Origin of the sequence: Oceanobacter sp. 3_MG-2023 (genome assembly GCF_030688925.1) — a bacterium.
GTDB lineage: Bacteria > Pseudomonadota > Gammaproteobacteria > Pseudomonadales > Oceanobacteraceae > Oceanobacter.
This window is the reverse complement of the sequence record NZ_JAUYVX010000001.1, coordinates 1-57,671: the sequence shown is the minus strand read 5'-3', so window position 1 is coordinate 57,671 and position 57,671 is coordinate 1. Positions and strand designations below refer to the sequence as shown.

Annotated in this window: 51 protein-coding genes (1 of these 51 running past the window's edge); 20 read left to right on the top strand and 31 right to left on the bottom strand. The window is 51.1% G+C overall.

The genetic code is table 11. The features are described 5' to 3' along the window. The 6 genes from Q8W32_RS00255 to msrB form a co-directional block, all read right to left on the bottom strand. Positions 1-351, bottom strand: partial view of a glycosyltransferase family 2 protein gene (locus Q8W32_RS00255; protein WP_305413160.1) — the 5' portion only. 1,857 nt of this gene lie to the left of the window's left edge; the window shows 351 of its 2,208 coding nt (coding positions 1-351); it begins with the start codon at positions 349-351; the stop codon falls past the left edge of the window. Between the two features lie 13 nt (positions 352-364). Then, positions 365-1,978: a polysaccharide biosynthesis/export family protein gene (locus tag Q8W32_RS00250; protein WP_305413159.1), complete on the bottom strand. Its 1,614-nt coding sequence runs from the start codon at positions 1,976-1,978 to the stop codon at positions 365-367. After that, entirely contained in the window at positions 1,979-3,244 is a 1,266-nt protein-coding gene (locus Q8W32_RS00245) for a lipopolysaccharide biosynthesis protein (protein WP_305413158.1), read from the bottom strand. A 21-nt stretch (positions 3,245-3,265) separates the two neighbouring features. Then, positions 3,266-3,925, bottom strand: a complete 660-nt coding sequence (locus tag Q8W32_RS00240; protein WP_303434422.1) for an ABC transporter ATP-binding protein — start codon at positions 3,923-3,925, stop codon at positions 3,266-3,268. Further along, the gene (locus Q8W32_RS00235) at positions 3,922-4,716 is read right to left on the bottom strand and encodes an ABC transporter permease (protein WP_305413157.1); all 795 of its coding nucleotides are present in this window, start codon (positions 4,714-4,716) and stop codon (positions 3,922-3,924) included. The genes Q8W32_RS00240 and Q8W32_RS00235 overlap by 4 nt, the downstream gene beginning before the upstream one ends. A gap of 164 nt (positions 4,717-4,880) precedes the next feature. Then, on the bottom strand, positions 4,881-5,321 hold the full coding sequence (gene msrB / locus Q8W32_RS00230) for a peptide-methionine (R)-S-oxide reductase MsrB (RefSeq protein ID WP_303434420.1): 441 nt from the start codon (positions 5,319-5,321) through the stop codon (positions 4,881-4,883). Positions 5,322-5,593: 272 nt separating this feature from the next. Here msrB and Q8W32_RS00225 point away from each other — a divergent pair, with 272 nt between their 5' ends. Further along, on the top strand, positions 5,594-6,811 hold the full coding sequence (locus Q8W32_RS00225; RefSeq protein ID WP_303434419.1) for a pyridoxal phosphate-dependent aminotransferase: 1,218 nt from the start codon (positions 5,594-5,596) through the stop codon (positions 6,809-6,811). Between the two features lie 29 nt (positions 6,812-6,840). Continuing rightward, positions 6,841-7,263: a hypothetical protein gene (locus tag Q8W32_RS00220; RefSeq protein ID WP_305413155.1), complete on the top strand. Its 423-nt coding sequence runs from the start codon at positions 6,841-6,843 to the stop codon at positions 7,261-7,263. A gap of 24 nt (positions 7,264-7,287) precedes the next feature. Here the strand turns inward: Q8W32_RS00220 and pdxB are convergent, their stop codons facing one another. After that, positions 7,288-8,430: a 4-phosphoerythronate dehydrogenase PdxB gene (gene pdxB, locus Q8W32_RS00215; RefSeq protein ID WP_305413154.1), complete on the bottom strand. Its 1,143-nt coding sequence runs from the start codon at positions 8,428-8,430 to the stop codon at positions 7,288-7,290. A 344-nt stretch (positions 8,431-8,774) separates the two neighbouring features. Here pdxB and acnB point away from each other — a divergent pair, with 344 nt between their 5' ends. Continuing rightward, positions 8,775-11,378, top strand: a complete 2,604-nt coding sequence (acnB, locus tag Q8W32_RS00210; protein ID WP_305413153.1) for a bifunctional aconitate hydratase 2/2-methylisocitrate dehydratase — start codon at positions 8,775-8,777, stop codon at positions 11,376-11,378. Positions 11,379-11,530: 152 nt separating this feature from the next. Here the strand turns inward: acnB and Q8W32_RS00205 are convergent, their stop codons facing one another. The 5 genes from Q8W32_RS00205 to aspS all read right to left on the bottom strand — a co-directional run bounded on the left by Q8W32_RS00205 (position 11,531) and on the right by aspS (position 17,806). Next, on the bottom strand, positions 11,531-12,031 hold the full coding sequence (locus Q8W32_RS00205; RefSeq protein WP_303434415.1) for a DUF1566 domain-containing protein: 501 nt from the start codon (positions 12,029-12,031) through the stop codon (positions 11,531-11,533). Between the two features lie 30 nt (positions 12,032-12,061). Then, positions 12,062-13,837: a DUF1566 domain-containing protein gene (locus Q8W32_RS00200; protein WP_305413152.1), complete on the bottom strand. Its 1,776-nt coding sequence runs from the start codon at positions 13,835-13,837 to the stop codon at positions 12,062-12,064. 58 nt (positions 13,838-13,895) lie between these two features. Continuing rightward, a complete protein-coding gene (locus Q8W32_RS00195) occupies positions 13,896-14,429 on the bottom strand; it encodes a DUF1566 domain-containing protein (RefSeq protein ID WP_303434413.1) in 534 nt (177 codons plus the stop codon). After that, positions 14,422-15,804 carry a DUF1566 domain-containing protein gene (locus Q8W32_RS00190; protein WP_305413150.1) on the bottom strand — a complete coding sequence of 461 codons (1,383 nt, stop codon included), beginning with the start codon at positions 15,802-15,804 and terminating at the stop codon, positions 14,422-14,424. Before Q8W32_RS00190 ends, Q8W32_RS00195 begins: the two co-directional genes overlap by 8 nt. Positions 15,805-16,021: 217 nt before the next feature. After that, entirely contained in the window at positions 16,022-17,806 is a 1,785-nt protein-coding gene (gene aspS / locus Q8W32_RS00185) for an aspartate--tRNA ligase (protein ID WP_303434411.1), read from the bottom strand. Positions 17,807-17,991: 185 nt separating this feature from the next. Between aspS and Q8W32_RS00180 the strand changes: the two genes are divergently transcribed. Then, positions 17,992-18,693, top strand: coding sequence for a uracil-DNA glycosylase family protein (locus Q8W32_RS00180; protein ID WP_305413149.1), 702 nt, complete (start codon positions 17,992-17,994; stop codon positions 18,691-18,693). Between the two features lie 579 nt (positions 18,694-19,272). Here the strand turns inward: Q8W32_RS00180 and Q8W32_RS00175 are convergent. The 3 genes from Q8W32_RS00175 to Q8W32_RS00165 form a co-directional block, all read right to left on the bottom strand. Next, positions 19,273-21,771: a glycosyltransferase family 2 protein gene (locus Q8W32_RS00175; RefSeq protein WP_305413148.1), complete on the bottom strand. Its 2,499-nt coding sequence runs from the start codon at positions 21,769-21,771 to the stop codon at positions 19,273-19,275. 309 nt (positions 21,772-22,080) lie between these two features. After that, positions 22,081-22,881, bottom strand: a complete 801-nt coding sequence (locus tag Q8W32_RS00170) for a hydroxyacylglutathione hydrolase C-terminal domain-containing protein (protein ID WP_303434408.1) — start codon at positions 22,879-22,881, stop codon at positions 22,081-22,083. A 20-nt stretch (positions 22,882-22,901) separates the two neighbouring features. Then, positions 22,902-23,360 (bottom strand): HIT domain-containing protein, encoded by a 459-nt coding sequence (locus tag Q8W32_RS00165; protein ID WP_303434407.1) that lies wholly within the window; start codon positions 23,358-23,360, stop codon positions 22,902-22,904. Between the two features lie 152 nt (positions 23,361-23,512). On the opposite strand from Q8W32_RS00165, the gene Q8W32_RS00160 reads away from it, so the two are divergent. Both Q8W32_RS00160 and Q8W32_RS00155 read left to right on the top strand, forming a co-directional pair. Beyond that, positions 23,513-24,736 (top strand): GNAT family N-acetyltransferase, encoded by a 1,224-nt coding sequence (locus Q8W32_RS00160; RefSeq protein WP_305413147.1) that lies wholly within the window; start codon positions 23,513-23,515, stop codon positions 24,734-24,736. Further along, positions 24,733-24,942, top strand: a complete 210-nt coding sequence (locus Q8W32_RS00155) for a hypothetical protein (RefSeq protein ID WP_303434405.1) — start codon at positions 24,733-24,735, stop codon at positions 24,940-24,942. The genes Q8W32_RS00160 and Q8W32_RS00155 overlap by 4 nt, the downstream gene beginning before the upstream one ends. A gap of 13 nt (positions 24,943-24,955) precedes the next feature. On the opposite strand, the gene Q8W32_RS00150 is transcribed toward Q8W32_RS00155, so the two are convergent. Together Q8W32_RS00150 and Q8W32_RS00145 are read right to left on the bottom strand one after the other, a co-directional pair. Beyond that, positions 24,956-25,582, bottom strand: coding sequence for a MarC family protein (locus tag Q8W32_RS00150; RefSeq protein ID WP_305413145.1), 627 nt, complete (start codon positions 25,580-25,582; stop codon positions 24,956-24,958). Between the two features lie 108 nt (positions 25,583-25,690). Next, the gene (locus Q8W32_RS00145) at positions 25,691-26,185 is read right to left on the bottom strand and encodes a TIGR00645 family protein (protein WP_303434428.1); all 495 of its coding nucleotides are present in this window, start codon (positions 26,183-26,185) and stop codon (positions 25,691-25,693) included. Positions 26,186-26,524: 339 nt separating this feature from the next. Here Q8W32_RS00145 and Q8W32_RS00140 point away from each other — a divergent pair, with 339 nt between their 5' ends. After that, a complete protein-coding gene (locus Q8W32_RS00140; RefSeq protein ID WP_305413143.1) occupies positions 26,525-27,385 on the top strand; it encodes a hypothetical protein in 861 nt (286 codons plus the stop codon). A gap of 168 nt (positions 27,386-27,553) precedes the next feature. Here Q8W32_RS00140 and Q8W32_RS00135 read toward each other — a convergent pair whose 3' ends face one another. The 4 genes from Q8W32_RS00135 to Q8W32_RS00120 form a co-directional block, all read right to left on the bottom strand. Next, the gene (locus tag Q8W32_RS00135; RefSeq protein ID WP_303434402.1) at positions 27,554-28,942 is read right to left on the bottom strand and encodes a TRAP transporter large permease; all 1,389 of its coding nucleotides are present in this window, start codon (positions 28,940-28,942) and stop codon (positions 27,554-27,556) included. Then, positions 28,942-29,475 (bottom strand): TRAP transporter small permease, encoded by a 534-nt coding sequence (locus tag Q8W32_RS00130; RefSeq protein WP_303434401.1) that lies wholly within the window; start codon positions 29,473-29,475, stop codon positions 28,942-28,944. Before Q8W32_RS00130 ends, Q8W32_RS00135 begins: the two co-directional genes overlap by 1 nt. A 378-nt stretch (positions 29,476-29,853) precedes the next feature. Next, positions 29,854-31,209 (bottom strand): sigma-54 dependent transcriptional regulator, encoded by a 1,356-nt coding sequence (locus Q8W32_RS00125; RefSeq protein ID WP_303434400.1) that lies wholly within the window; start codon positions 31,207-31,209, stop codon positions 29,854-29,856. Continuing rightward, the gene (locus Q8W32_RS00120; protein WP_305413142.1) at positions 31,206-33,068 is read right to left on the bottom strand and encodes an ATP-binding protein; all 1,863 of its coding nucleotides are present in this window, start codon (positions 33,066-33,068) and stop codon (positions 31,206-31,208) included. Before Q8W32_RS00120 ends, Q8W32_RS00125 begins: the two co-directional genes overlap by 4 nt. A gap of 394 nt (positions 33,069-33,462) precedes the next feature. On the opposite strand from Q8W32_RS00120, the gene Q8W32_RS00115 reads away from it, so the two are divergent. From Q8W32_RS00115 to Q8W32_RS00105, 3 genes are all read left to right on the top strand, one after another. Then, entirely contained in the window at positions 33,463-34,449 is a 987-nt protein-coding gene (locus Q8W32_RS00115) for a TRAP transporter substrate-binding protein (protein ID WP_305413140.1), read from the top strand. Between the two features lie 130 nt (positions 34,450-34,579). Next, entirely contained in the window at positions 34,580-35,518 is a 939-nt protein-coding gene (locus Q8W32_RS00110) for a porin (RefSeq protein ID WP_303434397.1), read from the top strand. Positions 35,519-35,793: 275 nt separating this feature from the next. Next, a complete protein-coding gene (locus Q8W32_RS00105; protein WP_305413138.1) occupies positions 35,794-36,381 on the top strand; it encodes a DUF2057 family protein in 588 nt (195 codons plus the stop codon). A gap of 54 nt (positions 36,382-36,435) precedes the next feature. Here Q8W32_RS00105 and Q8W32_RS00100 read toward each other — a convergent pair whose 3' ends face one another. Then, positions 36,436-37,623 carry a DUF3524 domain-containing protein gene (locus Q8W32_RS00100; protein ID WP_305413136.1) on the bottom strand — a complete coding sequence of 396 codons (1,188 nt, stop codon included), beginning with the start codon at positions 37,621-37,623 and terminating at the stop codon, positions 36,436-36,438. A 39-nt stretch (positions 37,624-37,662) separates the two neighbouring features. Further along, positions 37,663-38,217, bottom strand: coding sequence for a PspA/IM30 family protein (locus Q8W32_RS00095; RefSeq protein WP_305413134.1), 555 nt, complete (start codon positions 38,215-38,217; stop codon positions 37,663-37,665). Between the two features lie 226 nt (positions 38,218-38,443). On the opposite strand from Q8W32_RS00095, the gene rimO reads away from it, so the two are divergent. Then, a complete protein-coding gene (gene rimO, locus Q8W32_RS00090; RefSeq protein ID WP_305413132.1) occupies positions 38,444-39,859 on the top strand; it encodes a 30S ribosomal protein S12 methylthiotransferase RimO in 1,416 nt (471 codons plus the stop codon). A 57-nt stretch (positions 39,860-39,916) separates the two neighbouring features. Here the strand turns inward: rimO and Q8W32_RS00085 are convergent, their stop codons facing one another. After that, a complete protein-coding gene (locus Q8W32_RS00085) occupies positions 39,917-40,318 on the bottom strand; it encodes a GFA family protein (protein ID WP_303434392.1) in 402 nt (133 codons plus the stop codon). 468 nt (positions 40,319-40,786) lie between these two features. Between Q8W32_RS00085 and Q8W32_RS00080 the strand changes: the two genes are divergently transcribed. Continuing rightward, positions 40,787-41,350: a flavodoxin gene (locus Q8W32_RS00080; protein WP_303434391.1), complete on the top strand. Its 564-nt coding sequence runs from the start codon at positions 40,787-40,789 to the stop codon at positions 41,348-41,350. A gap of 219 nt (positions 41,351-41,569) precedes the next feature. Beyond that, positions 41,570-42,049 carry a NifB/NifX family molybdenum-iron cluster-binding protein gene (locus tag Q8W32_RS00075; protein ID WP_303434390.1) on the top strand — a complete coding sequence of 160 codons (480 nt, stop codon included), beginning with the start codon at positions 41,570-41,572 and terminating at the stop codon, positions 42,047-42,049. 24 nt (positions 42,050-42,073) lie between these two features. Here the strand turns inward: Q8W32_RS00075 and Q8W32_RS00070 are convergent, their stop codons facing one another. Both Q8W32_RS00070 and Q8W32_RS00065 read right to left on the bottom strand, forming a co-directional pair. Then, a complete protein-coding gene (locus Q8W32_RS00070; protein WP_305413128.1) occupies positions 42,074-43,084 on the bottom strand; it encodes an adenosine deaminase in 1,011 nt (336 codons plus the stop codon). A gap of 200 nt (positions 43,085-43,284) precedes the next feature. Then, complete coding sequence (locus Q8W32_RS00065; protein WP_305413126.1) at positions 43,285-44,142, bottom strand: helix-turn-helix domain-containing protein; 858 nt, start codon at positions 44,140-44,142, stop codon at positions 43,285-43,287. A gap of 127 nt (positions 44,143-44,269) precedes the next feature. Between Q8W32_RS00065 and Q8W32_RS00060 the strand changes: the two genes are divergently transcribed. Next, positions 44,270-45,676 (top strand): SLC13 family permease, encoded by a 1,407-nt coding sequence (locus Q8W32_RS00060; protein WP_303434387.1) that lies wholly within the window; start codon positions 44,270-44,272, stop codon positions 45,674-45,676. A gap of 116 nt (positions 45,677-45,792) precedes the next feature. On the opposite strand, the gene Q8W32_RS00055 is transcribed toward Q8W32_RS00060, so the two are convergent. Next, complete coding sequence (locus Q8W32_RS00055; protein WP_305413124.1) at positions 45,793-47,640, bottom strand: DEAD/DEAH box helicase; 1,848 nt, start codon at positions 47,638-47,640, stop codon at positions 45,793-45,795. Positions 47,641-47,928: 288 nt separating this feature from the next. On the opposite strand from Q8W32_RS00055, the gene Q8W32_RS00050 reads away from it, so the two are divergent. Then, a complete protein-coding gene (locus Q8W32_RS00050; RefSeq protein WP_303434383.1) occupies positions 47,929-48,210 on the top strand; it encodes a pyrimidine/purine nucleoside phosphorylase in 282 nt (93 codons plus the stop codon). A 31-nt stretch (positions 48,211-48,241) separates the two neighbouring features. Here Q8W32_RS00050 and Q8W32_RS00045 read toward each other — a convergent pair whose 3' ends face one another. Further along, positions 48,242-50,899: a bifunctional diguanylate cyclase/phosphodiesterase gene (locus Q8W32_RS00045; RefSeq protein WP_305413122.1), complete on the bottom strand. Its 2,658-nt coding sequence runs from the start codon at positions 50,897-50,899 to the stop codon at positions 48,242-48,244. Between the two features lie 380 nt (positions 50,900-51,279). Here Q8W32_RS00045 and Q8W32_RS00040 point away from each other — a divergent pair, with 380 nt between their 5' ends. Further along, positions 51,280-51,534, top strand: a complete 255-nt coding sequence (locus tag Q8W32_RS00040; RefSeq protein ID WP_303434380.1) for a DUF3820 family protein — start codon at positions 51,280-51,282, stop codon at positions 51,532-51,534. After that, positions 51,531-52,256 (top strand): GMP synthase, encoded by a 726-nt coding sequence (locus Q8W32_RS00035; RefSeq protein ID WP_303434378.1) that lies wholly within the window; start codon positions 51,531-51,533, stop codon positions 52,254-52,256. Before Q8W32_RS00040 ends, Q8W32_RS00035 begins: the two co-directional genes overlap by 4 nt. Positions 52,257-52,292: 36 nt before the next feature. Here the strand turns inward: Q8W32_RS00035 and Q8W32_RS00030 are convergent, their stop codons facing one another. Continuing rightward, a complete protein-coding gene (locus Q8W32_RS00030) occupies positions 52,293-52,610 on the bottom strand; it encodes a DUF3301 domain-containing protein (RefSeq protein WP_305413118.1) in 318 nt (105 codons plus the stop codon). Between the two features lie 179 nt (positions 52,611-52,789). On the opposite strand from Q8W32_RS00030, the gene Q8W32_RS00025 reads away from it, so the two are divergent. Both Q8W32_RS00025 and Q8W32_RS00020 read left to right on the top strand, forming a co-directional pair. Beyond that, positions 52,790-53,068 carry a peptidylprolyl isomerase gene (locus tag Q8W32_RS00025; protein ID WP_305413116.1) on the top strand — a complete coding sequence of 93 codons (279 nt, stop codon included), beginning with the start codon at positions 52,790-52,792 and terminating at the stop codon, positions 53,066-53,068. A gap of 86 nt (positions 53,069-53,154) precedes the next feature. Then, entirely contained in the window at positions 53,155-54,321 is a 1,167-nt protein-coding gene (locus Q8W32_RS00020; protein ID WP_305413115.1) for a S1 RNA-binding domain-containing protein, read from the top strand. Between the two features lie 491 nt (positions 54,322-54,812). Here Q8W32_RS00020 and Q8W32_RS00015 read toward each other — a convergent pair whose 3' ends face one another. Beyond that, positions 54,813-55,346, bottom strand: coding sequence for a GNAT family N-acetyltransferase (locus Q8W32_RS00015; protein WP_305413114.1), 534 nt, complete (start codon positions 55,344-55,346; stop codon positions 54,813-54,815). Beyond that, positions 55,343-55,612 (bottom strand): DUF1778 domain-containing protein, encoded by a 270-nt coding sequence (locus tag Q8W32_RS00010; protein ID WP_303434936.1) that lies wholly within the window; start codon positions 55,610-55,612, stop codon positions 55,343-55,345. Before Q8W32_RS00010 ends, Q8W32_RS00015 begins: the two co-directional genes overlap by 4 nt. Positions 55,613-56,158: 546 nt before the next feature. Here Q8W32_RS00010 and Q8W32_RS00005 point away from each other — a divergent pair. Next, complete coding sequence (locus Q8W32_RS00005) at positions 56,159-57,154, top strand: transposase (RefSeq protein WP_305413113.1); 996 nt, start codon at positions 56,159-56,161, stop codon at positions 57,152-57,154. Positions 57,155-57,671 lie beyond the last annotated feature (517 nt).

Here is a 57,671-nt window from a genome sequence, read left to right as displayed (position 1 = left end):
AATATCGAAATTGCACTGACAGCTCATAGGATCAAATCTTACCCGTGAGCCTTTGGGAAAATAGGCAACGCGTTTGACAAGTTTTCCTGTCATGTAAATCAAGTTATAGCTGTTCTCTTCCGAACAACCATCTCCGACATCGTAATAGAATTTCGACTCTTGAGCAGGAATATCTGAGTTAATACATAATTCTATCATGTACCAACCACTTAAAAGTTTCGGCAAATAGAATTGAGGATCCGATCCAGTAGCTGTGTAATGGCCAACATCGCGCTCTGCCAGATCTCCACCCATCTCCATGGAAAATCTGAAATCTATTTCAAAAAACTTCTTTCTAATTCCTTTCAACATAAAACCAATCTCTTTACAAGGCAAGTGCGACAGCCGCAGACACTGCAATTTGATATATAACCTGACTTATATCCTTGGTCAGCTGCAGAGCCTTAAGCTTGGGCTTGGCAAGAACAAATATTTCATCACCGGGCCGGACTAGTTTTCTATCACCCAAATCAGATGACGCTTGAACAAAGGTACCATTACTTTTCATAATTAAAACATTTAGTCCTGATAATTTGCTCATTGCGCCACCAGCCTGATCTACATAATTTTTAACATTCATTTTCGGCTGGTAAGAAACAGCAGTAGGAAACAGAACCTCCCCATGAATCATGACGAGGTTTCTTTTAATTGGCACAACAACTTTATCACCCTGGTCAAGCACAATTTGAGCTGGATCATACCCGTCAAGCAATACAACCTGTCCTTTCGGCTGTATTTTTTTTGCCCGCTCAACCCATTGCAAAACTGTCTCTGCTTCTGCTTTTCTAAGTTCTGCGGTTTCTTTTGTTGCCGATCTGGCAGTCAACACACTTTGCTCAAGAGCAGATAGCGATGCCATCAGCATTTCTTTCTGGCGATTGGCCACAGATTTCCGATAAAGCTGAAGGGAATTACGATCAGACAGAGTCGAAAATTCAATTCTATTAATAAGGTCATCCAAGGTACTGCCCCATGGGAGCACCATTTCTGTAGAAGAGTTGTGCTCACCGAGCACCTCAACACTGATACTCTTAGGCCGCAATTGAGATGATATTTTCACGGTTGAACCAGCTTTGACAACCACATCATTTATATCTTCAAGAGAATACTGATAGGCATTGATATCCGTCCCACTTGGCTCAAGCAGAGTAACGTGTGTCGCTGACTCATTTAACGCCACATAATCTATAATTGTTGTTAACAGCTCCCTGTCATCCCTCAATTCAAACTTGCCATTAAACCCGGCTCCACCTTCAACTTCTATATAACCAGAACGAGAGCCAACTAAAATCAAATCTCCGTTCTGAAGTTGAACATCGGGCATTTCCCCTCTTTTCAAAAACCGATACAGGTCTATTCTGGAAACTTCATCCCCCTGACGAATAACCCGTACGTTTCTATAACCACCAAGATCTCTTTTAATCCCGCCTGCGGCGTCAATATATCGTAGAATGCTATCGGCACTTTGCCCTTCATATACACCTGGTTTCTCTACCATTCCGGACACAAATACTTTCACCGTTTGGCTACCCATCAAGGTAACATAGGCATCGACATTAGACTTGAAAACGCGCTTTATCGACTTGAGAACGACCTCGTTAAGTGATTTATTCTCTACTCCCTGAACATTAATAGGACCAACTCTGGGAATAAATATATTTCCTCTCGGGTCAACGATAACTTCCCCTTGAAAGTCAACTCCTCCCCAAATTTGGACTAACAAAGTATCACCCTGGCTCACCTTGTAAACCGGGTTAAGCCCATTAAAAGAAGTCTCACCAAACCCTCCCTCAAATAGCCAATCAGCGTAAAGCGGTGCAGAGGGAGTGGCATCCAATTGCATACTGGATTCAGAATCATCTACCCCTTGGGATACTTCAAGAGCATTAACGACCACCCCGAAAAACAACAGCATTGAAGCCAACAGAAAATTCATCATTTATTCCTTATGCTCCCTGATAATAGCCACCAAAAGAGAAATCAGACCAAATATTAATATTAGAATAAGTAACCATGTCACCAATTTATGAAGCTTATTAGGATATTTCGGCTCATCCGTCACACTAGGATTTTCTACAATAAGCAGATGCTTTAATTTTTGAACAGCCTGACTCCTGACAGAATCCAGACTGACTAGCGCCGAGCGATATAAATCAGATGTCATTTCTACCGACATCGAAAGCTCCTGATACTCAACAGTAAGGCGATTCAAGCCATTATTATCTGAATCAGTCACTTTCTTTTTCTCCTCTTCTAACTGACGATTCAAAGCTGAAAGAAGATTTTTCTGTGCCAATACCTCGGTTGTATTATCATGCATAACAGCCTGAAGCTCTTTAAGCTTGGCCTTCTGTTTGATAATCGAGATTTGAAGCTCGTTTATACCAGTTACGATACCCCCACCTTCCTCTTGAGGACTCAACAGTTTATTAGTTTCCTGAAAAACAATCAGCTTTGTCTGCCATTCAGATAGCAGACCATGAGCGCGAACAACCTCTTCTCTGGCATACTCAACTTGTTCTTTGAACATTTTATCGCCAATATTATTGATAAACACTTCACTGAGATCAATTATTTTATCGGCAACCAATTTCGCATATTCCGGATCAAAAGCCTGAACTTCAACCGTTAATATACCCGACACTTCGTCATGGGAGATGAGAATATGTTTCTTATAATACTCATAATATTGCTCTATCGTAGAATCGATTGGCAGTTTACTGAAAAAATCTATATTTTCATTCTGGTAGTGAGCTCTCAAGCCCACTTCTGAATCCAGTTTCAGAGCCAAATTTCTTGAGCTAATATAGGCTTTGACAAGCAGTGCGTCATTGGTACCTGAACCAAATCCAGCAAAAATTGACAGACCACTCACACTGGATTGAGAACCCGATTCTTTAACCACGAATTGAGATTCTGAAATAAACCTTGGAGAAGAAAAGGCCAAGTAATATATCGCAATCAAGGAATACAAAACAAAGAATGCAATAAAAAACATATTCTTTTTAAAGAATACCCCCATCCAATTGCTTCCATTTTCCTTGTTTGCATCTTCTTTGATCACATCTGCCTTAACATTATCCTCACGCACTTTTTCATCATCGGCAGGGTCTTTAAAAACATTAAATTCTGGGTGTACAAAACGTTCCCGGATCAGCTTGGCACGCTCATACTGATTTTGTTTATGTGTTCTATTTTGCTTCATAATAGCAATCCACCCACCTCATTATGAAGCATTTCCATAATAACTAATTGCATCATCAATATTTTCAAAATATTTAAGCCCACCATTATGTATAACCAACCCGGCACTACAAAAGTTCTTAAGCTGGCTAATAGAATGATTAACCATAACAATACGAGTTGAAGCAAATCGTTTTTTAAGCAAAGTCGCTGCTTTATTTTTAAATTTCGCATCCCCAACTGCGGTTATTTCATCAATCAGGAGTACATCAAAATCAAAATCTAAAGCTATAGTTATTCCCAACAAGACCCGAGATCGCATACCAGACGAATAACTTTTCATTGGCTCATCAAAGTATGATCCAATTTCAGCAAACTCTTCTACCTTGGCTTCCATTTGACAGGTATTTTTAATACCATGAATACGGGCAACAAAACGAGCGTTTTCTCTACCAGTCATGCTACCTTGAATCCCCCCCTGAAGACCAAGAGGCCATGAAATCCTTAAATCAGAGATAATATTTCCAGAACTTGGATACTCAGACCCACCCAGCATTCTAATAAATGTGGATTTACCTGCGCCATTCCTGCCAAGAACACCAATATTCTTATCCATCGGTATTTGGAAATCAATATTTTTGAAAATATAATGACGTCCAGATTTTGTTGGATACCATTTTGATATATTTTCAAGCCTTATCATGATGAAACCAACTTCGTTCTATAAGAAACAAAAAGAAGCATCCCAATAAAATCAGCAATAATTACAACTTTCACAACAAATTCCAATGAGGAGAATCCAGGATCATATCCATAAAAATAAGATTCTCGAATCAATTCAAGACAATGAAATGCTGGATTCCAGTCAAGTAACCCCCAGTATTGAGTCGGGACCATGGAGGCACTAAAAAACACACCAGAAACAATCATCATTGGTGTCATTATAACGCCTACAACTTTAGACATATCTGGAAAATATTCAAATAAAACACATAAAATAAGAGCAATTCCGACCGCCAGGGCCACCAATAAAAATATTGCCAGCAAAACCCCAGGGAGAGATACGGGTGTAACCTTGTACCCCAAAAACCAGTACATTGAAAGCATAAGTGTTACAAAAACAATTGCCATCGTCGCCAACTCGATAAGTAAGCGTGTAATAATTGGGTCAATAGGCTCGACTTGCCGGTATGCCATAAGGCCTTTATTGGACAGAACAGCATTACTTAATTGAGAAATAAGTTTGGTGAACAATTTAAAAGGAACCAGGCCTACAAGCATTAAAACCGGAATCTCTACGCCTGACAGACTGGTACGCCCCATTAGAGAAAAGATAGTCGTCAACACAGCCGCCTGCCCTGCCGGCTCAGCAATGGCCCAGAAATAACCCAAACGACTTCCACCGAAACGAGTACGTAATTCCCGGATAAAAAGCGCGTACACCGTATCTCTCATAATCTGCAACGATGATCGTGTTGGTCGGCGTTCAATCACAGATTTTTTCAACCTTTATTGGATCTCTTGGCATCAAGCAGGCTTCAAAGCACAAATTCTTTCAACTTACAAACCATAATCAGTATCCGCTTTGAAAATAATTGTCGCTGAGTATACACAAAAATTTCCTGCCAAAAAGTGTCAAGTAATATCAATTACTACAATTAGGTAGCCTGATTCACAGTATGGAATACAAGAGAAGCTGAGTTTATACAGAACCTCAGTCCGGTGGGGGCTGGGCCATCATCAAACACATGCCCGAGATGTGCATCACAGGTTGCACAAAGCACTTCCGTTCGCACCATACCATGAGATCGGTCGGTACGCTTGTCCACAGCACCGTCCAGCTCCTGATAAAAGCTGGGCCAGCCGCACCCGGCATCGAACTTGGTATCGGACACAAATAACGGCTCACCACAACAAGTGCAGCAGTACACCCCCAGGTCTTCTGTTTTATAGTACTGGCCAGTAAAAGGCCGCTCGGTTCCAGCTTCCCGAGTGACAAAGTAGGTATGAGGATCAAGTAAAGCTCGCCATTCCTCTGCGCTGCGCTCTACTCTGCGGCCGCTTCGCTCTTTTTGGGTGTTATCGGTCTTGCTGGTCATCGCTCATTTCCTCTTACTTGTTACGCCACAGGTGACATCAAACCTTACCTTTCCGGCAGACAATATCATCCTTCCAGATTTATGGTCGATCCATTGCCATTACCGCAACCATCCCCTCTCGGGGACTTTAAGCTTTACGATCTCGGGAGTATCATTTCTGCCCTGCCGATCAGGCGTTACACGACGACATCGGCTGATTCCCTACTTTTTATTCGGTTGCACTGTAGCTTCTATACACCTACAGAACCCGATTCATACACAGGCCCCCTTTAATGCAGGAAGTTCGCAAGTCCAACAAGCTAGCCAATGTTTTTTACGACCTCAGAGGCCCGGTTCTTCAGGCCGCCAAACGGATGGAAGAAGAAGGTCACCGCATCCTCAAGTTAAATATAGGCAACCCTAAACCGTTTGGTCTCGATGCCCCCGAAGAAATCATCCAGGATGTTATTCATAACCTGCCTGATTCCGAGGGTTACGCCGACTCCAAGGGACTTTTTTCTGCTCGCAAAGCCATCATGCAATACGCCCAGCAGAAAAACATTGCTAACGTTGGCTTGGAAGACATTATCGTTGGTAATGGCGTCAGTGAGCTGATTGTCGCCTCAATGCAAGGCTTGTTGAACAACGGTGATGAAGTGCTGGTTCCCGCTCCGGATTACCCGTTATGGACGGGTGCAGTTGCCCTCGCCGGAGGACGGGCCGTCCATTACATCTGTGACGAGCAATCGGAGTGGTATCCCGATCTCGACGACATACGTGCCAAAATCACAGACCGTACCCGCGCCATGGTGCTGATCAACCCCAACAATCCAACGGGGGCGGTGTACCCGACCGAGTTGCTGCTGGGTATGCTGGAGATCGCCAGAGAGCATGGGCTGATCGTATTTTCAGATGAAATCTACGACAAAATCCTTTTCGATGGCGTCACTCACACGTCAACAGCCTCCCTGGCGGATGATTTGTTGATTATCACGTTTAACGGTTTATCCAAAAACTACCGCCTGGCGGGTTTTCGTTCCGGCTGGATGATTATCAGTGGTGCCAGACACAAAGCCAGAGATTATATCGAAGGCTTGGAAATGCTGGCTTCAATGAGGCTATGCGCCAATGTACCTGCCATGTACGCAATCCAGACTGCGCTGGGAGGTTATCAAAGTATCGACGACCTCGTAGCAAAGGGCGGCCGGATTTGCCAACAACGGGACATTGCCTGGGAAACGCTCAATAATATCCCCGGGGTCAGCTGCGTCAAACCCAAAGGAGCCTTGTATTGCTTTCCCAAAGTAGATAAGGATAGATTCAACATTCTGGATGATGAGCGCATGGTGCTGGACTTGCTGGAACAGCAAAAAATCCTGGTCGTGCATGGCACTGCCTTTAACTGGAAGTCGCCCGATCATTTTCGTGTGGTATTTTTACCAAGACCAGAGGATCTGTCACTGGCAATGAGCCGGATTGATCAATTTTTCCGGGGTTATACCCCTGTCTGAAATCATTATTTGACCCATTGGAATCGGCCATGCTTGACGTTCATATCGACGATTTTTTCAAGGACTGCGCAACCATCCTGCTGATAGGCTTCAAGCATTTCCCCCGGCCCCATACCCTCTTTGTTGAGGATATTTCCGGGCCGGACCAGATGGACGATTTTGGCCTGCACAGCAACCGCCATCTGTCGGCCATGGGCACTTTGAGCTGGTTAAAAGAGGAAGGCTACATACGTTTCAGCGGCCAGGATCGGCAAGAATCCATCGATGACTTTGTCTTGACCAGCAAGGCGCTGATGCGACTGCTGTCCTCATCCAAAAACACCTCTCCAAGCGCTGACAATACAACAGCAGAAACACCAACACCGGTGATACAGGTATTGGAATTTGCTCGTTTGCAGAATGACACGACCTGGATCAGCCAGATCATTCAGACCAACCTGATCACTCCCTGATCCGGCAATAGCCACCCTGTGGTGTTATTTGGTCCGGACGGCAAACCCGGCTGATGCCAGCAGTTGCTGCAAATCAACACACTTGGCTGGCACGCCAACCTTCATGGTAGGTATATCACGACGCAACGGATAATCCCGGCGCAAGCGATCAAACGTCTGCTTGACATTCTCAGCCCGCGACATGGCCGAGCGCATTTTGCCGTCGTCAACCCGTATTTCATAGGATGCACGAATGGCAGTCCGTAACGCCTGGTTTAACGGCACCTGATCAGAAAAATTGACGCGCCGAATACCCGGTTCTGGTAAGAACTGTGCCAGCTTGCGCCGTATTGGCAACCCGAGAAAATCACATACAGCCTGATAGATCATTTCCGTACCACGCATTTTTCCATCCAGGGAATAACCAGCAATATGTGGTGTCGCCAACATACACCGATGCATCAAGGCAATATCCAGATCAGGCTCTTTTTCCCACACATCCAGAATCGCTTCAAAATCACCATGCGCCCGGAGGTGTGCCAATAGTTCCGTATTGTTAACTACTGCCCCCCGACTACTGTTGATCAGACAGGCATCCGGCTTCATCTGATCCAGCTGTTCAGCCCCAATCAGGTGATAAGTAGGAAATTCGCCATCGCGGACCAACGGCGTATGCAAGCTGACAATGTCCGCCTGCAATACTTCCTCCAGTGACGACAGTGGCCCGACGTCGGCTGCCTCTTTGAATGGATCGGTTGCAACCACGGTGACACCCATTTCCTCAAGTCGTCGGCGCAGGCACAAACCAACATTACCAACACCAATAATGCCCACTGAAAGATCAGCAAAGACGATGCCACGCACATCCACCAGCACACTGATAGCACTCAAGACATAATCCACTACCGCTTGTGCATTACAGCCAGGCGCACTGGCAAAACCGATGTTTTCCTGCTGTAAATAATCAAGATCAACATGATCTGTACCAATGGTGGCGGTACCAACAAATTTGACCGAAGTCCCTGCCAACAAGGCTTCGTTGACCCGGGTCACCGACCGTACCAGCAAAATATCGATATCCAGTAATTGGTCTGATGTCAGGTTGCGGCCATCAAGGCGCCGAATCTCACCAAATTCAGAAAAAAAAGAATCGACAAGAGGGATGTTTTCGTCAGCGGCTATTCGCACAAGGGTATTATCCAATTGAGGTACAGACAAACATTCTGTCAAGCCACACCCGTCATTACAATGGTCACCGGGTCCGACCAAAGAACAAGCTGGCAGTCTCACTGGAGTGTATTGCGAATAACAATCATCCCGGCGCAGCCCATTTCCCCGGTGAATAATCGTTATCGGTAAGAACCCTGACATCAAAAGCAATTACGACTATTGGATTCCTTAACCGAAAGGCTGTAATCGAGTATACTGCCGCCCCTGAATTCCCAATGGAACAACACAATCTGAAGGTTGCCGGCACCCTCACAAGGGGAACCCGGGTGAATCTGAAGATTCATAGAGATGAGGAAAACACCGTGTTAGAAGCTTATCGTGCTCACGTTGCTGAGAGAGCAGAGCAAGGCATCCCACCCAAAGCGCTGGATGCTGAACAGACCGCCGCTCTGGTCGACCTGCTGAAATCGCCACCTGCTGGCGAAGAAGAAACTCTGGTTGATCTGCTGGAAAACCGCATTCCACCCGGTGTTGATGAAGCCGCTTATGTTAAAGCCGGTTTCCTGAGCGCCATTGCCAAAGGTGATGCGACCTCTCCTCTGGTTTCCAAAGAGAAGGCCGTCCAATTACTTGGCATGATGCAAGGCGGTTACAACATCGCCACTCTGGTGGAACTGCTGGATGACGCTGACCTGGCTGAACTGGCCGGAAAAGAGCTGAAATCCACCCTGCTGATGTTTGATGCCTTTAATGACGTCAAAGACAAAATGGACGCTGGCAACGCCGTTGCCAAATCCATCATGGAATCCTGGGCCAACGCCGAATGGTTCACCCAAAAAGATAAAGTCGCCGAAAGCATCAAGATGACCGTATTCAAGGTCACTGGCGAAACCAACACCGATGACCTGTCTCCAGCTCCAGATGCATGGTCCCGCCCTGATATTCCTCTGCATGCGCGCGCAGCCTATAAAATGACTCGCGACGGTTTGACACCTGAAGAACACGGCGTCACCGGCCCAATGAGCCAAATCGAGGAAATCAAGGCCAAAGGCCTGCCAGTTGCTTTTGTTGGAGACGTTGTGGGTACTGGTTCTTCCCGTAAATCCGCCACCAACTCCGTACTGTGGTTCTTTGGTGACGACCTGCCTGGCGTTCCCAACAAACGCGGTGGTGGTGTGTGTATCGGTTCCAAAGTAGCACCTATCTTCTTCAACACCATGGAAGATGCCGGCGCGCTGGTCTTCGAAGCACCTGTTGACAATATGAACATGGGCGACGTGATTGATATCCGTCCATACGAAGGCAAAATTCTGAACGAAGCCGGAGAAGTCATCTCTGAATTCAAATTCAAGTCAGATGTTATTCTGGATGAAGTTCAGGCCGGTGGCCGTATTCCACTGATCATTGGTCGTGGTCTGACTACCAAAGCACGCGAAGCACTGGGTTTGGGCGCGACTGACCTGTTCCGTCTGCCAGTTGATCCTGTCGATTCCGGCAAAGGCTTCTCTCTGGCCCAGAAAATGGTTGGTAAAGCCTGTGGTCTGGAAGAAGGACAGGGTGTACGCCCAGGCACTTACTGCGAACCCAAAATGACTACTGTCGGTTCTCAGGACACTACCGGTCCAATGACCCGTGATGAACTGAAAGATCTGGCTTGTCTTGGTTTCTCTGCCGACCTGGTAATGCAATCCTTCTGTCACACAGCGGCCTATCCAAAACCGATTGACGTTGCCATGCAGCACAGCCTGCCTGACTTCATCATGACCCGTGGTGGCGTTTCACTGCGTCCTGGCGACGGTATCATCCACTCCTGGCTGAACCGTATGTTGCTGCCAGATACCGTTGGTACCGGTGGTGACTCACACACCCGTTTCCCAATGGGTATCTCTTTCCCTGCCGGTTCCGGTCTGGTGGCTTTCGCCGCAGCAACCGGTGTGATGCCTCTGGATATGCCTGAGTCCATCCTGGTTCGTTTCAGCGGCACCATGCAACCAGGCATTACCCTGCGTGATCTGGTACACGCCATTCCGCTGTACGGTATCAAGCAAGGCATCCTGACGGTTGAGAAGAAAGGCAAGATCAACGAATTCTCTGGTCGCGTACTGGAAATCGAAGGTCTGGATCAGCTGACCGTTGAACAGGCATTTGAGCTGTCCGACGCTTCTGCTGAACGCTCCGCTGCAGGTTGTACTGTAACCCTGTCTGAAGAGTCCGTTGCTGAATACCTGAAATCCAACATCGTTATGTTGCGCTGGATGATTTCTGAAGGTTATGGCGATCCACGCACTCTGGAACGTCGTGCCCAAGCCATGGAAGCATGGCTGGCAGATCCAAAACTGATGCGTGCAGACGCAGATGCCGAATACGCTCACATCGTTGAAATCAACCTTGACGAAATCAAAGAGCCTATCGTTTGCTGCCCGAACGATCCGGATGATGCCAAAACATTGTCTGACGTTGCTGGCGTCAAAGTCGACGAAGTATTCGTTGGTTCTTGTATGACCAACATCGGTCACTTCCGTGCCGCTGGTAAACTGCTGTCCCAGCACAAAGGTGGTTTGGCCACTCGCTTCTGGATGTCTCCACCGACCAAGATGGATGAAGCCCAGTTGATGGAAGAAGGCTACTTCAACATCTACGGTACTTCCGGTGTTCGTACTGAAATGCCAGGGTGTTCTCTGTGTATGGGTAACCAGGCACGGGTTCAAGCTGGCACCACCGTACTGTCTACCTCTACCCGTAACTTCCCGAACCGTCTGGGTGATGGCGCCAACGTCTACCTGACCTCAGCGGAACTGGCTTCCGTTGGTGCGATTCTGGGCAAACTGCCAACCACCGAAGAGTACATGGAATACGCCAACAAGCTGAACAGCATGTCGGCTGATATCTACAAGTACCTGAACTTCGACAAGATGGACGAGTACACCAAAAAAGCAGCCACCGCTGTTATCGCTTCTGACAAGTAATCCCGCCAACAGCACCGGCCTTTGCCGGTGCTGTTGACTCGATAAAAATCACAGGCAAATAAAAAACCCCGATACTGACTTCAGCATCGGGGTTTTTTATTGCTTGCCCACTGGCCCCTCAAGGGTAACGGAGCAATCCTGACCGCGCAGGGTTAATCAATATCCCGCACCGCACGAGCGACCGCGGTGTAGTCATACTCCCCTTTCGATACCGCTTCTTCACCGCCACTCTGGAAGTCAACCACCCGGGCCGTATCCGGTGATGAGACATAGGTGGTCGATGACCAGTACTTCACCACATAATTGTCCGTATCGATCCAGATAACCGCATCATTGATTGCAAAGCTCGAACAGTTACGCTCCACCAGCGTTCTGAGTTCATTGATGTTAGGCAAACGCCAGTCGCTATAATCCCCCAGAACCAGCTCGGAGGCGTAATTCAACGCCAATGACCAGCTGAGGTAACCCTGTTCGTCTTCATCCTCACCAACACAATCGCCGTCCGTCCAGGTCATGTTCAAAGGACACATGGACCACATCAACCCGGCGTCGGCGTCGGTCACTGTGCCATCATCGTTATCCGTCAAATCTCCCAAAGACAGACACTCATTATCAGAATCAGCCACTGCCACTGAAGACAACAGCGCAGCCATAGCAAGACACCCTATATTTAATCGCACAAGCTATTCCTCTCCAACGACCAGACGAATCGATCGATAAATTCCGACCGAGGAACTTTCCATCGACGTCAATGTGACATCACCATCCGAGAAATCAACCACCCAGGCCTTGACGCCGTCATAGTTGATATCCGACGTCCAGTAGCCTTGTTTTGATACATAACGGGTATTAGGGAACAGGTCAGTATCAATCGTTGGCGAGGTTTCACCATGATGAACAATAGTCACCAGCTCATCCACCGTTGGCAAACGCCAATTGGAATAGCCACACAATTCCAGATCGTTTATATAGGCAATATAGTTCTGGGTATTACAATTCATGTCGATATAACACGCACTGGTATCTCCTTCCTCGCCCAAAGTGCCACTCACCAGGCTGTTATCCGTACTGTACCAGGTGAAGCGCTCATCAACACTTTGCGCAACATATTCGTCTTCCAGCTTGGATTCCCACAACAATCCGGTATTGACATCAAAAACACAGCGCCAGTCCTCGACACTTTCTCCAACAGCGTTGCCTTCACTGTCGATTTTCAGAAAATCAAAGCCCGCATCGCCATATCCGGTTTTGACCAGGTCATCATCCGCATCCCGGCCTTCGTCGCCATCCTGCTGAGGGAAATCATCAATCGGGCAAGAAGTACCGGCTTCAGATTCTTCATAGCAGGTCGTCAGACCAGTATCATTACGGTTTCCGGTTGCCCCCACCGTCACCGCGATCGTGGTGGATGCAATGACCTCGTCACTGGCACTGCTTTCATAATCATCCCGGGCGGCGGTGACCCGAAAATAATAGGTCAATAAATCATTGTCCGACTCCAGCAAAAAGCTGGTGGTCGTAATATCCATCTCCAGCGTACCACCCAGATAACTGCTGTAATTGGCGATATCATCCGACGGAATAGTCTCCCGGGCATAATAAACATTATAGGACTCCGCCGAATCCACCTCATCCCAGGTCAGGGTAATGCCGTCTTCATCCGACTCAGCCACCAGATTATCCGGCGCAGCCAGATCCGGAAATATGGTAATCAGTACCTCGTCGGAAGACACCGCCCCCTGCTCATCGGTGACTTTCAATACCAGAGTCACAATACTGTCTTCGGTGACATCAGGGGCCACAAAAGTGGCCTCCGGATCTGTTTCATCGGATAGCGTAATATCGGTTCCGGTCGACTGAATCCACTCATAAGAGACAATATTACCGTCCTGGTCAGACGCCTCCCCTTCCAGATAAACGGTTTCTCCAACATTGACCTCCTGGTCCTTGCCAGCGTCTACCATTGGTTCCAGGTTGCCCGTTTCATCATATTCAACCGCGACACTCAGGGTCATGGTATCGGTATCACTGGCACCGTCATCATCCGTCACCGTCAGACTGAAAATCATGTCTTCGGCCACCGTCAAATCCGGCAGCACCACTGACGTATTCGCTGAATTCGGGTTCACTATCTCGGCATCAGTACCACTGAGTTGAGCCCATTCATACAAGACCACAGTGCCGTCTTCATCGATACCCGAGCCAGGCAAGGAAACCGTAGCCCCCTCATAACTGGACTGGTCGCTGCCAGCATTGGCAACAGGCGCAATATTATCGCTGTCACTGTCCTCATCATCAGTGTCATCGTCGTCATCAGTGTCAGTATCGGTTTCCGAACTGTCATCACTATCACTGGTCGATTCCGGGCCGCTCTGTGAACCACAGCCGGCCATAACCCCCACCAGCATCAAGATCAGGATATATTTCACCATGCCGACTCCGGTACTAGCATTCATCATTTCAGCCGCCTGTCTGTCAGAAGGGTCTTCTTGGGTATCACATATAGATTAGAGGCCATCACATATCCCTCACCAGAATCAGGTAGCCATTAAGATACAAGGTATCCCGTACACGACCATTATAAAAATCCACCATCAAGGTTGTTGGCTGGTCACTGCTGTTGTTTCTGGCCGAAGCACTCCAGAAATAGCCACTGGTGATTTCCGGGAAATAATCGGTATCGATCGCCGGACTGACACACTGCCACTCCACCAGACTTTGCAACTCATTGATATTGGGGAGCCGCCAACTGTCATAACCCGCCAGAACCGCCTCATCGGCATAAAGGTAAGCTTCCGTCAGTGTCAAACCGGTGGCTGTACCGGAGCACTCGCCGTCATCCCAGGTCTGGCCATAAAGACAGCTAAACCACAACAAACCGTAAGTAGCGTCGTAAACCGAGCCATCCTGCTGTATTTCAAAACGATCGTCACTGATGCTAGCCGCTACGGTATCAAGACATTGTTGTTCAGCAGTCACCAGAGCGCTGAACAGGGTTCCCGAGCCAAGGCACAACGACAGCGACAACCGCTTCAGCCAATATTTATTCATCTGAAGTACCATCACTCACCATAATCACACGGGCACTGGCCTGCTTGTCGTAAGAGGTGTCAGCCTTACCGTACAAATTGACCATCCAGGCCTGATCCGGGGAATCAGCGCGTGTGGTGGCAGTCCAATAGTGATAATCCAGAGCCAGCTTGCAGCCGCCACCATCATCCAGGCAAGCACCGGCAATATCGGCAACCGAGCGTAATTCTGCGACCACCGGCAAACGCCAGTCACTTGCACCACAGAGAGTCTGAAGATTCAGAGCAGCCGCATAGGCACTGGTATTGCACACACCGGAAACACATTCAGGGCCGTCTTCCAGCCCGGCATAACCGCCATTCAATGTGTCATCGTCCTGGTACCAGCTGAACTGATGGACCGGATCACGCAAATTCGTGGTCGAACTTTTCAGCTCTATGGTCATGCCAGTGACATTGTCACGAATACATTCCGCCAGCTCACTGCCCGGAGACAGCTCATTGCCATCCTCATCCAGCAAAGTCCAGTCAAACCCTCCCAGACCAGTACCGGTTTTGGTCAGGCTACCGGCTTCTTCCTCTGCGGTGCGGCCATATTCGGCATCCTGCCCTGGCCGGTCATCAACCGGACAGCTGGCCCACTCCCCTTCGGTGTCCACACATTCAGTGACACTGGTATCATTCAATTCATCCGTGGCCGAAAAATCCTTGCCAATAACTCGCGCCACCTCCGCCGTGGGCTGGCTTTCTACTGCCAGCGTGTCACTGACATAGGAAGCCGTCAGCAAAAAATAGTATTGCTCACCGTTCGAAAGATCCATCTGATAGCTGGTATCCGTGATATCCGTCTCGACCCCGGCACCGTCCAGCTCATCATAGTCATCCAGATCACTGAGATTCTGAAAAGTCTCCTGAGCGTAATACAGGGAGTAGCTTATCTCGCCATCGGCATCATCCGACAAACTGATGGCATCCCAGCCAAACACAACGCCAGCAGAGTCCACGGGAGAACGCACCAGAAAATTATCGGGGGACTCAATCCCCTCAGCCACGGTCACGGTTACGGTTACACTGGAGCTGCCTCCTTCGTTGTCCGTTACCGTGATGCGGAACTCCAGCTCATAACCGCTCAGCCCTGCAGGGGCATCAAATTCAAGCGTATCGGTGGTTTCTCCTTCCAGCTCGACATCGTCACCCGAGACTTGCTCCCAGAGATAGGACTCAATAGTGCCATCGGAGTCACTGGCCACCACAGTCAGGGTTACACTTTCGCCACCCGCTACCGAGAGCTCAGACGTTACCGTAACAGAAGGGGCAATATTTGTGTCGTCACTGGAAGAAGCGCAACCGGAAAGAATATATAAGCAGCCAGACAGGCAAAGGGCACGCAATAACAAAGTTCACACCTGAAGTGTCGATGAATAATCAAATTATAGCGACAATAAAGCAGAATTCGACCAGACAAGCGATAGCCGACATAAATATACTGCCAGCCATCACCAGCCGATACGTCGTCGTGTCAGCATGACATACAAAAACGGGAGCCTGCATTCACAAGCAGGCTCCCGTTCTTCATCACAAAGCAGCAATCACAAACGCAGCAACCAGGCTGGCTTATTCCGCCGCAGGCTCTGCCTTGGGCTTGTCACGCAGGCGGATGTGCAAATCGCGCAGCTGAGTATTACTCACTTCACCCGGTGCCTTGGTCATCACACAGGCCGCTGACTGGGTTTTCGGAAAGGCAATGACTTCACGAATCGAGCTGGCACCGGTCATCAGCATGATCAAACGATCCAGACCAAAGGCCAAACCACCGTGCGGCGGGCAACCAAATTTCAGTGCATCCAACAGGAAGCCAAATTTTTCCTGCTGCTCTTCTTCGCTGATTCCCAAGGCACGGAACACCGCTTCCTGCATGGCTTGATCATGGATACGAATCGACCCACCACCCAGCTCACAGCCGTTCAGAACCATATCGTAGGCACGGGACAGAGCTTCCAGAGGCTTGGCTTCCAGTTCTTCAGCAGAACAGCTTGGGGCGGTAAACGGGTGGTGCAGAGCTGAAATCGAACCGTCGTCATTAGCTTCAAACATCGGGAAATCGACCACCCACAATGCCGCCCACTCGCTGGTGTACATGTTCAGGTCTTCACCCAATTTGCAGCGCAGCGCACCCAGTGCTTCGTTAACCACCTTGGTTTTATCGGCACCGAAGAAAACGATATCGCCATTTTGCGCTTCGATTTTCTCCATGATTTTCATCGTATTATCATTACCGATAAACTTGATGATCGGAGACTGCAGGCCTTCAACGCCTTTCTCGATATCGTTGACCTTGATCCACGCCAGACCCTTGGCACCGTAGATGCTGACAAACTTGGTGTATTCGTCAATCTGCTTACGGCTCAGCTCGGCACCACCAGTAACTTTTAACGCGGCAACACGGCCATGTGGATCTTTCGCCGGAGCGGCAAAGACCTTGAATTCGATGTCTTGCAGGAATTCTGCAACATCGACAATCTCCATCGGAATACGCATATCCGGCTTGTCGGAACCGTACTTGTTCATTGCTTCAGCGTACGGCATACGAGGAAAATCACCCAGGTCAACGCCCAGCTCCTGCTGGAAGATGCCTTTGATCATGTCCTGGGTCAGATCCATGATGGTGTCTTCGTTGATAAACGAGGCTTCGATATCAATCTGGGTGAATTCAGGCTGACGGTCAGCGCGCAAGTCTTCATCACGGAAACACTTGGCGATCTGATAATAACGGTCGAAGCCAGATACCATCAGCAGCTGCTTGAACAGCTGTGGCGACTGCGGCAAGGCAAAGAAAGAGCCTTCATGAGTCCGGCTCGGCACCAGGTAATCACGAGCGCCTTCAGGAGTGGCGCGAGTCAGAATCGGGGTTTCGATATCCAGGAAGCCGGTATCATCGAGGTAACGGCGCACTGCCGATGTCACCTTGGAACGGAAACGCAGCTTGTCTTGCATTTCCGGGCGGCGCATATCCATATAACGGTATTTCAGGCGGATATCTTCGCCCACATCGGTGTAACCATCCAGAGGAAATGGCGGCGTCAGGGCCTTGTTCAGTACCACAACCTCTTTACCCAGTACCTCAATCATGCCCGTTTTCATATTGGCATTGGTGGTACCTTCCGGACGACCACGAACGCGGCCGGTGATTTGCAAAACATATTCAGAACGCACGCTATCAGCGGTATTAAAAGCGTCAACGGTATCCGGGTCAAAAACCACCTGAACCAGACCTTCACGGTCGCGAACATCCAGGAAGATAACGCCACCATGGTCACGGCGACGGTGAACCCAGCCACAGAAAGTAACGGTTTGATCGATCAAGGTTTCGTTGATATCACCACAATAGTGAGTGCGCATCGTATGGTCCTGCTAACGTGTGAGTGTCACGGCGCTGACATATCGAATCAACGACGTACAAATTTTAAAAGGCAGGCATTATAACGGAATTCAGCCCTATCGACACTCCTACCCGAGTACCCGGTGCAAAATACTCCGGCTCCGGGGCAGACAACTTCAAGCAGGAATCTTGCGGAGAAATTGATATGACAACCCACAGCAACACGCAGACACCGACATCGCCAGCGCGACAGAATCCACAGGAACGTATGAGTACCGACCAGACATTAACCCCGGAACCATCAGCCCCACTGTCAGTACAGAGCCTGCCGGACTTGCTGCAGCAAGTCCGGCAATGCCAGCTCTGTGCCGCACATCTGCCCTGCCCACCACGACCAATAATTCAAATCAGCGCCAGCGCCCGCCTGCTGATCATCGGCCAGGCACCGGGCAGCAAGGTGCAAGTCAGCGGTATTCCCTGGGATGATGCCAGCGGCAAACGCTTACGTGAATGGTTACAGCTGACGCCGGAGCAATTTTATAACGAGGAGGAGATTGCCATCGTGCCGATGGGCTTGTGCTACCCCGGCAAAGGCAAAAGTGGTGACTTACCGCCCAGAGCGGAGTGCGCACCCCGCTGGCATGCAGATCTGCTGGCACGCATGCCCGAACTGCAACTGATATTATTGATTGGCCAATACGCCCAGAACTACTATTTGCCGAAAGCTTTTCTGCGCCAATACAAAACCCTGACAGAGCGAGTCAAGCATTGGCAGGATGTGCCCGAGCCATTTTTTGTGCTGCCCCACCCATCCCCCAGAAACCGGCACTGGCTCAGCAAGAACCCCTGGTTCGAAGCCCAGACGATCCCGACATTAAGACGGCAGCTGGACACCTTACTTTTCTGACAGAATCCACCTCGGCTGTGCCCAATCTACTCTGCTGTCTGCACACTCGTTCCACACTGGAAATACTTGACACCACAACACGGCAGCTCTACATTACACTTTGGTTATATATAGATATACTCATACCCATATCAAAACCAGTAACCCATCGTAGCCATAGCCATCAGCCATCCAGCAAAATCTGGACAACACACAACCAGAACAGGCTTCCAAAAGTGTTACACAATGTCTCTCAGCGCTCAGCAAAAAACATTCATACACATTGGAAAACCCTGATCTTTTCAACCAGAGATACGGTGGCAATCAATGTTGGGTTACCCGTTACACTAAATCAGTGTAACGCCTACCATCATAGGGCTAGCGAACCTGCTGATAATACTGACAGCCGCTCACCAGCCATCCCGGCGGAGAGAATGCCAAGTGTAAAAGACCTCACGCGCTGCTACTCATCACTGATAAGTAAAGGGCGAAGCATATAAACATGGAACTCCCCATAGCCGACTGATCGGTAAACACCTGTCAATCTCAATTTGTCAGCTCTTTATTCCCTTTATTTTTCAATACCGTCAAAATCCCGGATTAATCACCTATAGAGAAATCTTCACGCCCTATGGTCAAGTGAGGATTGTAGTATCTATCAAAGTACCCGTCTGTTTCCCAGGTTGTTCTCATATAATCAATTTCTTTTCTAAAACGTTCAAGTTTTTCTGGATTATCTTCTTCACCACGGCTAATAGACTCGTAGTGATACAACTCAGCATACGGTGTCCAAAGGTTTCGGTAACCAGCTTTGTTCACTTTCAAACAAAAGTCCACATCATTAAAAGCAACGGTCAGATCTTTTTCATTGAGACCATTCACTTCATCAAACACACTCTTGCGAATAAGCAAACAGGCAGCAGTAACCGCAGTCAAATTTTGCACTGATTGCAAACGGCGGAAATAACCTGCGTGATTTCTAGGGAAGTGTTTATGGGAGTGCCCTGCTACCCCTCCCAAGCCTATAATGACACCGGCATGCTGAATCGTGTCATTATGATAATACAACATGGCACCCACACAACCGATGTCTTCCCGCTGAGCATGAGAAACCATTTCCGTTAACCAATCTGGCGTAATAACCTCTACGTCATTGTTAATAAGCCCTATGATACTGCCTTTTGCTTTTTTGGCTGCAAAGTTATTGATCGCCGAGTAGTTAAAAGGATAAGGGTATTTCAGCAGAGTCACTTTTGGATGCTGACCAACTTCATCAAAATAAGCCAGAGCCTCTGGATCGTTTGAGTTATTGTCTACCAATAAAATTTCGAAGTTTTTATAAGTACTTTTTTCCAGAATGGAATCAATGGCTTGCTGAGTAATATCTCGACCATTGTGGGTCGGTATAATCAATGAGACCAAAGGTTCCTTGCCATTTTCATCTACTGACGGCCAGCTTATCTTATAAAGGTTGGCATACTTACCTTTTTCAACCTTCACATTTTTACCTAATGCGGCAAAGTGATCCTCCAGTGCTTTTATTCCTGCATCGGTAGTGTAGGGCTTTTCATCAGAGCCCATAGCCGTAGAGCCTTCCAGTATACGCCAGTGATAAAGGACTCGTGGAATATGTACAATATTCTTTTGGTCAATCTCTCGAGAATACCGCAATAACAAATCGTAATCCTGGCTACCTTCATAGCCAACTCGAAAACCACCGATCCGCTTAATTATATCCGTTTGATATACACCCAGGTGAGACACGTAGTTTTGACCATAGAGTAAATCCGGATTCCAATCGGATTTAAAATGAGGGTCAATACGATTACCAGCTTCATCAACCTTGTCTTCATCACTGTAGACAAAAGATACATTCTCATTATCATTCAAAGCTTTTACGACATAAAATAACGCATGCTGTTGTAGTAAATCATCGTGATCCAAAAGAGCTGTCCATTCGCCAGTTGCTACTTCAAGAGCACTATTACTGGCTGCAGATATATGACCATTTTTTTCGCGAAATACTACCTTGATACGAGAATCTATTGTTTGATAGCTTTCCAGTACTTCTCGTACATGTGGCTTGGTAGATTGATCATCTGCCAAACACAGCTCCCAGTTCTCATAAGACTGAGCCATAACAGACTCAATACAGGCCGCCAAAAACTCTCTATCCGGATTATATACAGGCACTACAATTGAAATGAGCGGCTGGATAGCAAAAGATCGCTGTTCTTTAACAATATATTGAAAAGGCTCTGACTCATGTTTGTTTATCCATTCATCATATGGACTTGCGGCCTTCTTAGAAACACTGACAGAGTCTGAGTAGAATCGTCCTTCCTTACGCCCGTAAAGATGATAATGGAGCAGCAGTGTTTGACCAAAACTTTCCAAATCCGGATTCAATCTAAGGTAAGCACTAGGGGAAAAAAAGGCATTGGGCGCCCTTCCTTCTTTTTCTCCATAACATATATAGTGATACAAAGGGTTAACACCACTATTTTTAACATCAGCATTACTAGCTAAATAATATGTTGTTGAAAAGTATTGGGATGGATTATAGTATTTACTTGCCCCTTCCATCAGGTAATGAAGAACAGCATCTTCATAAGGGGCGCAATCACCATAAGCTGAAATATAATAATCTTCCTCAAGCAAACCTGATTCTTTTATAACATTATAATAAGCAGTTATTTCATTAGGCAACGTGGATATCCTTATAACATCACTTGATTCGACAACTTTTTCCTGGTCTGGCACTTCTGCAGCACCACCAGATTCGACAACTTTTTCCTGATCTGGCACTTCTGCAGCACTACTGGATTCGACAACTTTTTCCTGACCAGGCACTTCTGCAGCACCACCAGATTCGACAACTTTTTCCTGGTCTGGCACTTCTACATCTACATCGCCACCAGATTCGACAACTTTTTCCTGCTCTGGCACTTCTACATCTACATCGCCACCAGATTCGACAACTTTTGCCTGATCTGGCACTTCTACATCGCCACCAGATTCAACTACTTTTTCCTGACCAGGCACTTCTGCAGCATCACTGCATTCGACTACTTTTTTTTGGCTAATATTAGATTCCATTCCTAATATTCTTTTAAGCGTGACTCTTATACCCAATCCCATTGAAATTTCTCTTTTTGAGGGTCCTAAATTTTGCAATCAATTGTAATGTTTTGTTTATACTTCAGTCAACTATCCGATCTGTAGCAGTCAAATAATGGTTCAAATAATGACACTTACAATGAAAGGACACTTACAATGAAAGTTGAGTAATAGACTGTCAGCGCTCAGATACTTACCTAGATCGTAAAAACCGTCCCGACACTAGTTTGGTATACCTAACACATATCTTCCCTGTTAAACACCCAGAAAAAATAAATAACTGACTAGTCACCACGCATCCCTGAGAGCACGCAAAGCGCGGAAAACATCCCGGTCCGCCGCGGCGACCTCCATCTCAGGAAACTGCACCTGTAATTGCGCCCGGATTTGCGGCTGATGCAAACGCAAAAACGGGTTATAAGTACGCTCCTGCCCCAGTGTCATCACCGGCATCTCTTCGGCGGAAAATGCAGCCACCTGATCCAGCCAGTACTGGGCCATGTCATTATCCGGCTCACGACTCAACGCAAAACCGAGGTTGTTTTTCATATAGTCATGACCCGGATACATCAGGGTGTCATCCGGCAACGGCTGGAATTGCGACACAAAAGTATCGTACATGGTGTCCACATCCCCACCCCGGCTGCAGTTGCCAGCACAGGCATTAAACAGGGTGTCACCAGAAAACAGTAGCGGCTGGCCATCCGGCCCACCATCGTCACTCAGCAAACACAAATGCGCCATGGTGTGACCCGGAGTAAACAACACCCGCAAACGAATTGTGCCCAACTCAACCACATCACCGGCCACCAGCCAACGAGCTACATTCGGGATACGATCCGCCGCGTTCTTATGCGCCCAGATAGCCGCCCCTGTGACTTGCTGAACCCGCGGGTTGCCGTCGATATGATCGTGATGCTCATGGGTATTAAGAATCAGCTTGATCTCATACCCTTGCGCCTCTGCCAGTGCCAGCATCTCATCGGCACCCAGCGGATCCACGGCAATCGCCTGACGCGTCTCTTCGCACCCGATCAGGTAGTTGTAATTACGCAGATTGTTATTCATATAACGTCGTAACACGATCATAACAGCCTCTCCCTTATCCGTTACCAGTAGATGTTATTTTCAATATCATCTTCGCCCGTCATATCTTCAATAAAATGACTGGATAACAAGTCTTTCAATTCATGCACCCGTTGCTCCAGCGCATCCACACCATAAGGGACAGCGGGGCTGTGACCCCATACCGGGCCGGGCCAGGCAGGATCGTTTTCATTACGTACCACATGGTGTACGTGTAACTGTGGCACCACATTACCCAGCTCCGCAACGTTCATGGATTTGGCCCCATAATGATCGGCCATTTTTTCGGCCACCCAGGCAGACTCCAGCATCATCTGGGTCTGATCGGCAACCGACAAATGGAAATACTCTCTGGCATCTTTGCGCAAAGGCACCAGAATCACCCAGGGGTAACGACTGTCGTTCATCAGCAACACCTGACACAATGGCAGGCGTCCAACAAATACGGTATCAGCCTGAAGGCGGCTATCGAGGGAAAACATAGTACTTTCTCCTTGTTCTTGACGTTCGGTCAGCAGCGTTTCCAAACCATCAGCAAACCGATCAGTCTGAAGCGCCCACCGCCCGGGCAAGCATTTATCTTCTTACATTTTATCTTCATAGTAGGCAATCTCCACACTCAGGTCACTGATTCATGGCGACATTTCAAGTTATATCGCAGATAGCCGACATCCCGGCAAACGACTGGCAAGCCTTGCTACCAGGGCGCTACCCTTTTTTGCACTACGCTTTTTTGCAAGCACTGGAAGACAGCCGCTGCATGGGTGACGATTCCGGTTGGCAGCCGGAATATTTGCTGCACCAAGACCACAACGGCCAGACAGACTGGATCTTGCCACTGTTCCGCAAGCAACACAGCTATGGCGAATACGTCTTTGACTGGAGCTGGGCCGATGCCTATCAACACCACGGTTTTCGTTATTACCCCAAGCTGTTATGCGCCGCCCCCTTCACCCCGGCAACCGGCCCACGTCTACTTTATCGTCACCACGACTCAGCCCCTCCCTGGCAATCCGCGATACAGGCACTGCAGCACCATACCCGCGATCAGGAAATGTCCGGTTGGCATCTGAATTTCCCCAATGCCAGCGACCTGGCCGAACTGGCCACTCTCAGTGAATCACAGGGGTTGTTAATCCGGCGGGCTTGCCAATTCCATTGGTTTAATCGCCAATACAGCAGCTTCGACCATTTCCTCAGCTTTTTTACCAGTCGCAAACGGAAAAGTGTGCGCAAGGAACGGCAGCGCCTGAGCGATATGAATATCCAGCTCTGTCGCCTGACAGGGGAACAGCTGACACCCGCCGCCATAAAGCGGTTTTATCGGTGTTATCAGCTGACGTACCGGAAACGCGGCCAGCAGGGTTATCTGAACAATGCCTTTTTCTTACAGCTGGCAGCCACCATGAACCAGCAAATGATGCTGGTCGAAGCCAGCCATGATGGACAACACCTGGCCAGCGCCCTGTATTTTTTTGATGACCACACCCTGTACGGTCGTTACTGGGGATGCGTAAAGGAAATAGACGGACTTCACTTCGAAGCCTGCTATTACCAGGGCATCGAGTTTTGCCTCGAACAGGGGTTAGATCATTTTGATCCCGGTACCCAGGGCGAACACAAAATCAGTCGTGGCTTTGAGCCGGTGATCACCTCCAGCCTGCACCAGTTACAGCACCCCGACTTCCAGGCCGCTGTAGCTAATTTTATTGACCAGGAAACGCCCCAGATACTGGCCTATCAGCAGCAAGCCATCACTTTACTGCCATTCCGTGAAAATGCCTTTGACGAGCTGCCAACGACATCGCACACTTCGCCACCCAGCCCCCTGTCTGATAACGAGCAAACGCCACCATGAGCCTGCAAGCCTACAAAGTTGAGCATATTCTGGTTTTTACCAACAAAGGAACCGAAGCCAAATTGCTGGCAGCGCCGCGTTTAAGACCAATGGAAGAATGGCGTGAAGACGTTGCCGGATGGGTCGCCTTGCGGGCAGAGCGCACCCCGGAATTCGACCATCTGGCCGACCCGACAGCCACCGAGCCCTACATTCATCAAGCATAAGGGCCACAGCCAATCAGGATGAAAAGCGCTCAAGACCAAAATAAATCTGGATACCGGCCAACACGGAATTAACCGCAACAGCCGCCAGAATCAACCCCATCACCCGGCTGATCACACTGGCCCCGCCTTCGCCTATGATTTTCAGAATCCGACTGGCAAGCAGCATAAACACCAGGGTAATCATCAGCACCGAAAGAATCACCATACTGGTGCCTATCTGGTGAACGAAGGAAAAGCGATGATTATCCGTTAGCAACACCGCGGCCATCATCGCTCCAGGAGACGCAACCGAAGGAATCGCCAGCGGGAAAACCGCCGTTTGCATTCCCTTGGCGACCATACTGATTTCTTCCTCCGGCTTGCTTTCACCAAAAATCATCGACAAAGCAAACAGAAACAAAACCAGGCCACCGGCCACCTGAAACGCCTCCAGAGGAATGCCCATCGCATCCAGCAGCATTTCGCCCATCATCACAAAAAACAGCATTACCAAGGCCGCAATCGTAATGGCCTTGTACGCGATACGCCGAATCATTACCGGGTTCTTTATTGAGGCTGTTACCGCAATAAATACCGGTATGGTGCCAATCGGATCGATCACCGACCACAACAGCACAAACTGCTTGATCCACTCGTTCATAGATATCCGGAAAACAGAGGAATAAAAATACCGGTGGGCAGTTCCCGACACCACTCAGGATGGCGTCAGGAAACAACACAGGTATGAGACAGGCGTGGGCTGAAAGCCTTAGTGAGCCTTGCGAGTAATCTTGTCGAGCATCCCCATCGCCACCGCCGACGATACAAACGTGAGATGGATCACCACATACCAGAGCAATTTGTCATTATTGATATTCTCGGCATTCATAAACACTTTAAGCAGATGAATCGAGGAAATTGCAACAATGGAAGCAGCCACCTTGTTTTTTAAGGAACCGGTATCCAGCTTGCCCAGCCAATCCAGTTTTTCCGCGCCTTCATCCAGATCCATACGCGAGACAAAATTTTCATAACCGGAAAACATCACCATCACGATCAACCCACCCACCAAGGCCATATCCACCAATGACAGCAACACCAGCACCATATCGGTTTCACTGACTTCAAGAATATGCGGCAGCAAATGCACCAGCTCAGCAAAAAACTTGATGGCCAGAGCCACCAGCGCCAGACTCAACCCCAAATAAATCGGTGCCTGAATCCAGCGTGATGCATAGATAAGACGTTCAAACATCTGCTCAATCACGGTATTAACTCCTTTGTGTTATGCCAGGCGTCCACAACAGACAGTGCGCTCCAATAGCGATAGCGATACCTGGCTCGGCTCCCTGCACAGAAACACGGTTGGCAGTGCCTGGAGGAAGGACATTACCACAATCAACATCTCTGCCAAAACTTCTCGGCAATTTCCAGGCCAATTATTAACAACCCCAAAGCAGTGGTTTACTGGCCAACAACACCTGTCTCACCAGATAGCAGGCCGGGATTCCCCAAGCTGCCATCGCTTTGTCAACCGATTAGTAACATCTCCGTTGTAGTTAGCGTATCCATAATTCAACACGCCTCATAAGGAGACGACCACATGACCGGTAGCAAACCTTCCCTCATCACCACAAGCCTAACCACACTGGCGCTGTCCATATCATTAATCGGTTGTGGTAGTGACGACGACTCAGACTCAAACCCCAACACCGAATACCAAGTCTCCCCCCTATTAAGCGATACCAGTGTCACACTGACCGAGGGCAGCGACAGCCTGAGCATTAACCAATACGTCGAAGGCAACCTCAGCAGCACCGATGAAACCGACCTCTATACCTACACCGCAGCAGCCGATGGCTGGGTGATGATACTGCTGGATGGCTCGACCGACTCCAATTTGGATCTGCTGGTATACGCCGATGACGAGCTGATTGATAATTCCAGCTACATTACATCCACCGAAGCCATCCTGATTGACGTCAGTGCTAACAGCGACTATGTCATTGAAATTGAGGCTATCATCACTGGCAGCTACACCCTGACCGTCGCCGAACCAAGCCGGGCTCTGATGTCCCTTGATGACAATGACTATCTGGCCCTGAGTTCCAGCAACTACACCCTGACCTGCGACTCCGGCACTAGCGATGGCAGCTACAGTGATCTGTTTATCATCAACTTTGATGAAGCCACCATGCGCTGGCCCGGGTCCGACAGCTATAGCATGAGTCTGGATGGCGACAGCGTCACCATCGCAATTGACGAAGAGTACCAGCAGACCATCAACGGCATCGTTTATCTATACGATAGTGACGGCAATCTGGATGCCGAGCTGGAGCGCAATGACGACAACGCCATCGTCTCCGCCACTTACAGCATGGAAGACGATACCGTCATCACCATTGGCGGAAACAATGACAGCTGCCATCGAACCGAATCCGGTACGTTCAGCTTTATGCTGTAAAGACCCTTCTGCTACCAGCCATCTTCAGCCTTCTTGCCCTGTCTGGTAGCAGCATAAAAAAAGCCCGGCAGAGCCGGGCAAAAGTCGCTGTTGCAAATCGTAGAGTATCAACAAAAAAGGCGTTGCCCGGGAGGGTTCACCACCCGGCAACACACCCACTCTCTGGCGTTAGAGACCATCCAGATAGTTAGGTAACCACAAGCTGATTTCCGGTATAAAGGTAATCGCAATCAGGCACACCAGCATCAGCAGCAACCATGGCGCACAGGCCTTGATCGCCCAGCCAATGCTCTTGCCGGTAATACCCGCTGTTACAAACAGGTTCAGCCCCACCGGCGGTGTCAGCATCCCCAGCTCCATATTCACCACCATGATGATACCGAGGTGAATCGGGTCAATACCCAGCTGCAAGGCAATTGGCAGCAGAATCGGCGCCATGATCAGCAGAATCGCAGACGGCTCCATAAAGTTACCCGCCATCAGCAATAAGATGTTCATCACAATCAGGAAGCCCCAGGCTGGCAGCCCCCAATCGGTAATTGTTGCCGCCAACTGATGAGGAATCTGCTCAGAAGTCAGAACGTGAGCAAACAACATGGCATTGGCAATAATAAACAGCAGCGTAATGGACACCCGAGCAGCATCACGAACAATCCCACCCACTTCCGGGTGATAAACCGAACGGAAGATACCTACCGGTAACAACACCATATTACGCGCCAGCATCGCCACGGTATTTTCACCGTCCTTATGCCAGGGCTGACCTTTCAGAGGGCCAATATCCCGGTATCCCCAAATAGCCACCAGGAAACCATACACTGCCGCTACAGCCGCCGCTTCGGTTGGTGAAGCCACACCCGCGTAAATGGACCCGAGTACCAGGATAATCAGCATCAGACCGCCGGATGCGCTCCACGCTGCTGTCAGAATGGCGGTAAAACCAACAAAGGGTTCAGCAGGCAAGTTTTTACGCCGGGCAACAATATAAATAGTCACCATCAGAATCAGACCAATCAGAATGCCCGGTACAAAACCCGCCATAAACATACGAGAGGCCGACACTTCTGTCGCCGCAGAGTACACCAGCATCACAATCGATGGCGGAATCAGAATACCCAATGTACCAGCAGTAGAAATCGCACCTGCTGCAAACGACAACGGATAACCTGCACGCACCATACCGACCAAAACAATCGAACCTACCGCGGCTACTGTCGCCGGGGAAGAACCGGATACCGCGGCAAACAGCATACAGGCCAGTACTGACGCCATCGCCAGACCACCACGAACGTGACCAATCGCCGCCGTAGCGAAATCAATCAAACGACGGGCAACCCCACCAGATGACAAAAAAGAAGACGACAGGATAAAGAACGGAATCGCCAGTAAGGTGTAGTGCTCAGAAACTGCTTCAAACAGCTTGAGCGCAATCGACGCCATGGAATCATTGGTAAACAGCAAAATGGCGGTCATGGAAGAGAAGCCCAGCGCCACAGCAATCGGCAAGCCCAGCGCCATACCGACAAACAACAACAAGAACAGGGTTAACGCGACCATTATGCTTTCTCCTCTGCTTCATCACAGCCATCTTCATGCAGCAGTGATTCCCGGTGTTCATGGAAACCATTGGCCTCGCCTTTCCAGACGGCCACGCCCAGCTCAACCAAACGCAGAGCCAGCAGACTGAACCCGACCAGCAGACCAGACACCACGGTCCACTTGGGAATAGGAATATCTTCCAGCTCGATACCGATCAGATGTAACTTGGAGACATACACCCAGGAACTTTGTAAAAACAAAGCGCAATAAACCAGCGCGACAGCAATGGAGAACAACATTACCCACTTACGGGTATTGGCAGAAAATCGTTCCAGCAGAGCATCAACACAAATATGGGAACGTTCTCGTACTGCCCAGGCAGCCCCCAGCAATACCATCCAGGCCGACATAAACAGCGTCGTTTCCTGAGCCCAATGAATACCGGTACTGAAACCAAAGCGCATAACCACTTCAGCAAACACCAGCAAGGTAATACAGACCAGCAATGAGCCAATCAATATATCTTCCAGACGATTGATAAACTTCACCATCTGTTCTCCTTTTATTGTTTTCGGCCGAGGTGGCCTGCGGGAAAATCGTACGTATTGTTATCTCCACGGCATCAGCAATAGCTATGCCAATAAATAAATCAATAGCGCGATATTGCGAGGGTTTTTGCAACAAACGAGAACCAGACCGAACCCAGGACCACAACAACGTGGCTGCATCAAGGATAAACCCTGACTTTTAACGCGGCATTGGCCGCAGGACCGGTTAAATGGCAAAAAAATAGCGAAGAGGAGATTTCTGCCCCGGACACGGGAGTGCCCGGATAAATTCAGCCAAAAAGCCGTCCAGTGTTTTCAACCGAGAGCCATTTACCTCCAAAAATGGGTGGAAAATCACCCATCCGAAGCGTCATTTGGGTATTAGTCATCCCCTGCCTGCTTGAACATTTCCTTGTCCAAACCAAATTTTTTCATTTTTTCATACAGGGTCTTGCGCCCCAGCCCCATCTCTTCCTGGGCGTCTTTCAGTCGTCCCTGATGGCGTGAGAGGATTTCCCGCAACAGCATTTCTTCGTAACGACTGACTTGCTCCGACAGCGAAATTCTTCCTGCCGTCCCGCCAGACTTCAACAAGCTATCGAACGCCCGTTCGCCACCCAGCAGCACAAAACACTCCGCCAGATTACGTAGCTCACGCACGTTACCGGGCCAGTCATGGGCCAGCAGGTTCTGCCGTTGACCCGCCGTCAGGGCATTCACTTCCGAGCCGTAGCGGTTAGCGGCCGCCCAGACAAAATGCTCAAACAACACAGGAACATCTTCACGCCGGTCGCGCAGCGGCGGAATATGCACCTGAACCATATTCAGGCGGTAATACAGATCGAGCCGAAACTCTCCCCGATCACTCATTTCCTTCAGATCAACCTTGGTCGCCGCCACCACACGAACGTCCAGATCAATCTGCTGATTCCCCCCCAGAGGCTCGACCTTGCGTTCTTCCAGCACCCGCAACATCTTGATCTGCAGCACCATCGGCATACTTTCAATTTCGTCCAGAAACAGCGTCCCGCCATTTGCGTACTGGAATTTACCTACGCGCTTTTTCCCGGCTCCGGTAAAGGCTCCGGCCTCATGACCAAACAGCTCGCTTTCAATCAGGCTTTCCGGAATCGCACCGCAGTTAATCGCCACAAAGGCCTTGTCGCTGCGCTTGCTATGGGTATGCAGATAACGCGCAACCAACTCCTTGCCGCAGCCGGTATCACCATTAATCAGCACGTCCGCCGGTGTATCTTTAATATGATTCAGGGTGTCGCGCAGCTTTTTCATATCGATATGATTACCGATAATGCGAGGCCCCGGCCGCGACTGCACTTCGACTTCTTCACGCAGTTTGCGGTTTTCCAGGGTCAGCAGGCGTTTTTCGTGGGCGCGCTGCACCGTCTCCAGCAGATGGTCGGTTGAAAACGGCTTCTCCAGAAAGTCATACGCCCCCTGACGCATGGCTTCTACCGCAATCGACACATCACCATGGCCGGTTAGCAGGATGACCGGCATATCGGCATCCACCAGACGGATTTCATGCATCAATTCCATGCCATCCATCACTGGCATATTAATGTCTGTGATCACCACGCCCGACCAGTCTCCTGTGACGTGCGCCAACGCTTCTTTGCCGTTGGCGGCGGTGATCACCTCAAACCCTTCGATTTCCAATGTTTGAGCCAGCGCCTTGCGCACGCCTTCTTCATCATCAACGACCAAGACTTCGATCATTCATCCACTCCCTTATGTTTGCGCAGCGTCATCACAAAAACCGTTCCGCCATGGGTATCAGACTCGGCGACCAGACTGCCCGACAGGGTTTCCAGAATCCGCCGTGACAATGCCAAACCGATTCCCAACCCTTTGCTCTTGGTGGTAAAAAAAGGCTGAAATATCTTGCTTTGCAGCTCTTTAGCAATCCCCGGGCCATTGTCGATCACCAGAATACGGATCTGGCCATCACAATCTTCTACCCGAACCAGAACCCTGGCGTCGTCGATGCCTTCCATGGCCTCCGACGCATTGGTTAACAAATTGATCAATACCTGCTGGATCTGCACCGGCTCACACAGGATCATTTGCCCATTTGGGGGTAATTCCACCCCAATACCCACACCAGCCTTCCTTAACAGAGGTTTCATGATCATCAGCGCCGCCGAGATGATTTCATTAACATCCACCAGCCGGGGGTCCGGCGGCGAGCGCCGCGCAAACACCTTGAAGCGCGACACAATGGCGTGCATGGAATCGGTAATCTGCAGGATTTCATGTAAGTTATCAGCCACCAGCCCAAAACGCTCCCGGGCCAGCAATTTCTGACTGTTTTCGGCATACGTCTGCAAGGCCAGCAGCGGCTGATTAAGCTCATGATTGATACCGGCCGACAACTCCCCCAATACCGCCAGCTTGGCTGTCTGGATCAGCTGATCCTGGGTCGCTTCCAGTTCACTCTGGGTACGCTGGTAATGCGCCACCAGTTGCTGCAGCTCGGTATTGGACTCGGTCAATTCTGACGTCAGCGACGACACCCGCCGCTCCAGCTCCATATTCATACTGTTGACATGTCGCTGCACCTCGGTGCGCTTGCGCCAATACAACCAGAACAGAACCAGCAAGCCGTACACCAGCGTATAATAAACACAGAACTGCAAGATACGCTGCAGCAACGCCACCCGCGGCATCAGGGCAAATACATGCCAACCGGCTTGCCGCACCAGCGCCCGCCCTACCAGATAACGCTGCACCACACCCCCGGAAGCCAGTTGAACATAGGTATCGTTAAAGACATCGGGCGTACGGTCAGAATGATTGGCGATGGGAGACAGCGAATAATCACCATACCGGCGCGACTGCCGGATCGCCTCGCGCTGTGCTTCTGGCAAGCGCTGCAGACTGCGCATTTGCCAATCCGGGTTCGAAGAAGCAAAAATAATCGAGTCGTAGCCCACCAGCAAAAAGTCATTCTGCCCGGCAGCCAGACGCTCAAACACCGACTCCAGCAGAACATGCACCACCACCACTCCCAGGACCTTACCCTCTCTGCGAATCGGCGCGGCAAAATAATAGCCGCGGCCTTTGGTAATCATACCCACGGCGTAATAACTGACGCTTTCCCCCAGTGCCGCCTGTTGAAAATAAGGCCGAAAGGCAAAGTTATGCCCAACAGAGCTGTTCTCGGTGCCGTAATTGCTCGCGCCAATAACCTCGCCATCCAGACCCAGAACAAACAGGGTATCGCTGCCCAGGCTGCGATTGGTTTGCTGCAGAAACCGGTTCAATTTATCCAGCCCAGCAGGAACCGGCGCACCCAGCACGGTTTTCAGCGTGCGCAAATTCGACACGGCATCAGCGATGCCACTGTATTGCTGCAAGCGCTGACTGATACTGCCTGCCATTACCGTCGCGTCTGCCGCCAGCTCCTCCAGCGCTTCTTCCTCCTGCACCTGCCAGACCGCAGCAATCACCAGCACCACACTGATCACCCAGCCCAATAGCAACGCCGTCAACAAAAAAGTCATGGAACGCCGCTCACCTTCATGTACCAGATGTAGCGGCTCATCTTTCGAGTCATGATCAAACGCCGATATCATGGGTGGCATTCCACCCATTTGATATATTCAACGTGCATAAAAACACCCTTAAAAATAAAAAACAGACCGGACATTTACTCTGGCGCACCGCCCGTCATGGCCACAGCAGGTGACGGACCAGCTCCTGGAGCCTTAGCCCAGCCCCGCAAAATACCGGGTTGAGCCAGTACAAGCCCCGCAGCAACGGCATTTTAAGCATTCGCTCAACGATAGCTACCGCAAGGCAGAGGCATTAGCCAAACGGCTAACATCCCCATTCAGACCAATTGATTGGCATACTGGTTGCTTACCCTCCCACCCTAATGAAATCGTTCTGGTCACACACTTATTCCAGGACATTTCCAGAATATTCAACATCCAATACACCAATAAAAATTAAGAGTGAGGATCGTCCATGAAAACCTTAGTCGCCACTATTCTGGCTTGCGCCAGCCTGGTAACGTTTAATCAGGCCGCCGCCGCGCCGATTGAAATCAAGTTTTCCCACGTCGTGGCAGAAAATACGCCCAAAGGCCAAATGGCCCTGAAATTCAAGGAGCTGGCTGAATCGGCTTTACCAGGTCAGGTTGAAGTCAAGGTATACCCTAACTCACAGCTGTTCACTGACTCCAGCGTCCTGCAAGCCATGCAGCTGGGTGATGTTGAAATCGCTGCGCCAGCCTTGTCCAAGTTCCAGAAGTACACCGACCAACTGCAAATTTTCGACCTGCCTTTCCTGTTCAAAGACATCAACGCTGTTGATCGCTTTCAAAAAGGCCCTGAAGGTCAGAAACTGCTGAAATCCATGGAAAGCAAACTGCTGGTTGGTCTGGGCTACCTGCACAACGGCATGAAACAGCTGACCGATAGCAACCCGATCCGTGTGCCTGCGGACATTGCCGGTCAGAAATACCGCATCATGACATCCGATGTATTGCAGGCTCAGTTTGAAGCCGTACAAGCAATTCCGCTGAAAAAGCCGTTCTCTGAAGTATTTACCCTGCTGCAAACCAAAGCCATTGATGGTCAGGAAAACACCTGGTCCAACACCTATTCAAAGAAATTCTTTGAAGTTCAAAAATACGCTACCGAAACCAACCATGGTCTGCTCGACTACATGGTCGTGACTTCTGCCGAATTCTGGTACGGCCTGTCTGACGACGTTCGCGCCAAGCTGAAAGCCGCCATGGATGAATCCATCGCATACGGCAACACCATTGCCCTGCAAAAAGATGCTGAAGATCGTCAAAAAATCATCGATTCCGGCAAAACAACCGTACTGACCCTGACAGATGCCGAGCGTCAACAGTGGGTTGATGCCATGAAACCTGTCTGGAACATGTTTGCCGACGAAATTGGTCCAGACCTGATTGGCGCCGCTCTGGAAGCCAACAACCAGTAAGACCTTCTACTTGTACGACCTTGTATGACCCTGCCCATTACCGGCCCTGAAACATTCAGGCCGGTAATGACGCACATGTGTTGATAACGAAGATCGGCCATAGGCCAATAACAATAATGAGAGTGAAACAATGAAACTGACCAGGATCGCAACAGCCATTTCCCTGAGCCTGATGACCACCGCTGCCTTCGCCGCAGAAGCCAACGTGGATTTTTACGGTTCTCTCCGGATTGCCCTGAATAAAGACGACAAAGCCATCGGCAGTGATGACGAACTGTCTCGTATTGGTATCAAAAGCAGCAAAAAGCTGGACCACGGCCTGACCGCTGTTGCCCAGCTGGAATACGAAGTTGACCACTACCACCAAAAAGAAGGCCTGAGCCTGCGTCTGGGTTACGTCGGTATCAAAGGCAAGTTTGGTGAGTTGTACCACGGTTCACAAACCACGGTATGGCACAAATTTGTTCGTGGCGCTTACTTCAGCAATGGTTCAGACAGCCTGCGTATGTACAGCATTCGTGATGACGGCCTGACCCATTACTACTACAAAAACGGTGGCCTGACGGTCGGTGCTGGTATCCAGACCGAAAATACCGGTTCCGGCAACAGCTCTGACGGCAACAACATCGACTCATTACAAGCCGGTGCCGAATACAAGACTGGCAATTTCAAAGGCCAGGTTGCGCTTTTGAAAGACAAGACCGGTGACAACGAAGGCATGCTGCTGGGTGCTCGCGTCTGGTACACCGCAGACCAGCTGACACTGTCTGCCTTTACCCAACGCGCCCAAAGTGACTATGACTTCACCACCAGCAACATTTGTTCAGGTGAAGCAACTGCCACCAACGCGGTATACGGTGCCTACAAAATGGGTGTCCATAAAGTACACGCCCGTTACGCTCTGAACAGCTGTGATGACAGCGGCGATCTGGCCTCCAAAAAAGTGGAATACGTCAACGCCCTCGACAAGCAAATGCAAGTCTGGCTGTCGGTTGAGCGCCTGGATACTGTCCGCGACCATGGCGATGCCAAAACCCTGGCCGAGCTGGGTGTGCGCTACGACTTCTAAGTCGCTAACAGAAATCATCGGCCCATACTCCCTCCGTCGTAGTACAGGTAGTAACACGGATACGGAGAGCACTTAAGACCTGTGTGGTATGGGCTGACGCAATCTGATGAGCTATCGTAGCCCCCATAAGCCCACTCTGCTGAGTGGGCTTTTTGGTCTTTGATACTGACACGATACCAGCGCCATCCAGTACCTCACCGGTATACGGTCAGAAGACTCCACCCAAAGGCATTACCAGACACTACCCAACACCTGCTACTGAAGATTGTGTACTAATGAAAATTCTGCAAGCCATATTCGTTGCCATGACCTCCCTGCTCTGGGCCTGCTCGGTCTCCTCCGTGCAGCCGTCGAACGACCTCCCTACCCTGGGCCAGGGCGATGTCGAGGTCATTGTGCCGTCAACCCTGCGAGTACTGGCAATCAATGGTCAGAATGTCGACTCACCCAACCTCTACACCGGCCAATACCGACTGTTGCTCACCGAAGGCAGCCAGCGCATCGTGGTGCAGTACGAAGAAAACTGGAATACGCCTGACGAATCCGGCTATCTGATTCGCTGGCAACCGGTTGCCATCGACAGTGATTTTCGTGCCAGCCAACGCTATGTTTTGACCCATGCCCCAGTCAGGGACCGAGACCAGGCCGAAGAATTACAAAGCAGCTCTCCGATCTGGCTGATTGGTGATAATCACAAAATCACCGGCCAACCGGTTATCAAGCAGAAAGATAATGTCACCTACGTAGCAGCCGACAGCATTCAGGACGGTGTCACCCGATTGGAACAGCTACAGGATATCTGGGCCGCCAGTAGCGACAATGACAAGGCCGCCTTCCAGCAGTGGTTACAGCAGCAGCAATAACATCCCGCAAGGCAACTCCCCACCGATCAGGCAAGAGTTGCTGCCTTTATGCGCTTACTGCCCATCAATACTCTGGTTAAGCAACCACTGCTGCCAGCCTTCACTGGCCAATACTGTCGCGCCCGTATCCGGCTGACAGACCCGATGCTCTGGATCATTGGCCAACCATGGCCGCAACAGCAACTCAGGCCTGGGTTGACCCAACAGCCCGACCAGACAACGTCCGGCAGCCACCATATCGCCGGGTGGATACCGACACATTGCCGGATACTGCTCGCGATAACACAACGCATCCGGCACCAAGGGAATGGCTCCCATCGCAGCAGCCTCCAGTACCGACACGCCCTGAAACTCATGAATAGCAGTACTGACCACCACATCCGCCTGGATTAACCAGCCAATATACGCTCCCCGGCTGACCCGACCATCCACCACAATGGCCTCGGCAAACTGTTGCCGAATAGCCATCAGCGCCGCCGGCACCCGTGACGGCCGAGGCCCCAGCAAGGCCAAACGAAAAGCGATACCCTGCCCCTTCAAAACAGTCAGCAACTGCAGAAAATCTTCCGGTTGCTTATCGTATTCCCAGCGATGATTCCAAAGCAGCAATGGCGTACTCCGCGGGACTGCAGTGACATCGGCATTGGCACCCGCCTCCGCTGTAGAAGATAACGGTATAATATTGTTTTGAGCATTCTCAGTTGGCTCCGGAACCACCACAGGCACTGGCAACCACCGGCATTTTTTCTCCAGCCGGATAGCAATATTTTCAGGTAAATGATCCGGCAGACGCTGCAACAGTGCATCCACACCATCAAGAAAACTCTGCTGATTAAAACGGGAGTTAAACAGCAGTTCATCCGCCGCCAACGCGCCATACAGCTGCACCATCAAGGGATCAATTGAGCTGTGCTGCCCACTCGCCACCGGGTACGCAAACTGGTTCTCATGGAAATAATAGCTGCAGGGCACACCGGCCAACGCTGGAAACAACCCCTTGAGCGTCGCCAGGTCCACCATGCTGGTGGCTAAAATCCGATCGGGTTGCCACGCTGTCAGTAACTGAGCCAGTTCATCCAGCCACGACAAGGGATTGCCGCGGATACGCCAGCGAAAATAGCGTCCGGGCAGTTCCAGTACCCGCCAGTCGGCATCCAGTTCCTCCTGTAACCAGTCGGCCCAGTAACCATGACTGTCCGAACGATACGCCGACAACAACAGTATTTTCGGGGCTGCAGACATGCTCACTCACCTGGCCACTGTGTCTGGTGCAACATTCGCTCAACGCTCGCTCGACAATTGATTCAACTCTGATTGATACGCCTCAATACGCTGGGTTAACGCCTGTCGTTGCGACTCATATTGCTCTTTTTGTGCGTTAATCTGATCATCCAGTTGCTGGCGACGATTAACAGCATTGGTACCAGCAATGCCATCGCGGGTTTGCTGCAATGCCGCCAACGCCTGCGTTTGCTGCTGTGACAGCTGCGACAACCTTTTTTGAGCCTGGGCCAGCTGACGCTGCAATACCAGACGCCGATTATTGGCAGTCAGGTTTTTAAGCCCCGGATTATCATCACTGATCTGACGATCCCCGGCACTGGCAGCATCCGGTGACAACAACGCCCCGGTATTCGCCGGTACTTCATACGATTGTGCTTGTTCCGATGGGTAATGATCCGGGCAAGGCATTTGCGAAAACAGCTTTTTACCCGCCGCGTCCGTGCAAATATAATACTCGCCAGCCCATAACGGCTGCACCAGCGATACCCACAGCAACAGTCCGCCCACCACACCTCGCCCGGCCCCGCGTCCTGCATCCACCACTACACTCATTTCCTGTTCCCTCTTTGCGTAACACATCGCCTGCACACCCTTGACCATATTTCTGACAGCCGCCGCGGACAATAGCAGAGCCTCAGCGCGGTTGCAGACTGCCATGACGAGAGCGCTGCAGTCAGGTAAACTGACGCACTTTTTTGAATCAGAGCCCGTCGTGATACTTGTTCTACCCGAACGGTGTCACAGGCTTACTTTTTCCTTCGGCTTACAGAGACGACGCATGACAGACCACTCCGACACAACTCCTTCCGTCACCCCGTCTACCGGCTCAGGGACGGCTGGCCGCAGCGGCAAAGTAGGCTTTGTAAGCCTTGGCTGCCCGAAGGCGCTGGTCGACTCCGAACGCATTCTGACGCAACTGCGCATAGATAACTACGATGTGGTCAACAGCTACGACGATGCCGACGTGGTGGTAGTCAATACCTGCGGTTTTATCGACGACGCCAAACAGGAATCACTGGAAGCCATTCGCGAAGCCATGGCCGAAAACGGCAAGGTGATCGTGACTGGCTGTATGGGCAAGGGCAAAGACGCCGAGACCATCCGCGAACAAAACCCGAATATTCTCGCCATCACCGGCCCCCAGGCCTACGAAGAAGTCATGACCGCCGTCCACGAGTGGGTGCCACCGGTCAGCAAGGAACACGACCCCTTTACCGACCTGCTGCCACCGCAAGGCGTCAAGCTGACCCCGCGTCACTACTCGTACCTGAAAATATCCGAAGGCTGCAACCACAGCTGTACTTTCTGCATTATTCCCGACATGCGCGGCAAACACGTCTCCCGCCCGATTGGAGACGTACTGGACGAAGCCAAACGCCTGGTCGAAGCCGGTACCCGTGAAATCCTGGTGATCTCACAAGACACCTCCGCTTATGGCGTTGACCGTAAATACCGCACCGATTTCTGGAACGGCAAACCGGTTAAAACCCGACTGTTCGACCTGTGTAACGAACTCGGCAATCTCGGTGCCTGGGTACGCCTACACTATGTTTACCCCTACCCCAGCGTTGATGACGTACTGCCGCTGATGGCCGAAGGCAAAATCCTGCCGTACCTGGATATTCCGTTCCAGCACGCCAGCCCACGTATTCTGAAACTGATGAAACGGCCGGCTCACGCTGAGAACACCCTGGAACGGATCAAAAAATGGCGTTCGATTGTCCCTGAACTGGTGATCCGCTCCACCTTTGTGGTGGGTTTTCCCGGTGAAACTGAAGACGACTTCCAGCTGCTGCTCGACTGGCTCGAAGAAGCCGAACTCGACCGCGTCGGTTGTTTCAAATACAGCCCGGTCGACGGTGCCAAAGCCAACGACCTGCCCGACCACGTTGACCCCGAAATCCAGCAACAACGCTTCGACCGCTTTATGCAAACCCAGCAAGTTATCAGCACCCGCAAACTGGCCCGCAAGATTGGTCAGCGAATGCCGGTTATTATTGATGAGATCGACGACGAAGGGGCCGTTGGCCGCACCATGGGCGACGCCCCCAATATCGACGGCATGGTGTACCTGAACGAATTCCATGAGTGCGAACCCGGCGATATCATCGACGTGGAAATCGAACACGCCGATGAATACGACTTGTGGGGCTCACCCGTTATGGAAGCACCACAAAGCCGGATCGATGACTGAGCCTGGCTCCCAGCGTCATAACAACGAGCCGCTGCGTCCTCACGGCGGCTCGTTAGTTCAATCGGGCAGCCCATCGAACTTCGCCACCTCCTCCAAGCCCTCTTCCCAGGTCGCTTTGCTGGATAAAAAGAGATGCGCGGTTGGTAACATGGTGATGTCCGTGTCCAGACACCCTGCTGGAACAACAAGCAAACCTGCGCTCTGAGTGCAGGGTAATGCGGAACCACAACGCTGACAAAAACTCTTGTTATGGCGAGTGCCGGGAAGCGTAAAAGAGGTCACAGCCTCGGCTCCCGACTGCCAGACCAATTCAGCGGTATAAGAAAACAGATTGGCCGCATAAGCCGACCCTGTGTCTTTTTGGCAGTGCTGGCAATGACACAAATAAAAACGATCAAACTCACCGGTTATGGTAAAACTCACAGCGCCACACAGGCACGAACCCGAATAATTCGTCATCAGCACTCCTTCCATGGTTATGGTTATGGTTATGGTTATGGTTATGGTTATGGTTAGCAGGGAAAACAGTTAACGCCTGCCGCTGGGCAGGCTTCGGTAATGGTATCCCCTTTGATCCCTCAGCAAGGATACACTTTGTGTTTGAACTCTGGAGTAACAACCAGACGTTTTCTGTTTATAAACCTTCCTTTGTTGAAATAACGCAACCTGCCCCTGCCATCCGCACACCTGCCATCCGTGCCCATGGATACATGCCCGGGTTACTGAACTGCGACATTGTTATATTCAATACATATTCGAGTCGGCTAGCGTACATGACTGGCCTGCTCCGGGTTCACCAGCATGCCGGTCGCGACAGCGCCAGGCCACAGCCTGCCAGCCCTGCAGGCACAATCGGTGGTTATCCTTGTTCTGGTTTTTATCTTGCAGGTGCCATGTCATCCACGCATCCAGCAGAGGCATTCAGCTATGAATCAAGTAGGCATCTTTTTTGGTACGGACACCGGTACAACCCGCCTGATCGGGAAAAAAATGGCCAAATTACTGGGCGATGAACTCGCGGCCAAGCCGTTGAACATCAACCGGGCCAGCCTCGACGACCTGCTGCAATATCCAGCCCTGATTATCGGCACAGCGACTTATGCTGAAGGGCAATTGCCTGGCACCGCCACCAATATCCGCAGTGGCAGCTGGCTGGATTTTTTGCCACAACTGGAAGGGGCCGATTTCAGCGGTAAAACGGTCGCGATTTATGGGTTGGGTAACCAGGTCAAATACGGCGATCGTTATTGCGATGCCATGTTTGAGTTATACAGCCTGTTCAAGGGCCTGGGTGCCAACATCATTGGTAGCTGGAGTACCGATGGCTACCTTTATTCGCATTCCAGAGCCGTCATCGATAACCGCTTTGTCGGCCTCGCCCTCGACAATAAAAATCAAGGGCTGGAAACCGAACAACGCATGCGAGGCTGGATCAGCCAGATCAAACCGGAACTCCAGGCCGCTCTGGAGCACAACACCGCTCTTGCCTGAGTCGTTTTCGTGAGCTGCCTGGCGGACAGGCTTTTGTCGCAAAGCCGACAAAAACCTGTCCGCTGCCATACATCACCGCCTCAATGCTCCTTCTTTAAATAATAAGCTTTTGATTTTATTAGAATAAATATTCCTCTGTCGCTCCGCCTTATGGCCTGCTGCTTGCAACTTCTGTCAGCAGAGCCCCAGTATGATTGAGCCTTCAGCAGCGGAGAGAGTATGAACGAATTGACAAGTGTCGCCTGTGTCGCCGACGTACCAGCGGACCCCCAATCCATACTGGTTGCCTTCGCCTCGATGGATGGCGATATGGTTGATCAACACTTTGGCTCGGCCCAGGCGTTTTATCTGTTTGCGGTAAACGCGGACTCGGCCGAACTGCTGGCCAGCCAATCCTTTGGCTACGAAAAGAAAGATGGTAACGAAGACAAATTGAAGCCCAAGCTGTCCTGGTTGGTCGGAGCCGACGTTGTCTACTGTGGTTCGATTGGCGGGTCAGCCTCCCGACAACTGATCGCGCTGGGAATCAACCCGATCAAGGTCAGTGGTGGGCCGGATGTGGAAGATCTGATTGCCGACATCCAGCAGCAGTTAAACGGCACGCCAGAGTTCTGGCTGGCCAAGATCATCAAAGACAAATCCCAGAACAAAACCGATAGCCGCTTTGATGATATGGATGACGAAGGCTGGGACGGCTAAACCACCGCCCGCCTTGTTGCTGCATTAGCCAGCGGCGTACTGCTGCAACTGCTGCTCAAATGCCTGTTTGTCGGTATCACTCAGGAAGCTGGCCCGGAAGCTGTTCGCCGCCAGTTGCACGGCTTGCGCCTTGGTCATACCCAGGTCGTCGGCCAGTGCGGTGAAATTTTCATTGATAAAACCACCAAAATACGTGGGATCATCCGAATTTACCGTCACACACAGGCCCTGCTCCAGCATGGCCAGAATATTGTGGTCAGCCATGGTGTCGAACACCCTCAAACGCACGTTAGATAATGGGCATACTGTCATCGGCACCTGCTCGTCAATCAAGCGTTGTACCAGGGCAGCGTCTTCCACACTGCGCACACCATGATCCACACGATCCACTTTCAGTATATCCAGCGCTCCCCAGATATATTCCGGCGGCCCTTCTTCTCCGGCATGGGCAATCAGCTGATAGCCTTGATCTTTGGCGGCCTGATACAGGCGGGCAAATTTTTCCGGTGGATTGCCTTGCTCGGCACTGGCCAGGCCGATGGCGACAAAATCATCGCGATACGGCTTTACGCTTTCCAGCATGGCCAGGCCTTCCTCTTCACTCAGATGGCGCAGCAGGCTCAGAATCATCAGCGCCGACTGGCCCCACTCTGCCTTGGCATCCTGAATCGCTGCCCGAAAGCCGTTTAATACGGTTTCAACCGCCACGCCATGAGGCAGGTAGGTCTGAGGCTCTACCATGATCTCGGTATGAACAATATGCTGCTCACGGCACTTATCCAGGTAGTCCTTCATCAGGTGGTAAAAGTCTTCCTCATCACGCAGAACCGAAGCGCCGAGGTAATACAAATCCAGAAAGCTTTGCAGATCCTGAAAGTTATAAGCAGCCTCGACCGACGCCACGCTGTCGTAAGGAATCGCCACTCCGTTTTTGGCGGCTAACTGCAGCAGGCGGCTGGCCTGCAGGCTACCGTCGATGTGCAAATGGAGTTCTGCTTTTGGCATGGCGCACAGCCATTGATTGAAATCAGTCATGTTGCTCTGTCGGTTGCCTCAATTACAAAAAAACAATCGCCTAAAAAGACGCGACCATCAAGCCGGTTATTGTCTCGTGCCCGGCGTAACAGAACCAGTCGGTCAGTCGAGGAATCTGCCAGAAAGACAGGATCGTCCAGTTTGTTGACCAGTCGGTCAGCACCTTGGCCAGCATCACTATCGCTATACAGGCAGAATACTCAGGCACCGCCCTGATGGGCAAAGCGTTGGGGCGGCTGCCCAAAATAACGCCGGAAAGCGGCCACAAATGCGCTGCTGCTGGCATAACCCAACGACAGTGCAATGGCTGCACTGCTCTCGCCTTTACCCAGTCGTTGCACCGCTTCCATCAGTCGCAAGCGTGCCCGCCACTGGCGAAAACTCAGCCCCGCTTCACTGCGAAACAAGCGTTCCAGGGTACGGGGACTGGCCCCGGCAACGGTGGCCAATTGCGGTAATGAACGACTGTCAGCCGGGTTGTTGATCAGGATGTTCATCACTGCCAGCAGACGTCTGTCCTGGCCAACAGGCAGGTGTAACGGTGACGTTTCCAGACCGGCCAGTTCGTCCAGCAACACCTGAATCAGGCGGGCCGGTTTGCCTTGTGCCGGTACCGACAAGTCAAACGTCAGAAGCCTCAGAATCAGTTCACGTAACAGCGGCGTCACCGACATCACCTGACAGACATCCGGCAAACGCTCACACACCGAAGGGTCGACAAACAAATACCGGATGGAAGCCGGGCTGACCACCAGAATTTCATGGCGCAAGCCACCCGTAATCCAGACCGCATGACTCGGTGGTACCAGCCAGCTACCGGCGTCGGTATTAACCCGCAAGACGCCGGTGGCGGCCCAGGCCAGTTGCCCCCGCACATGTTCATGCGGCAATCGTAACGAGCCGGATGGCAGGTCTTCATCCAGATACAGCACCGGCCGCTGTGGGTCGAGGCAGCTGCTCATTTGTCGACCAAACCCTTCCACCAGACACCGCGTATCAGGGTGCGATGACTCAGCCAGCTGATGATGGGCCAATCCTGGCGTAATTTCGATATTCATTGGCGTTCTGTCGTCTTTTTACACAAACAAAGCGTGACACAATAGTCGCTGTATTCGCAACACCTACTCTCGGTACCGGTATCAGTACCGACAGATGTAATAGACGCAATAAATGGAGCAACATCCGGTGTTACTCAAACATCCCAAATATTTGTTTTTACTGGTTATGGCAGGGCTGGCAACCTTTGTACTGCTCTCCCCACTGGACTCGCTTGACAGTACCCAGAATCAGACTCTGGCGCTGGTGCTGCTGATTATTCCGCTCTGGTCGACCAGTGTGATTCCAGAATTTCTGACAGCGCTGATTTTTTTTCTGGTGGTGATTCTGTGTGATCTGGCCACTCCGATTGATGTGTTCTCGGGCTTTGCCTCCACCGCGCTGTGGCTGATTTTTGCTGGTACCGTTATCGGAATGGGCATCAAGAATACCGGCCTGGGAGATCGTCTCGCCCGTGTTCTGCAAACCTTGCTGGCTGGCAGTTATCAACGACTGATTATTGGCCTGGTTATAATGAGCCTGCTGCTTGGCTTTTTAATGCCGTCCTCAATGGGGCGACTGGTCATGATGCTGCCGATTGTCATGGCACTGGCCAGCCGGCTTGGCTTTCAGCCCGGCAGCCCTGGGCGCTCCGGCATTCTGATCGCGGTAGCTATTGGCTCTCATATCCCGACCGTTTCCATTCTTCCGGCCAATATCCCCAATATGGTACTGAGTGGCGCGGCCGATTCGCTGTACGGTATCCAGTTTGGTTTTACCGATTTTCTGCTGTTGCACTTTCCGGTGCTGGGAGTGGCCAAATCCGCCCTGTTGATCGCGATTATTCTCTGGGCGTATCCAGCACGGGAATCGAATCTGATTTTGGCGCAAGGCCATTCTGCCCGCACATCACCGTCAGACCAAGCGCCGTTGACCGGAGCACAGCGGCATATGCTGGCGATTATCACCATTGCGCTGGGCTTCTGGCTGACCGATAGCTGGCACGGTGTGAATCCTGCCTGGGTTGGGTTGGCCGCGGCCATTATTCTGCTGCTGCCTCGCATCGGCCTGGTGGATGCCGAGAAATTCAATATGAACGTTACCATGCTGGTATTTATTGCCGGGATACTTGGCATCGGGGCGCTGATCAACAGCAGCGGCCTGGGACAGTGGCTTGGGCAACAACTGGAATACGCCATGCCCATGGTCCCCGGCGAGCATTTCCGTAACTATTTATCCCTGGCTGCCACGGCGTTTCTGTCTACCCTGCCAACCACACAGGCCGGTACTCCGGCCATGCTGGCACCGATGGCTCAGCATCTGGCGGATTCGTCCGGCTTTGCGCTGGAGACGGTATTGATGACTCAGGTATTGGGCTATTCCAGCATTATGTTCCCCTATCAGTCGGGGCCATTATTGCTGACCGTTGGTATGACCGGGGAGTCGGTCGGTCGCATTCTCAAGGTACAGCTGCCGCTGTCACTGGCGAGTCTGCTGATATTGATACCGCTGGATTATTTCTGGTGGGATTTTCTGGGCATGTTTGAGCCGTTATAGGCTCTGCTGCCAGCAACACACTCCCCCTGTAACGCAAAAAACCGGAGGCCTCGCGGCATCCGGTTTTTTATGATCAGCCAATAGCAGTCAATATGGCGCTATCAACCCAGGGCTGATTAACCCTGGCTGCTGTTGCTCTTGCGTGGTGGACGGCTGTTACGGGCAGCACCTTCCGGACGACGGCTGTCACGACGCGGTGCATCACCACGACGATTGTCGTTACGACCACGACGCGGCGCTGCACCGTCCGGTGCCAGAGCCAGCTCAGAACGGTAAGGACGAATCCCCAGTGCCTGGCCACAAACCCGTGCCTTGCGCAAAACGGCCATGGCCGGTTCTGGCATGCCATCGGGCAGATCAACAACAGAATACTGTTCGAAGATCTCGATATGACCAATAAAGGCACTTTCCAGATCCGCTTCGTTGGCGATGGCACCGACCAGGTTACCAGGCTTGAGGCCATGGTCGTAACCAACACCCACCCAAAAGCGCTGCATATCCACGTCCGGCTTGCCTTTTAATGGCTTGGCACGAACATCAGGTGCGGCTTTACGGGGTTCGCGCTGTTGACGCGGAGAGCGTTCATTGCGGTCGTTACGATCACGCGGCTCGCGGGTATCACGACGGGCACGCAGGTCTTCGTTTTCGTCCAGGAATAACGGCTTGTCGCCCTGCGTCAGTTTTGCCAGTGCGGCAGCCAGATCCAGTGGGTCGACTTCGTGTTCCTGTTGCAGGGATTCAACCATCTCACGATAGAAGGTATTTTTCTCTGGGTTAATGGCCGCCATAATACGTTCCTGGAAACGTGACTTACGTTTGGCATTAACATCTTTTGCGGTTGGCAGCTGCATTTCTTCAATTTGCTGACGGGTCGCACGTTCGATATCGCGCAACATGCGTTTTTCACGACCACGAACAAAAGCAATGGCGGCACCTTCACGTCCGGCACGGCCAGTACGGCCAATACGGTGAACGTAAGATTCCGTGTCTTGCGGAATATCGTAGTTGATTACGTGAGAAATACGCTCAACGTCGAGACCACGTGCGGCAACATCCGTCGCGACAATCATATCCAGACGGCCAGCTTTCAGTTTCTCAACCGCTTTTTCACGCAATTGCTGTGGAATATCGCCGTTCAGCGGTGCACAACGGAAACCGTGTTGCTGCATGAATTCGGCCACTTCTTCAGTCGCCTGTTTGGTGCGTACAAACACCATCATGGCATCAAAGTCTTCCACTTCGGCGATGCGCAACAAGGCATCGTTCTTGTGGGCGCCATTCACAAACCAGTAACGCTGGGAAATATTCGAGTTGGTGGTGGTTTTGTTCTGGATCTTGACCTGTACCGGATCTTTCAGGTGCGTTTCGGCAACCCGCTGAATCTCTTTCGGCATGGTCGCAGAGAACAAGGCAACCTGACGGGTGCGTGGTGTGTGTTCCAGAATCCAGTTAACGTCGTCGATAAAGCCCATACGCAGCATTTCATCGGCTTCGTCCAGTACCACAGCCTTGATATCGGCCAGGTTCAGACTGCCACGACGCAGGTGGTCCATTACACGACCCGGCGTGCCAACAACCCACTGAGGGCCACGTTTCAGGTCACGCAACTGCATACCGTAATCGGTACCACCATAAATAGCGGTGACGTTCACGCCATCAACATGACGGCTGTAAGTCTTGATGGCTTCAGAGACTTGCTGAGCCAGCTCACGGGTAGGTGCCAGCACCAGTACCTGTGGTGTTTTATGGTCGGCTTGGGTACGTGCCAGCAATGGCAATGCAAAAGCGGCGGTTTTACCGGTACCGGTCTGAGCCATACCCAGTACGTCTTGACCAGCCAGTAAAGGCGGAATACCAGCGGCTTGAATCGGTGATGGTGCTTCGTAGCCCAGTTCTTCCAGGGTACGCAGGATAGTAAAAGGCAGGCCCAGGCTGGCGAAACCAGCGGGTGTCGTATCGGTCATATATTACCTATAGCAGTACAGAGGCAGGGCGTTGGCCGTGTCTTTCAGAACAATGTCTGAACTGTGAGCTGATTCCTGCACCAATCGGTAGTGATGGTGGTCTCTGGTATCAACTATCTGCATTCGGCCTGGCCCGACATGTTTGTTTGTCGAAAGGGTGGCGGACTATACAGGATAGAAAAAATAATTTCCTGCTATTTCTTGCCTGTGTAACAAGATTTACACGCTATTCTGCTTTCGGCGGCAACTCGCTATACTCCCGGCTCATTTATTTGCGGAGTAAACCTGATGCTGAAAGTGAACCAGTATTTTGATGGCAAGGTCGCCTCAATTGGCTTGCAAACAAGCACCCTGCCAGCCACCGTTGGCGTCATGCTGCCGGGCGAATACGAATTTGGCACCAGCCAGAACGAAGTCATGACTGTCGTTTCCGGCGCCATCGAAACCCTGTTGCCGGGTGAATCAGAATGGCAGACTTTTGCCCAGGGTGAATCCTTTGCGATTGCGGCCAACCAGAAATTCCAGGTTCGTATCGCGGTCGACACCGCTTACTTCTGCACCTACGAGTAACCCTGTCGGCCTGCCGGGTCGCCCGTTCGATTTATTCAGATGGCGGCCCGGTTGGTAACGCAACCAACATCCTTTCGATACTTTCAGGATCCAGCGCCTGGTCATACCAGAACCCCTGATGCACCACGCAGCCGGAGCGACTCAGGAAATCCGCCTGATAGACATTCTCAACCCCTTCCGCCACCAGCCCAAAACTCAGTTCTTGTGCCATTCTAACAATCGTTCGGGCAATCACCCGATTATCCCCAGCGTTGTCTACCCCGGCGACCAGACTGCGATCGATCTTCAGTTTCTGCAAGGGAAACCGGTGCAAGTAACCCAGCGATGAATAGCCGGTACCAAAATCATCAATCACCAGGCCAATACCCAACCTGTTGATGGCTGCAATCAACGCCAACACCTGTGGCGTTGGCTCCAACAAGGCTTCTTCCGTCAATTCTATTTCGATGTCACCGGCTTGTAAGTCAAATCGCTCAACCAGGGATTGCAGGTGCTCCAGCAAATTACCCGCCACAAAACTTTGCTGCGACACATTAACCGCCACCGGTACCACCGCCAGCCCCTGATCCCGCCATTGCCAGATCTGCAGCGCGGCCTGTTGCAGGCTAAAGCGGTCAACCTCCAGCATCAGCCCGGCATCATGGGCATGACTCAAAAACCGGTCGGGTAACAACAGGCCTTCTTGCGGGTGTTGCCAGCGAATCAGCGCCTCCAGCCCCACCAGAGCCCCTGTTGTGGCGTTCACCTGGGGTTGATAAAACAGTCGCAACGCCTGGCCATCCTGCAACGCCACCCGCAACTGGTTGATCCGCTCCAGCCGGGCAGCAGCCCTCAGCGTCATATCATTATGGTAATAACACACCGAATCACGCCCACTGCGCTTGGCAGCATGCAAGGCGGTATCGGCATTGTTCAATAGCTGCAAGGCGGTGTCGCCGTGTTGTGGGTACAAGGCTACCCCCAGGCAAACACTGACATAAACTTCAAAGCCGGCATCCAGGTCGTAGCATTGCTGCTTCAACTGACGGATACGCTGAATCACGTCCGTGGCATCATCGGCACAAGACAGGTTCGGGATCAGTACACAAAACTCATCACTGCCCAGCCGGGCCAGATTGCCGTGTTCCAGGCCACAACGTACCAAACGCTGGCCAAACGCTTTCAGTAATTTATCACCGTACCCATGGCCAAGGCTGTCGTTCACCGGCTTGAAGTCGTCGATATTGATGACCACAACACCAACCTGAAGACTCTGCGGGTGCTGCCCGATCAGTACTGCGATCGCCGCATCGATCCGTTGCAACGCCAGATTACGATCAGGCAGACCGGTGAGTGCATCACAACTTCCCTGCCGGATCGCTGGCATCGCCGGTGCCGGATCGGTCACAACCCCTTGCAGCAACACCGCCAGATAACGCACCGATGCTCCCTCCTGACGTATGGCTGTCACCCGCACCTGATAAGTCACCGGATCACCCGACACATGCTGGCTACGAACCTCACCAACCCAGCTACCAGAGCGACAGCTGCGGATCAGGACATGACGATAAAAAGCGGGAGGATGGCGGGATACATGATGGTTTTTCACGTGCTGCCCGGCCAGTGCTTCGGCGCTGTAGCCGGTCATGCGACAAAATGCCGGATTCACAAATTCGACCAGCCCGACACTGGACAGCACCATCACCCCTTCGGTCATTTGTTCGATCACATGGTGATAAAGCGGCAACTGATTCTCCAGCTGGCGAGTCAAGCCAACCTCCTGAATCAATCCATGACGCCATAATTCACCGTTGACCTGACGCTCTACATTGGATCGCACCAGCACACGACGCTGACGACCATCCGGCAGCAGCAGCCGGCATTCCAATTGGTAACCCTCCCCCAAAGCCAGGCTGGAGGTAATCTGATCCAGAACCCGTTGCCGGTCGTCCGGGTGCAGACAACGCGCCAGATACGGTAGATGAATGGCATCATTTTCCTGTAATCCAAAAATCTGTTTGAGCTGCGGCGAGACCCGCAACAGCTTGGTCGCCGGGTAAAAGTCCCAACTCCCGGTGCCGGACAAATGCTCTTTTTCTGCCACTCGCTGCAACTGGCATTGCAGCGCCGCATCCAGCACCCCGACATCCGTAAAAACCACCGCCATATGTGCCAGCGTCAACAAGGCCGACCGGCCTTCCCTCGACAGCACCAGGTCATCCAGCTCGAACGCAAATGCCATCACGGCTTTAAGCTTGCCCTGATTGATCAGTGGCAACACCAGACCCGGCTTGCCGCCCAACAGGTATTGCCAGTCTGACATCGACTGACCTGCCAGCACCTCCTGACAGTGATAGATATCCGGCAGCTCTGTGGCAGACGACATCAGGGCATCCAGCGAAAACCCGGCCAGCCGCTCACGTACCGGCTCTGGACCTTGCTGGCTTGCCACCGCCTCGATACGGCCATTCTGGCCACCGCCCGGCATTAACACCAGCAACAGGGCATCCGCAGCCTCAATGGCATCGGCCACCAGAAACAACATGCTTTCCAGATCACCCTGAACCGTGTCTCCCTTGCTGGCAACAAACGCACGGGCGCAACGCTCGGCAGTCTGGCACAAACGACGATTACGATGACGCTGGCGGGTGTATTCCTCCCCCGCCTTGTTCAAATCGGCTGGAGCGGATTCGGATAAATATCTGACCACTGTTATTCTCCTGCTGGCAATTCAGTGAGCGAGCTGCCATCCATAAAAATACTATCTGGTGATTTGATTGCCAGTACACTGACCATCAGGAACTCACCTGTTCGCCTGACAGAACAGTCTTTCAGCCACTGAAAATATATACTGTACGACTGATCAGCATTCAGTTATATAACAAAATTAACCACATGCGCCTACTTAAACAGCATAAAGAGTTCTATCAAAAAACAGCCTCGACCAGCTAATTACGGTTACCAGACCCCTGCTATCTTTGCTAATTTATGTAACAGCGACATAACAGCCACGCCACCAGGCACGGTTTATACGGCCTGACACAGCGCCCACATAACAAGATCGTCCGCCACCTAGCGAGAAGATGCACCATGTTCGACAAAACCGATCTGATTCGGCTGATTTCCAATACCATGCCATTTGGCAAATATCAGGGCCGGGTCCTGATGGACTTACCGGAAGAATATTTACTCTGGTTCGTTAACAAAGGCTTACCCGACGGTGAACTGGGCAGATTGATGGCTTTGGCACTGGAAATCCGGATCAACGGCCTGGAAGACTTACTGACCCCTTTGCGGCAGTCGGTCCAGCCCACACCCAACACGCAACAGGAAATACGACATTGATACGGCTTGGCCTGCTCGAAACGGATGAGCTGTACCCCGACCTGGTAGCCGACTACCATTCCTACGGGCGTATGTTCGAACGGTTTTTTCGCGCTATCGACAGCGCACAAGACTGGGAATTCCGTTATTACCGCGTTACTCGGGGAGAATTGCCCGCAACGCTGGATGAGTGTGACGCCTTTCTGATTACCGGTTCCAAAACCGGCGTCTACGATGAGGTTGACTGGCTGGCTCCCCTGACACTCTGGGTGCAGCAGGCGTATGCCGCACACAAGCCCCTGATCGGCATCTGTTTTGGCCACCAGCTGTTGGCTCATACTCTTGGAGGCATTGCGGCCCGCAGCGACCGTGGCTGGGGGATTGGTGTTCGTAGCAGCCAAGTCATGACGCAACCGGAATGGAGTTGCCACTCGGCAGAACAGTTCCGGCTGATCTACAGCCACCGTGACCAGGTTGAACAACTGCCAGCTCGCGCCACCCGACTGGCCTGCTGTCACTTCTGCCCGAACGCAGCCTTCTATATCGACAACCGGGTACTGGCTTTTCAAGGGCACCCGGAATTTACCGCAGAGTACACGCGCCGCCTGTTACCCCGCCGCCAGCGGTGCATCGGCGAATCCCGCTTTCAATCAGGCATGGCCACGCTGACACAGCCCACCGACACTCGCCTGGTTGGTCAATGGATGCTGGATTTTCTAACCAACCAAACAACCCGTCCCTGATCCGGGCTATCCGGCTTATCAACACCAGCCAACCCGTCAGGTTCGGTAAGCCGTCATCTCGATCGATTGCAACGTCAGGCCTCGCATATGCACCTTACCGGTGTAGCGGTGCTCCCCGGTTGAACTGAATTCAAAACCATAACAGCGCTGCCAAACCAGCAAGCGATTGCGATCGACAACAGGCTTCATACTCTCCAGCACCAGGGTATCATCCAGCCACTGCACGCCGTCGGCCTTGCAACGCTGGCGGACATGTTTATGCGCCAGCAAGCGCACTTTTTGCTGCACCGCCCAGCCCCACCAGATCATTGCCAGCAAAAGCAGAACCACCAGCCCATCCAGAGTTATTCCCACCGTCAGACACCTCGTTTGTTTCAGGTCGTACCTACCACCGGCCGCCAGTGTGCCCGGCAAGTGCCAGCGATTCAATCGTATTCAAATCCCAGCCATCCCCACCGTCCGAGCTGATTTCTGCTATTCTATGCGGCTGCCAACACCACCCTGTCATCGTCCTGTTATTTTTGGAGTTACCCATGCCTCGCGCCTGCGCCCGCCATATTCTGGTAAAAACCCGCGAAGAAGCCGACAAACTCAAGGCCCAACTGGATAAAGGCGCTGACTTCTCACGCCTGGCGCAAAAGTTTTCCCAGTGTCCATCCAAAAAAAATGGCGGCAGCCTCGGCGAATTCAACAAGGGTGATATGGTCAAAGCCTTTGACGATGTGGTTTTCAAAGGGCCAGTACTCAAGGTTCAAGGCCCGGTCAAAACCAAATTCGGCTTTCATTTGATTGAAACCATTTATCGCAACTGACCCGCAAGCCACCAAACCAGCAGCGCTGTCAAACAGCCCTCTGTTATTTTATTTATTCTTCGTATTCGCACTGTTGAGACACCACCATGTTACAAGCCGGACTGTTCCATACCCTGACCGTGATCGACCAACAACCCCAGGGGATGTACCTGGATGACGGCTTTGGTGGCAAGGTGTTATTACCCAACCGCCAGGTCCCTGAAGGTACCGCGATTGGCGATTCACTCACGGTGTTTGTGTATCTCGATTCTGAAGATCGCATTATCGCGACCATGCAACGACCGCGCATCCAGCTCGGGCAAGCTGCCTGCCTGGAAGCCATCGATATCAACAACACCGGCGCCTTCCTCGATTGGGGGCTGCCCAAAGACCTGTTTGTGCCCTTTGCTGAGCAGCAACAGCGTATGGAGCAAGGCAAGTCGTACGTGGTGTACCTTACCGAAGACAACACCGGACGCCTGATTGGTAGCGCCAAACTGAATCGTTTTATCAAGGATCAGGCCGTCGCCAACACTATTTACAACAAGGATGCCGAGCCACCGCTTAAAACCGGAGACGCCATCAAGCTATTGCTGGCCCAGCGTACCGATCTCGGTTACAAAGCCATTATCAATCACCAATGGTGGGGACTGCTGCACAACGACGACATTCGTACAGCCGTCCGTATTGGCATGAAACTCGACGGATACGTCAGAAAAGTCCGCGAAGACGGTAAAGTTGATATCAGCCTGGAACGAATTGGCCACCATCGTGCCGACGGCCTGGCAGAACGCATCATGAAAAAGCTGAAAGACAAAGGCGGCGTCTTGCATATCAGCGACCGCAGCCCGGCAGAACTGATTGAGATGCACTTTGGCACCAGCAAACGGGCCTTCAAAATGGCGATTGGCAAACTGTATAAAGAACGCCGCATCCTGATCGAACCAGATAAAATCTGCATAAATGGCGACGGCACCGCCATCGCCGTACCGGCCACCAAACGCCATCATTACAAGCCCACTGCCAAACCGCAGCCAGCACAACAAACAGCGCCAGACCAAAATACCGGTAACGCCAACAGCCACAAAGCACAAGCCAGTGCTGACCAACAACGCCCACACACGTCAGCCGCTGGCAGTAACGACTCCAGATCCAGTGGCAATGCCAATAGCCGCGGTGAAGAAACACAAAAGCCCAAAGCGCCACCTGCGAAAAAAGTCTTTCACAGCAACCGCAAGCCACGGGCTTCGACCATGAAATTAAAAAGAGACTGATTGACAGCGCGGGAAGGGAAGACTCAGGTTGTTCTGGCTGGCGGAACCCGGTGTCTGCCCTGTACCGACCAGCGTGGCGCCATTAAAGCCAGCACCTGCGCTGACAACCTGATTGCCTGATGCAGGTTTCATTTTTGATGATGGGCTGAACCTCTCCTTATGCTTGGGGGTCATCTATTTAATCCTGCACGGCTCTGCACAAGTGTTGCCGTTGTTCAGGGCAAGGCGGCAAATGCAGCAAAATAACGAGCCCTTTTCACACTCGTCAACACCCACTCCTCTGAGTGTGCCAGATCTTCAAACAACCACTTATTCTTTATAAATAACAGCCGATTAGCTATTTTTGGCGACGTTGTGAGTCGCCATAACAGGCAGAATAGGATCTGTGCTTTCTCGTCGGTTATGCCCTAATAACAACTGTTTTATCGGGTGTTTTTATTAGGCATTCCTGTATTGAAAATTATTTTTTGATACTTTTTTATATTCGTAATCTATCGGCTAAAAAGCTGTTCTACGGTTTTCATTGGTAAGAACATACGAATACGGCCACGATGTTCACACAGAACTTCAAAACCAAACTTTGTATAAAATTCCTGCGCTGAATCGGTAAGGCAATCTACAATAATGGCATAAGCTCTCATATAGTGATTAACACCCCAAAGATATTCAAGAGCACGGATCAAACTGACCTTTCCCAACCCAGAACCATGAAATTCCTGATGTACAGCTAACTGAGCTAAAATAAAAACAGGAACTGGATATCCAGGAAGTTTCTTTGCTAATTGTGCGGGCAAGGTTTCTCGACTGATTGAGCCAGGAGCAACGCTGTAAAACGCACAAATTGCATACTTCTGATTAAAAAGTGGCTGAGCCCCAGGTAGAACCATAGTCCGGCTAATGCCCGCTTGCATATGTTTGGCAGCTTGAGTTTTTATAAATATATTCAGTTCTTGCTCACCACAATCAAACGAGTCGCGATCATGCTTAGATTTACTAAGTTCTACGAACTCTTTTCCCCAACTCACTTGATGCCGGTCTCACCTGTGAATTGAGCAGCTTCAAGCAATGCTTGATTCGGTGCTTTTGCTTTGTCACATGCGGCAATGAATTCATCAAAGACACTATCTTTAACCACGATACTTTCGTGCTCTGCGATTACATGTGTTGCATCTTCATCCATAAGCCTAACCACATATTCGGTTAAACTCTTCAAACCAAGTAACGCTGATGCTTTTTCGGCCTTTGCCTTGATCTCTTCATCAAGGCGAATATCTAAACGCGCTGTAGCCATAAGTCCCCCGCGTACGGATGTATTCCGTAATGCTGGAGATTGTAGAGCAAAATCAAAGCGCATTCAATTTGTACGGAAAGTTTCCGGAACCCCTCTCTCAATACAGATCTCAATACAGACACCCACCGATCCTCCCCCGTCTTTCAGGACACCCATTCTAGTACCTTCTCCTGATACCCAACCCGTTGGTTATTGGCCTATTATTTCCCTCATCGCAACAAGGAGAGAAACGATGCCCAAACCCAGAAAACAACAGGTTTCAGTCGAGGCCACCCCCTGGTATCACTGCGTTTCTCGCTGCGTCCGTCGTGCCTTTCTTTGCGGTACAGACCAGCTCTCCGGCGCTTGCTATGAACACCGTCGTGGCTGGCTGGAAGCGCGTTTATTGGCCTCGTCTTTCAGGACACCCACTCTAGGAAGCCTTTCAGAGCCTTTCAGAGCCTTTCAGAGGAGCCTTTCAGGACACCCACTCTAGTACCTTCTCCTGATACCCAACCCGCTGGTTATTGGCCTATTATTTCCCTCATCGCAACAAGGAGAGAAACGATGCCCAAACCCAGAAAACAACAGGTTTCAGTCGAGGCCACCCCTTGGTATCACTGCGTTTCTCGCTGCGTCCGCCGTGCCTTTCTTTGCGGTACAGACCAGTTCTCCGGCGCTTGCTATGAACACCGTCGTGGCTGGCTGGAAGCGCGTTTATTGGCCTTGCCTCAAATATTCGCCATTCAGGTCGCTGCTTATGCGGTGATGTCGAATCATTATCATGTGGTGCTGTTCGTCGATACTGATCAGGCGGTAAGCTGGTCCGAGCTGGACGTGGTGCAGCGTTGGCATCAATTATTCAAGGGTAATCCTCTGTCGCAGCGTTTTGAGCGCGGCGAACCGCTGGCCACAGCCGAACAGGCACGTCTGACAATATTGGTCGAGGAATGGCGTTCGCGCCTGTCAGACATCAGCTGGTTTATGCGAGTTTTGAACGAGGCGATTGCTCGCGAAGCCAATGCGGAAGATGCATGTACCGGTCGCTTCTGGGAGGGAAGATTCAAGTCCCAGGCGCTTTTGGATGAAGCAGCCTTGTTCGCCTGTATGGCTTACGTCGATCTGAACCCCGTCAGAGCAGGCATGGCCAACACGCCGGAAACGTCTGATTACACCTCGATCAAAAGCCGTGCCGAACGTGCCAAAACAGCAGCCGATCCCGATAGCCGAACACAACAGCCGACCTGCTTGTTGCCCTTTGTCCGCAACGCCAAAGAGCAAGAGCTGGCAGGTATCCCCATGCCACTCACCGATTATCTGACGCTGGTTGACGGGACTGGTCGCCTGCTCCGGGCTGACAAACCTGGAGCCATCGAAGCCAGCACAGCCCCGATTCTGGCGCGACTTGGGCTGAAACAGCGTCAGTGGTTGGCGATGACCGAACAGTTTGAACGTTGCTTTTCCACTTTTGCAGGTCGCGAGGATAACGTGCGCCATGCCTGCTCCATTCTGGGCTATCGGAGACCTCCGGGGGTTTACCAAAGCCGCACCATGACCGTCTGATTTTATTCCCCCTCCCCCCTCTCAGACATATTCGGCCATACCGAAGGTTTGCGTTTGGCTTGAATCTTTGAACAGCAGCTGATTCTTTATAAATAACAGCCGATTAGCCATTTTGGGCGGCGTGTGAGTCGCCGTAATAAGCAAAATCTGTGCTTTCTCGTCGGTTATGTCCCAATGATGGCTGTCTGGATAATTATTAATGATGGCTGTCTGGATAATTGATTAGCTATGTCCCAGTGATGGCTGTCTGGATAATTGTGATGGCTGTCTGGATAATTAAGGATAATTAATCAAATAAAGGGATAAACGTCGGGGCTGCATAACTTTCTCCGGGGTGGTGCGTTGGCTGGTGATTGGGCAACAGGTCGGGCGTGAACGCTGGGATCGGGATATCAAGTCATCAAGCATAGTGCTGGATGGATAAACCTGCACACCAGGCTCGGTTCATCAGGCACGGTTGATAATATCGAATTTATACCGTTCATTGTCATCCTGCCTGTACTGTTCTATACGGTTG

What these genes read in the sequence shown, in the direction of transcription:
- Q8W32_RS00160 (WP_305413147.1), top strand. Translation starts at nt 23,513, where the DNA reads ATGGCGACATTTCAAGTTATATCGCAGATAGCCGACATCCCGGCAAAC.
- Q8W32_RS00085 (WP_303434392.1), bottom strand. Translation starts at nt 40,318, where the DNA reads ATGACGAATTATTCGGGTTCGTGCCTGTGTGGCGCTGTGAGTTTTACC.
- Q8W32_RS00180 (WP_305413149.1), top strand. Translation starts at nt 17,992, where the DNA reads ATGACAACCCACAGCAACACGCAGACACCGACATCGCCAGCGCGACAG.
- rimO (WP_305413132.1), top strand. Translation starts at nt 38,444, where the DNA reads ATGACAGACCACTCCGACACAACTCCTTCCGTCACCCCGTCTACCGGC.
- Q8W32_RS00055 (WP_305413124.1), bottom strand. Translation starts at nt 47,640, where the DNA reads ATGACCGATACGACACCCGCTGGTTTCGCCAGCCTGGGCCTGCCTTTT.
- Q8W32_RS00010 (WP_303434936.1), bottom strand. Translation starts at nt 55,612, where the DNA reads ATGGCTACAGCGCGTTTAGATATTCGCCTTGATGAAGAGATCAAGGCA.
- Q8W32_RS00130 (WP_303434401.1), bottom strand. Translation starts at nt 29,475, where the DNA reads ATGGTGAAGTTTATCAATCGTCTGGAAGATATATTGATTGGCTCATTG.
- Q8W32_RS00200 (WP_305413152.1), bottom strand. Translation starts at nt 13,837, where the DNA reads ATGATGAATGCTAGTACCGGAGTCGGCATGGTGAAATATATCCTGATC.
- Q8W32_RS00125 (WP_303434400.1), bottom strand. Translation starts at nt 31,209, where the DNA reads ATGATCGAAGTCTTGGTCGTTGATGATGAAGAAGGCGTGCGCAAGGCG.
- Q8W32_RS00080 (WP_303434391.1), top strand. Translation starts at nt 40,787, where the DNA reads ATGAATCAAGTAGGCATCTTTTTTGGTACGGACACCGGTACAACCCGC.
- Q8W32_RS00245 (WP_305413158.1), bottom strand. Translation starts at nt 3,244, where the DNA reads ATGAAGCAAAATAGAACACATAAACAAAATCAGTATGAGCGTGCCAAG.
- aspS (WP_303434411.1), bottom strand. Translation starts at nt 17,806, where the DNA reads ATGCGCACTCACTATTGTGGTGATATCAACGAAACCTTGATCGATCAA.
- Q8W32_RS00225 (WP_303434419.1), top strand. Translation starts at nt 5,594, where the DNA reads ATGCAGGAAGTTCGCAAGTCCAACAAGCTAGCCAATGTTTTTTACGAC.
- Q8W32_RS00100 (WP_305413136.1), bottom strand. Translation starts at nt 37,623, where the DNA reads ATGTCTGCAGCCCCGAAAATACTGTTGTTGTCGGCGTATCGTTCGGAC.
- Q8W32_RS00120 (WP_305413142.1), bottom strand. Translation starts at nt 33,068, where the DNA reads ATGATATCGGCGTTTGATCATGACTCGAAAGATGAGCCGCTACATCTG.
- Q8W32_RS00155 (WP_303434405.1), top strand. Translation starts at nt 24,733, where the DNA reads ATGAGCCTGCAAGCCTACAAAGTTGAGCATATTCTGGTTTTTACCAAC.
- Q8W32_RS00105 (WP_305413138.1), top strand. Translation starts at nt 35,794, where the DNA reads ATGAAAATTCTGCAAGCCATATTCGTTGCCATGACCTCCCTGCTCTGG.
- Q8W32_RS00070 (WP_305413128.1), bottom strand. Translation starts at nt 43,084, where the DNA reads ATGACTGATTTCAATCAATGGCTGTGCGCCATGCCAAAAGCAGAACTC.
- Q8W32_RS00140 (WP_305413143.1), top strand. Translation starts at nt 26,525, where the DNA reads ATGACCGGTAGCAAACCTTCCCTCATCACCACAAGCCTAACCACACTG.
- msrB (WP_303434420.1), bottom strand. Translation starts at nt 5,321, where the DNA reads ATGACCAGCAAGACCGATAACACCCAAAAAGAGCGAAGCGGCCGCAGA.
- Q8W32_RS00050 (WP_303434383.1), top strand. Translation starts at nt 47,929, where the DNA reads ATGCTGAAAGTGAACCAGTATTTTGATGGCAAGGTCGCCTCAATTGGC.
- Q8W32_RS00205 (WP_303434415.1), bottom strand. Translation starts at nt 12,031, where the DNA reads ATGGCTGCGCTGTTGTCTTCAGTGGCAGTGGCTGATTCTGATAATGAG.
- Q8W32_RS00115 (WP_305413140.1), top strand. Translation starts at nt 33,463, where the DNA reads ATGAAAACCTTAGTCGCCACTATTCTGGCTTGCGCCAGCCTGGTAACG.
- Q8W32_RS00005 (WP_305413113.1), top strand. Translation starts at nt 56,159, where the DNA reads ATGCCCAAACCCAGAAAACAACAGGTTTCAGTCGAGGCCACCCCTTGG.
- Q8W32_RS00135 (WP_303434402.1), bottom strand. Translation starts at nt 28,942, where the DNA reads ATGGTCGCGTTAACCCTGTTCTTGTTGTTGTTTGTCGGTATGGCGCTG.
- Q8W32_RS00040 (WP_303434380.1), top strand. Translation starts at nt 51,280, where the DNA reads ATGTTCGACAAAACCGATCTGATTCGGCTGATTTCCAATACCATGCCA.
- Q8W32_RS00110 (WP_303434397.1), top strand. Translation starts at nt 34,580, where the DNA reads ATGAAACTGACCAGGATCGCAACAGCCATTTCCCTGAGCCTGATGACC.
- Q8W32_RS00150 (WP_305413145.1), bottom strand. Translation starts at nt 25,582, where the DNA reads ATGAACGAGTGGATCAAGCAGTTTGTGCTGTTGTGGTCGGTGATCGAT.
- Q8W32_RS00065 (WP_305413126.1), bottom strand. Translation starts at nt 44,142, where the DNA reads ATGAATATCGAAATTACGCCAGGATTGGCCCATCATCAGCTGGCTGAG.
- Q8W32_RS00020 (WP_305413115.1), top strand. Translation starts at nt 53,155, where the DNA reads ATGTTACAAGCCGGACTGTTCCATACCCTGACCGTGATCGACCAACAA.
- Q8W32_RS00025 (WP_305413116.1), top strand. Translation starts at nt 52,790, where the DNA reads ATGCCTCGCGCCTGCGCCCGCCATATTCTGGTAAAAACCCGCGAAGAA.
- Q8W32_RS00095 (WP_305413134.1), bottom strand. Translation starts at nt 38,217, where the DNA reads ATGAGTGTAGTGGTGGATGCAGGACGCGGGGCCGGGCGAGGTGTGGTG.
- Q8W32_RS00170 (WP_303434408.1), bottom strand. Translation starts at nt 22,881, where the DNA reads ATGATCGTGTTACGACGTTATATGAATAACAATCTGCGTAATTACAAC.
- Q8W32_RS00075 (WP_303434390.1), top strand. Translation starts at nt 41,570, where the DNA reads ATGAACGAATTGACAAGTGTCGCCTGTGTCGCCGACGTACCAGCGGAC.
- Q8W32_RS00250 (WP_305413159.1), bottom strand. Translation starts at nt 1,978, where the DNA reads ATGATGAATTTTCTGTTGGCTTCAATGCTGTTGTTTTTCGGGGTGGTC.
- Q8W32_RS00165 (WP_303434407.1), bottom strand. Translation starts at nt 23,360, where the DNA reads ATGTTTTCCCTCGATAGCCGCCTTCAGGCTGATACCGTATTTGTTGGA.
- Q8W32_RS00195 (WP_303434413.1), bottom strand. Translation starts at nt 14,429, where the DNA reads ATGAATAAATATTGGCTGAAGCGGTTGTCGCTGTCGTTGTGCCTTGGC.
- Q8W32_RS00175 (WP_305413148.1), bottom strand. Translation starts at nt 21,771, where the DNA reads ATGGAATCTAATATTAGCCAAAAAAAAGTAGTCGAATGCAGTGATGCT.
- Q8W32_RS00240 (WP_303434422.1), bottom strand. Translation starts at nt 3,925, where the DNA reads ATGATAAGGCTTGAAAATATATCAAAATGGTATCCAACAAAATCTGGA.
- Q8W32_RS00220 (WP_305413155.1), top strand. Translation starts at nt 6,841, where the DNA reads ATGCTTGACGTTCATATCGACGATTTTTTCAAGGACTGCGCAACCATC.